The organism is Acinetobacter puyangensis, assembly GCF_900096995.1.
Classification (GTDB): domain Bacteria; phylum Pseudomonadota; class Gammaproteobacteria; order Pseudomonadales; family Moraxellaceae; genus Acinetobacter; species Acinetobacter puyangensis.
Genome location: NZ_OANT01000009.1, coordinates 57,672 through 104,611, shown reverse-complemented (window position 1 = coordinate 104,611; position 46,940 = coordinate 57,672). Strand labels below are relative to the sequence as shown.

Annotated in this window: 37 protein-coding genes and 3 tRNA genes (1 of these 40 only partly in view); 23 read left to right on the top strand and 17 right to left on the bottom strand. The window is 39.7% G+C overall.

Features of this window, described 5'->3' with window-relative positions; all coding sequences use genetic code 11:
* The first annotated feature begins 204 nt into the window (after window positions 1-204).
* Window positions 205-1,284, top strand: coding sequence for an energy transducer TonB (locus CRO21_RS14350; protein WP_228150457.1), 1,080 nt, complete (start codon window positions 205-207; stop codon window positions 1,282-1,284).
* A 324-nt stretch (window positions 1,285-1,608) separates the two neighbouring features.
* On the opposite strand, the gene CRO21_RS14345 is transcribed toward CRO21_RS14350, so the two are convergent.
* The gene (locus CRO21_RS14345; protein WP_097080002.1) at window positions 1,609-2,421 is read right to left on the bottom strand and encodes a cytochrome C assembly family protein; all 813 of its coding nucleotides are present in this window, start codon (window positions 2,419-2,421) and stop codon (window positions 1,609-1,611) included.
* A 143-nt stretch (window positions 2,422-2,564) separates the two neighbouring features.
* On the opposite strand from CRO21_RS14345, the gene ffh reads away from it, so the two are divergent.
* Window positions 2,565-3,980: a signal recognition particle protein gene (gene ffh / locus CRO21_RS14340; protein ID WP_097080001.1), complete on the top strand. Its 1,416-nt coding sequence runs from the start codon at window positions 2,565-2,567 to the stop codon at window positions 3,978-3,980.
* An 83-nt stretch (window positions 3,981-4,063) separates the two neighbouring features.
* Here the strand turns inward: ffh and CRO21_RS14335 are convergent, their stop codons facing one another.
* From CRO21_RS14335 to CRO21_RS14325, 3 genes are all read right to left on the bottom strand, one after another.
* Window positions 4,064-4,405, bottom strand: a complete 342-nt coding sequence (locus tag CRO21_RS14335) for a DHCW motif cupin fold protein (RefSeq protein WP_097080000.1) — start codon at window positions 4,403-4,405, stop codon at window positions 4,064-4,066.
* Window positions 4,406-4,616: 211 nt separating this feature from the next.
* Window positions 4,617-5,354, bottom strand: coding sequence for a type III pantothenate kinase (locus CRO21_RS14330; protein WP_097079999.1), 738 nt, complete (start codon window positions 5,352-5,354; stop codon window positions 4,617-4,619).
* Window positions 5,351-6,157 carry a biotin--[acetyl-CoA-carboxylase] ligase gene (locus tag CRO21_RS14325; RefSeq protein ID WP_097079998.1) on the bottom strand — a complete coding sequence of 269 codons (807 nt, stop codon included), beginning with the start codon at window positions 6,155-6,157 and terminating at the stop codon, window positions 5,351-5,353. The genes CRO21_RS14330 and CRO21_RS14325 overlap by 4 nt, the downstream gene beginning before the upstream one ends.
* On the opposite strand from CRO21_RS14325, the gene CRO21_RS14320 reads away from it, so the two are divergent.
* The 7 genes from CRO21_RS14320 to CRO21_RS14290 all read left to right on the top strand — a co-directional run bounded on the left by CRO21_RS14320 (window position 6,156) and on the right by CRO21_RS14290 (window position 18,461).
* Complete coding sequence (locus CRO21_RS14320) at window positions 6,156-6,968, top strand: sulfite exporter TauE/SafE family protein (RefSeq protein ID WP_097079997.1); 813 nt, start codon at window positions 6,156-6,158, stop codon at window positions 6,966-6,968. The two genes, CRO21_RS14325 and CRO21_RS14320, sit on opposite strands and share 2 nt — an antisense overlap.
* A 259-nt stretch (window positions 6,969-7,227) precedes the next feature.
* Window positions 7,228-7,926, top strand: a complete 699-nt coding sequence (locus CRO21_RS14315) for a GntR family transcriptional regulator (RefSeq protein WP_097079996.1) — start codon at window positions 7,228-7,230, stop codon at window positions 7,924-7,926.
* A 10-nt stretch (window positions 7,927-7,936) separates the two neighbouring features.
* Complete coding sequence (smc, locus tag CRO21_RS14310) at window positions 7,937-11,422, top strand: chromosome segregation protein SMC (RefSeq protein WP_097079995.1); 3,486 nt, start codon at window positions 7,937-7,939, stop codon at window positions 11,420-11,422.
* 3 nt (window positions 11,423-11,425) lie between these two features.
* Window positions 11,426-12,520, top strand: a complete 1,095-nt coding sequence (locus tag CRO21_RS14305) for a cell division protein ZipA C-terminal FtsZ-binding domain-containing protein (protein ID WP_097079994.1) — start codon at window positions 11,426-11,428, stop codon at window positions 12,518-12,520.
* Window positions 12,521-12,653: 133 nt separating this feature from the next.
* A complete protein-coding gene (gene nfuA, locus CRO21_RS14300) occupies window positions 12,654-13,292 on the top strand; it encodes a Fe-S biogenesis protein NfuA (protein WP_097079993.1) in 639 nt (212 codons plus the stop codon).
* A 178-nt stretch (window positions 13,293-13,470) separates the two neighbouring features.
* Window positions 13,471-15,555, top strand: coding sequence for a TonB-dependent receptor domain-containing protein (locus CRO21_RS14295; RefSeq protein ID WP_097079992.1), 2,085 nt, complete (start codon window positions 13,471-13,473; stop codon window positions 15,553-15,555).
* A 716-nt stretch (window positions 15,556-16,271) separates the two neighbouring features.
* Window positions 16,272-18,461 (top strand): TonB-dependent siderophore receptor, encoded by a 2,190-nt coding sequence (locus tag CRO21_RS14290; protein WP_097079991.1) that lies wholly within the window; start codon window positions 16,272-16,274, stop codon window positions 18,459-18,461.
* Window positions 18,462-18,506: 45 nt separating this feature from the next.
* Here the strand turns inward: CRO21_RS14290 and CRO21_RS14285 are convergent, their stop codons facing one another.
* Window positions 18,507-19,508 (bottom strand): hypothetical protein, encoded by a 1,002-nt coding sequence (locus CRO21_RS14285; protein WP_378234976.1) that lies wholly within the window; start codon window positions 19,506-19,508, stop codon window positions 18,507-18,509.
* Between the two features lie 296 nt (window positions 19,509-19,804).
* On the opposite strand from CRO21_RS14285, the gene CRO21_RS14280 reads away from it, so the two are divergent.
* The gene (locus tag CRO21_RS14280) at window positions 19,805-20,416 is read left to right on the top strand and encodes a carbonic anhydrase (RefSeq protein WP_097080006.1); all 612 of its coding nucleotides are present in this window, start codon (window positions 19,805-19,807) and stop codon (window positions 20,414-20,416) included.
* An 80-nt stretch (window positions 20,417-20,496) separates the two neighbouring features.
* On the opposite strand, the gene folE is transcribed toward CRO21_RS14280, so the two are convergent.
* Window positions 20,497-21,045, bottom strand: a complete 549-nt coding sequence (gene folE, locus CRO21_RS14275; protein WP_171294063.1) for a GTP cyclohydrolase I FolE — start codon at window positions 21,043-21,045, stop codon at window positions 20,497-20,499.
* A gap of 286 nt (window positions 21,046-21,331) precedes the next feature.
* Here folE and xdhA point away from each other — a divergent pair, with 286 nt between their 5' ends.
* From xdhA to xdhC, 3 genes are read left to right on the top strand one after another with little or no spacing between them, the layout of a single operon-like run.
* Entirely contained in the window at window positions 21,332-22,849 is a 1,518-nt protein-coding gene (xdhA, locus tag CRO21_RS14270; RefSeq protein WP_097079988.1) for a xanthine dehydrogenase small subunit, read from the top strand.
* Window position 22,850: 1 nt separating this feature from the next.
* On the top strand, window positions 22,851-25,226 hold the full coding sequence (gene xdhB, locus CRO21_RS14265) for a xanthine dehydrogenase molybdopterin binding subunit (protein ID WP_097079987.1): 2,376 nt from the start codon (window positions 22,851-22,853) through the stop codon (window positions 25,224-25,226).
* A 6-nt stretch (window positions 25,227-25,232) separates the two neighbouring features.
* Entirely contained in the window at window positions 25,233-26,258 is a 1,026-nt protein-coding gene (gene xdhC, locus CRO21_RS14260; protein ID WP_097079986.1) for a xanthine dehydrogenase accessory protein XdhC, read from the top strand.
* An 8-nt stretch (window positions 26,259-26,266) separates the two neighbouring features.
* On the opposite strand, the gene CRO21_RS14255 is transcribed toward xdhC, so the two are convergent.
* From CRO21_RS14255 to CRO21_RS14235, 5 genes are all read right to left on the bottom strand, one after another.
* A complete protein-coding gene (locus CRO21_RS14255) occupies window positions 26,267-26,986 on the bottom strand; it encodes a Smr/MutS family protein (protein ID WP_097079985.1) in 720 nt (239 codons plus the stop codon).
* Window positions 26,987-27,273: 287 nt separating this feature from the next.
* Complete coding sequence (gene trpC, locus CRO21_RS14250) at window positions 27,274-28,083, bottom strand: indole-3-glycerol phosphate synthase TrpC (RefSeq protein WP_097079984.1); 810 nt, start codon at window positions 28,081-28,083, stop codon at window positions 27,274-27,276.
* Between the two features lie 13 nt (window positions 28,084-28,096).
* Window positions 28,097-29,149, bottom strand: coding sequence for an anthranilate phosphoribosyltransferase (gene trpD, locus CRO21_RS14245; RefSeq protein ID WP_097079983.1), 1,053 nt, complete (start codon window positions 29,147-29,149; stop codon window positions 28,097-28,099).
* Entirely contained in the window at window positions 29,150-29,734 is a 585-nt protein-coding gene (locus CRO21_RS14240; RefSeq protein ID WP_097079982.1) for an anthranilate synthase component II, read from the bottom strand.
* A 191-nt stretch (window positions 29,735-29,925) separates the two neighbouring features.
* A complete protein-coding gene (locus tag CRO21_RS14235; RefSeq protein ID WP_322853238.1) occupies window positions 29,926-30,864 on the bottom strand; it encodes a helix-turn-helix transcriptional regulator in 939 nt (312 codons plus the stop codon).
* 283 nt (window positions 30,865-31,147) lie between these two features.
* Here CRO21_RS14235 and CRO21_RS14230 point away from each other — a divergent pair, with 283 nt between their 5' ends.
* The 8 genes from CRO21_RS14230 (at window position 31,148) to CRO21_RS14195 (ending at window position 41,104) form a co-directional block, all read left to right on the top strand.
* On the top strand, window positions 31,148-33,301 hold the full coding sequence (locus tag CRO21_RS14230; RefSeq protein ID WP_097079981.1) for a TonB-dependent receptor: 2,154 nt from the start codon (window positions 31,148-31,150) through the stop codon (window positions 33,299-33,301).
* A 30-nt stretch (window positions 33,302-33,331) separates the two neighbouring features.
* Window positions 33,332-34,558 carry an MFS transporter gene (locus CRO21_RS14225; protein ID WP_097079980.1) on the top strand — a complete coding sequence of 409 codons (1,227 nt, stop codon included), beginning with the start codon at window positions 33,332-33,334 and terminating at the stop codon, window positions 34,556-34,558.
* Window positions 34,559-34,612: 54 nt separating this feature from the next.
* Window positions 34,613-35,737: a siderophore-interacting protein gene (locus CRO21_RS14220; protein ID WP_228150456.1), complete on the top strand. Its 1,125-nt coding sequence runs from the start codon at window positions 34,613-34,615 to the stop codon at window positions 35,735-35,737.
* Window positions 35,738-35,857: 120 nt separating this feature from the next.
* Window positions 35,858-36,070, top strand: coding sequence for a transcriptional repressor (locus tag CRO21_RS17915; protein WP_097079978.1), 213 nt, complete (start codon window positions 35,858-35,860; stop codon window positions 36,068-36,070).
* 613 nt (window positions 36,071-36,683) lie between these two features.
* Window positions 36,684-38,099 carry a type I glutamate--ammonia ligase gene (gene glnA, locus CRO21_RS14210; protein WP_171294061.1) on the top strand — a complete coding sequence of 472 codons (1,416 nt, stop codon included), beginning with the start codon at window positions 36,684-36,686 and terminating at the stop codon, window positions 38,097-38,099.
* Window positions 38,100-38,331: 232 nt separating this feature from the next.
* Entirely contained in the window at window positions 38,332-38,820 is a 489-nt protein-coding gene (locus tag CRO21_RS14205; RefSeq protein WP_097079976.1) for a chorismate--pyruvate lyase family protein, read from the top strand.
* Between the two features lie 38 nt (window positions 38,821-38,858).
* Complete coding sequence (gene ubiA / locus CRO21_RS14200) at window positions 38,859-39,743, top strand: 4-hydroxybenzoate octaprenyltransferase (protein WP_097079975.1); 885 nt, start codon at window positions 38,859-38,861, stop codon at window positions 39,741-39,743.
* A gap of 116 nt (window positions 39,744-39,859) precedes the next feature.
* A complete protein-coding gene (locus CRO21_RS14195; protein ID WP_097079974.1) occupies window positions 39,860-41,104 on the top strand; it encodes an alpha/beta hydrolase family protein in 1,245 nt (414 codons plus the stop codon).
* Between the two features lie 68 nt (window positions 41,105-41,172).
* On the opposite strand, the gene CRO21_RS14190 is transcribed toward CRO21_RS14195, so the two are convergent.
* The 6 genes from CRO21_RS14190 to CRO21_RS14165 all read right to left on the bottom strand — a co-directional run bounded on the left by CRO21_RS14190 (window position 41,173) and on the right by CRO21_RS14165 (window position 44,357).
* Complete coding sequence (locus CRO21_RS14190) at window positions 41,173-41,613, bottom strand: DUF2726 domain-containing protein (RefSeq protein ID WP_097079973.1); 441 nt, start codon at window positions 41,611-41,613, stop codon at window positions 41,173-41,175.
* Window positions 41,614-41,682: 69 nt separating this feature from the next.
* A tRNA-Asn gene (locus CRO21_RS14185) sits at window positions 41,683-41,758 on the bottom strand.
* Window positions 41,759-42,000: 242 nt separating this feature from the next.
* Window positions 42,001-42,076 (bottom strand) — tRNA-Asn (locus CRO21_RS14180).
* Window positions 42,077-42,423: 347 nt separating this feature from the next.
* Window positions 42,424-42,499, bottom strand: a tRNA-Asn gene (locus CRO21_RS14175).
* 154 nt (window positions 42,500-42,653) lie between these two features.
* Entirely contained in the window at window positions 42,654-42,911 is a 258-nt protein-coding gene (locus CRO21_RS14170) for a hypothetical protein (protein WP_097079972.1), read from the bottom strand.
* Window positions 42,912-43,124: 213 nt separating this feature from the next.
* A complete protein-coding gene (locus CRO21_RS14165; protein WP_097079971.1) occupies window positions 43,125-44,357 on the bottom strand; it encodes a pyridoxal phosphate-dependent aminotransferase in 1,233 nt (410 codons plus the stop codon).
* 306 nt (window positions 44,358-44,663) lie between these two features.
* Between CRO21_RS14165 and CRO21_RS14160 the strand changes: the two genes are divergently transcribed.
* Both CRO21_RS14160 and CRO21_RS14155 read left to right on the top strand, forming a co-directional pair.
* Window positions 44,664-45,701 (top strand): patatin-like phospholipase family protein, encoded by a 1,038-nt coding sequence (locus tag CRO21_RS14160; RefSeq protein WP_378234972.1) that lies wholly within the window; start codon window positions 44,664-44,666, stop codon window positions 45,699-45,701.
* A gap of 185 nt (window positions 45,702-45,886) precedes the next feature.
* Window positions 45,887-46,940, top strand: the 5' portion of a protein-coding gene (locus CRO21_RS14155; RefSeq protein ID WP_097079970.1) for an inorganic phosphate transporter. The gene runs 563 nt beyond the window's last position; 1,054 of the gene's 1,617 nt are visible here — the first part of the coding sequence; the start codon lies at window positions 45,887-45,889; the stop codon falls past the right edge of the window.

The following is a 46,940-nucleotide window of genomic DNA, read 5'->3' as shown; positions in this document are numbered from 1 at the left end:
GCGACCTCACTTTGCCTTAAAATACAAAACGCCCAATGAGGTTCATCAGGCGTTTTATAGTTGAAATCAGTGTCAACTTATTTCAGGACTAGACATTTTCATTAGGATGTATATTGTAATCATGGGGTGTCTTAACTAGAATTAAAACAGCAAAATCATTAGATTAGCCAAAATAATATTGATATGAAAATAGGCGACTAAAAAATGAAAATTATGTATTTAATGGCGATCACAGCTTTGATGTATAGCCAGACTTGGGCAGGTTCTATGCTAAATGGAGATTTTTTAACATGCTTGGAGCAACAGAAGCGTTTGTCTTTAAGTCCTCCTTCTCCTGACCGTCCAGTCCTCTCTTATGTGATTAAACCTAAGATTATTTATCCTCATAATATTCAAGAATTTGGTAATAAAGGGGATGTTGAGTTAGGTTTATTAATCGATAAAATGGGGCACATTGAAAGAATTAAGGTTTTAGAATCTATCCATCCGGATTTAGAACAAGCTGCTGTACAAGGCATATTACATGCCCAGTTTCCACCTTCCAACGATACAGAAGCACGTTGTGCAATACAAAAAGTCGGATTTGGGATACAAAAAAATATCGGGTCTATCGGTCCAAATGCAGTCGATCCATTTAAAATGCCAAAAGCATCTAAAAAATTACCAGAACATCTGCAATATGATGAGCCACCCGTCATTAAAGTCGCTGCACCGCTGGTCTATCCATTAAATTTATTACAGAAAAACCAAAAGGGTAAAGCAAAAATTTATGTGCTGATTGATCCAACCGGAAAAGTGCTAAAATCAGAAGTGTTATCGGCATCTTCACCAGAATTTGGCCTTGCTGCAAAAGCATCTTTTCAGTCTTGGGAATTTTATCCTGCCAAGAAAGATCATGAGAATAGTTGGTCCGTGATGACTAAAGAATATGATTTTAATCTCTTTAATCGAGATAGTCGGTTATCTGCATCAGCTATCCAGATTCTCGAAAATATCAAGAAAAATAAAAAAGATTTTAGCACGCTGACGGAACTGGATTATATTCCGAAACCACTCTATGCACCCATGCCGGCCAAGTCCAAAGATGGCAGCAAAAATTATGTACAAATTGAATTTTATCTGGATAAAGATGGATTGGTACAATTACCGAAGTTATTATCCTATGATGCTGAAGAACAGGGGTGGCTGGCATTAACAGCGATTAAGCGTTGGCAATTCGAAGTACCCAAAATAAATGGACAGCCGGTGATTGCAAAACTGGTATTACCTTTGCAATTTCAATAACTTTTAATTCATTTAATCAGAGATTACTGTTTCTATCTGGATGAAGGTTTCACTTTTTTATACTTGGCGTATTGCTATAGCAAAATTCGGTTTATAGGCTACATATCATCTCGTCATACTTGCGAAAGCAAGTATCCAGAGCAAAGTTCTTAAGACCTAGGCTTTAGCTTTATAGAGTTTGATTTAGGATACGTTAACTCTGGATGCCGGATCAAGTCCGGCATGACACAAATGTAGCTTACATTTTGAATTTTGCTATATTTGGTCTTATCGGTTAATTAATTATCAGTCCATACCATATGCAATACGCTGTTATTATTGTCATTAAGTTTTCATTAAAATAATTTCCAGCACAAACTTACTGCCAATAAAACCCAAAGCCAGCAGGAAAAATCCTAATAAGGTAAATTGAATGGCTTTTTTGCCACGCCATCCCAGTTTCCAGTGTCCAAGCAATAAACCACCGTAAATAAACCATGAAATCACACTAAATACAGTTTTATGAGCAAGATGCTGACCGAAAAAGTCATCAATGGTAAAGAAACCAAAACCCAATGCAACTGTTAGCAATAGGAAGCCGACAAAGATTAAATCAAACAGTAAGGATTCCATAGTTTGCAGAGAAGGAAGCAAATTCACCCAGATCCGTTTCTTTTGTTTCTTCTTAAGCTCACGATTTTGAAACCAGATTAAAATGGCATGAATTGTTGCCATAAATAGGACTGCATAGGCTGCTAGTGACAAGATGATATGAATATCAATACCTACACCTTGTTCACGAATGACGTGATTAGGGGTGCTAAGTGATGCACCGATCACCATACCTAGCATGGCAACAGGCGTAGCGATTAAATTTAGAATGATCACCGGGCGATACATACTAAAAATAATGCTGAGTAAAAGCATTAATCCTGAGGTAAAAGAAATTAGATTAAAGACATCATAATTAATTCCCAGAGGTGTCATCATATCGATACTTAGCACCAATCCATGCAGGATTAAGCCCGTAAGCAACGATGACCAAACCAGAAATGGATTGGTGGTGGTTTTATCAAGAAACTGTTTTAACAGGTATAAAAAACCAGTTATATAAGCAATTAATGCCAATACGGTGAAAATGACGGGCAAATTCAACATGCCAAACCTATAATACGTGCGAGAATATTCATAAACTAAGTATAATTTCTTTCCGAACTCAAGTATCCTATAGCATCTTATGCATAATTTATCTATTGTTGGAAAGATTTTTTTGCAACTAGCCATTTTAAGCGGAATTTGCAATGTTTGATACATTAACCGATCGACTCACGCAGAGTTTAAGAAATGTCACTGGCACTGGTCAGTTGACAGAAGACAACATCAAGGACACGTTACGTGAAGTGCGTATGGCACTTCTTGAAGCCGATGTTGCATTGCCCGTAACCCGTGAATTCATTGCCAAAGTCAAAGAACAAGCGTTAGGTCAGGAAGTTCTGCAACAACTTTCACCTGGTCAGGCATTTGTCAAAATCGTCTATGACGAATTGACCAAAATGATGGGTGAGGCGAATGAATCGCTAGATTTGGCAGCCAAACCACCCGTGGTAATTTTATTGGCTGGTTTGCAGGGGGCAGGTAAAACCACAACCGCAGCAAAATTGGCGCGTTATTTAAAAGAACGTCAGAAGAAAAAAGTCATGACGGTTTCTGCCGATGTCTATCGTCCGGCAGCAATTAAGCAATTACAAACAGTGTCTGGAGAGGTCGGTGCAGAATTTATTCCTTCTGATGCCAGTGAACAGCCGATAGATATTGTTAATCGTGCTATTGCACAAGCAAAAATTAAATTTGCTGATGTCCTGATTGTCGATACAGCCGGTCGTTTGCATGTCGATGATGACATGATGGATGAAATTAAAGCATTACATGCGGCAATTCATCCAACCGAAACCCTGTTTGTGGTGGATGCCATGACAGGTCAGGATGCGGCCAATACGGCAAAAGCCTTTAATGATGCCTTGCCTTTGACTGGTGTGATTCTGACCAAAACTGATGGTGATGCGCGGGGTGGGGCTGCCTTATCGGTACGTGCGATTACCGGTAAGCCGATCAAGTTTCTGGGTATGGGTGAAAAACTTGATGCCCTTGAACCTTTCCATCCAGAACGTGTGGCACAGCGTATTCTCGGTATGGGTGATGTACTGTCTCTGGTTGAAGAAGTTGAACGTAAAATCGACCGTGACAAAGCCGAAAAAATGGCGAAGAAGCTGCAAAAAGGCGGGACATTCAATCTGGAAGATATGTTGACCCAATTTGAGCAGATGAAAAAAATGGGCGGTATGGCAGGTTTTCTGGATAAATTACCCGGGATGAGCGGTTCTGGTATTCAGGAAGCACTGGATAAGGCCCAGCCAGAAAATCAGGTGAAAAAAATGGAAGCGATTATCCAGTCGATGACCATTAAAGAACGTCGTAATCCTGACATTATCAATCCAAGTCGTAAAAAACGTATTGCCGCAGGGTGTGGTATGGAGATTCAGGATGTGAATCGCTTGCTGAAACAACATTCTCAGATGGCGAAGATGATGAAAAAATTCTCTAATCCATCAGGTATCAGTAAGATGCTACGTGGTATTCAGGGCATGCAGAACAAAATGGGTGGTGGCAATAGTGGTGGTGTTGGACCGTTATTTGGTGGTAATGATCAGAAAAAATAGTCATTGAGCACATCACTACTAAAGCAATTAAAAGTGGGGCACAGTGCCCCATTTTTTATGAGGACGTTAATTGCTTTATATCGTTAATCTATGATTAATAATTTAACACCATTTTTTGTATATGATTGATGTGGTTCAGAGTTATCACCTACCTGATAGCTCATGCCTTGCGTTAATATGAAGACTCGTCCATCTGCTAGTCTACTTTCAAATTCTCCTTCAAGACAAAAAAGAATATGTCCTTTTTTACACCAATGGTCGGCCAAATATTCGGGAGAATATTCAACCATACGCACTCTAATTTTATTATTTTCTTCGCCAAAATATTGTGTACGCCAATATGCACAACCAGTTTCGCCTTGATGTATTGTAACTGCAATATCGTCCCAATCGGTAGTCACAAACGGGAAGGGTGACATTTTCATAATAATTCCGGTTCAATTTAAAATACTAAGTGAAGTCCCAATACTGGCAGAGAGTTATACCATAATTCATAAATAATTGGGCGTATGCAATACGCCCGTACAATTCCATACAATTGATTTGGTAGGGGTTTATTGTATAAACCCTGATAATTTAATTTTAATGTTTGGTATTAGTTTAAAAGAATCAATGTTCAATAAGTCATTTTTTGATTTAGGTTTGCTGCTGTTGTACATAATACTGCAATCCTGTTAGCAGTAAATCTGCTTCCTGCCTTAGTTGATAGTCTTGTAAAAACTGCATAAATAAGGGCGCATCTCCACCGGTAAAAATCAGTTGATAATCGGGATGCAGTGTTAAAGTGTAACGAATCGCGCCCAGTAGACCTAATAAAATGCCATGATGAACTGCATCACTGGTATTACGCCCGGCAGCGAGATTTTCAAATGCCTGTTCGGGGATTTTAATGCCTTTGGTGCCCTGTGTCAGTGCATCATGTTGTAGATAGAGGCTGGGTAAAATATATCCGCCTTGGTGGTGGTAATGGTCTAATAGATCAATCGTCAATGCAGTACCACAACCAATAATGCAATATTTATTCGGTGATCGGGTCATTGCTAAGACCTGTAACCAGCGATCAATCCCCAGTTGTTTGGGCTGGTCATAGCCGGTAATTAGTCCTGCATATTGCGCCTGTACTTCGGCAAAATAAATGGGTGCATTTAGCCGGTTAAGGATTTTTTTCAAGCGTTGATTGGTGCTGTTGTCCAAGACCGAGGAAATGCCAATCGAGCTAATATTGAGCGATTTAAAATGTTGGCTTAAACCCAGTAATAAATCAATAGGCGACTGTAAATGTAATTCTGCGCCATGCTCAATGATCTGTTGTTCGGGATTACTGATCCAGTATTTTAAACGGGTATTCCCTAAGTCTAACCAAAGATGATTCATAATTGTTCTGCATCACTTGATGTGGAAAGGTGCAATCGCCCATCATAACAAACTGTTGCGATTTGATCAGCCGATTGTTGAATTAAGATGGCACCGTCATCCTGAATGCCCCGAAAAAAACCATGAAGATCTGCTTGATGATTGCGTTGCATTTTGACCCATTGATCCTTGAATGCAGCAATATGATTAAAGCGTTGTGCCAAATTTTGACTATTGTAGTTAAACCATTGTGCGGCCTGGAGTAGGGCTAGATAGATTTCTGCCAAAAACTGGACACGATCATAATATGTCAATCCCAATTGTGTGAGACTGGTTGTGGCCTGACCCATTTGCTGCTCAACTGGGAAAATATTAATACCAATGCCGACAATTACCTGATGCGGATTGATAGGTTCAACCAGAATGCCACCCCATTTTCCTTGTGAACTGTATAGATCGTTGGCCCATTTAATTTGCAGATCGGGGAGTGTATTTAATGTAGGACTATGAATCAGATTTAGGCCGCATTCAAGGGCAAAGCGGCCATCAACCGGACGTTGTAATTCAATCAATGCACTGAGAAAAATATTGCCCGGATTGGAAATCCATTGGCGTTGATGTTGACCTCTCCCCTGATGCTGTATTTGACTGACCGCTAGCGCTGAGCGATAGCCGGCGTGATAAAGTTTGAGGATATCGTCATTGGTGGAGACAGTTTCTGATTTGCATTGAATGATTTGTGGCGTAGCATGTGCAGCTTGTAGTTGAAAAGTCAGTCGTTGCTGCTCAAGCTCGGGTGCGATAGGAGACAATGGAATGGTCATGGAAATACTCATCTATTTGGCAATTGGTGCTTGTGCAGGATTTACCGCAGGGCTTTTTGGTGTTGGTGGCGGACTCATCATTGTGCCTATTTTGTATTGGGCTTTTACCCAGCAGGGATATAATCCCGATTATATTATGCATATGGCACTGGGTACGTCATTGGCAACCATTATCATTACCTCGATCAGTTCGGTATCTGCACATCATAAAAAAGGCGCAGTACTCTGGCAAGTGGTAAAAAATCTGGCGCCGGGTTTGATGCTGGGTTCATTTTTAGGTGCTGCGATTGCTGATCTGTTACCGAGTCATGCATTACAGTTAATGATGGGAATTTTTGCCATCTGGGTGGCTTATCGTATGTTTGCTGGTGCACAAGTGCTGGTGGATGCCAGTCGTCAATTACCGCCGAAAAATATGCAGTTAATGGCAGGTGGCGGTATTGGCATTGCATCTGCAATTTTTGGTATTGGCGGTGGTAGTTTAACGGTTCCCTATCTAAACCGGCATGGTGTGATCATGCAAAAGGCTGTTGCTACATCTGCTGCATGTGGTTTACCGATTGCAATTGCTGGAGCGATTGGCTTTATGGTGTTTGGTGCAGCCAATTCCCAACCGATCAAAGGCGCAATTGGCTATGTACATATTTATGCGTTCATCGGGATTAGCGTGATGAGTTTTTTTACGGCAAAAATCGGTGCAAAAGTGGCGCATAAACTTTCTCCCATGATGTTAAAACGCTGTTTTGCCACGTTGTTAAGCTGTATTGGTGTGTTCTTCTTGTATGAAGCAATGCTATGGTACTTGTTCTAAGGTGGAATTTAATTCAAAGCTTATTGCATCAATTGATAAAGTCCTTTTATCCGATATTTTTTCATATTTTCCGAAAAATGGCACGAAATCACAGGAAATTGTCAGACAAAGCCATAATTATTGTTTTATATTAGGCTCTGTTGACATTTTAACTGATAGGGTCATGTATTGGTGATAGGTCAATAAACCCGACTAGATACAAGTAAAACGCCATGATGTGAATCATGCACACATACCCATATTAAAAATAAGAGGTGTTATGAAAGCGGATCATTCCTCGGAAGGCTTAGCCGAACAAATTGCCAGACAGATTGCCGAACAAATTATTACTGGAGAACTGGTTGAGGGCGAGCGTATTCAGGAATTGCGTATTGCCAAAGAACTCGATGTGAGCAGGGGGTCGGTTCGAGAAGCCTTGTTACTATTACAACGGACCTATTTAATTGATATTTTTCCGAGACGTGGGGCAATTGTATCGGAAATGTCGGCCCATCAGATTAAAATGTTGTTCGATACCAGCATTGTGATTCTGGGACATCTGGTGCAACGCAGCAGTGAAATCTGGCGTCAACAGGATGCAGATCAAATGCAGCAATTAAGTGAGCAACTTGCCGAAATTGTCCGCTTAGGGGATATAGAGCGATTTTATGATGCCATCTTTGATTTTTTAAGTGTACAAAGCGAACGTATTGATAATCCATACTTATCGAGTATCTATCAGACGCTTTTACCATCGATCCGGCGCAGTTACTTTTTAACGCTAAATACCTCTCGACGGGAGTTGCAAGAGGCGTTTGAGCTGTTTAGGTTGGTGATTGATGCTATATTGATCAGAAAACCACAACAAGCCGCTTTATTTATGGAAGATTTTTGCCGACACTTACGCAACCTCGTGCTGGACTCGCTGGCACGGATGAAACAGATTGAATTGGCATGGGCTCGTCGCTCTCGCCGCTAATTGAGATGATATGCGTTTAAGTAGTTTAAAACTGGTTGGCTTTAAGTCATTTGCCGAAAGTACCACCTTACATTTTAAGGATAGCCGCTCAGCCATTGTGGGGCCAAATGGCTGTGGCAAGTCCAATGTGATTGATGCCATTCGATGGGTCATGGGTGAGTCGAGTGCCAAGCAATTGCGTGGTGGCAATATGCAGGATGTGATTTTTGCCGGAACATCGCAGCGGAAGCCTGTAGGTGTGGCCAGTGTAGAACTGCGTTTTGAAAATACCTATGGCAAGCTGGGTGGTGCCTATAATGCCTATTCCGAACTCAGTGTAAAACGTCAGGTCAATCGTGAAGGAAAATCCGAATATTTTTTAAATGGCACTCGTTGTCGTCGCAAGGATATTACCGATATTTTCCTTGGTACCGGTTTGGGGCCACGTTCTTATGCCGTCATTGAACAAGGTATGATCAACCGATTGGTGGATGCCAAACCCGAAGAAATGCGTGTATTTATTGAGGAAGCGGCTGGGATTTCCCGTTATCAGGCGCGTCGTCGGGAAACCTTACAACATCTTGAACATACACAAAGTAATTTATCCCGTTTAAATGATATTGCACTGGAATTAAATAGTCAGATTAAGGCCTTAAAACGTCAGGCAGAACAGGCAGAAAAATATCAGAAATTAAAACAGGAAATTGTTAGTTATAAAATCCAGTTGTTATCACAGCAGTATATTCAGGCCTTAAGTCAGGTCGAACGGTTGACCAAGCAACTCACAGAATTGACCGAACAGTATCAGCAACAACATAAGGCGCTAGAGCAAATTGAAATAGAAGGGCATTTACTTCAGCAAAAAATTCAGCAGCAGTTACCACAGGCTGAAGTGTTGCAGCAGAATTGGCAACAGGCACAACAACAGCATCAACAGGTACTTTGGCAATTGCAACAGGATCAGGCTCAGCAAGCGCAAATTGGCCAGAGTATTCAGGGTTTTGAACAGCAACATCAAGTGTTGCAGGATGAACATGTCAAGATTGCGCAGGAACTGGAACAATTGTCGGCACAGATGATTGCAAGCCAGCAACAACTCCAAGATGTAGAGCAAATTCAAAAAGAAAGTGAACAGGATCTGAGTGCTTTAAACAGCTGTTTTACTCAACAGGAACAGGAGTTTAACAAAGAGCAGCAGTATCTGAATCAATTACAGCAACAACAAAAGCAATTACATTATCAACTGGAACAGATGCAAAAAACCGGTTTGCGTTCCGAGCAATTATTACAGCAATTACAAGCTCAGCAACAACGTCATCGAAATGATGATACAGCCATGCAACTGGATGATTTAAATATCGAACTGGCCAATATTCAGATCAAACTTGAGCAAAGCCAGCAATCAGAACAGCAATTGAGTCAGCAACTGCAACATCATCAAGTCCAAAAAGACGAGCTTCAGCAGCAATGCCAAGAACTGGCAATGACCGAAAAAAATTTACAACGGGAAATTGAACAAACCGAAAAATTACTGGGGCATTTACAGCAAGGACAAGGCGTGGTTGCAAAACAGCCCTTATTACAACAATTGCAACTGACGTATCAGGGACAGCAATACAGCCACTTGATTGAACGAATTTTGGCAAAATGGTTATATGCAGAAACCAGTGGTCAAATCGACTTGACCTATCAAGGGGCAAGACAACTGCAATGTAATGCTGGCCAGATGGACAGCCCAACAGACTCTACTTCAATAGATTTGCCGACAATTGAAACGTGGATTAAAGCGCCGCTACATCGTTTATGGCAATCTATTTATATTGCACAGGATCTGGAGCAGGCAAAACAGTATTTGCAACAACTTGATGCAATCAGCAGTATTGTCACAGAAGATGGATATTGGCTGGCAACAGACTGGTGGATTAATTTAAATCTGGATGATCAGGTATCTGATGATGCAAAAAATCAGACAGGTCCGGCGCAGGGACAGTTACATTATCATACTCATTTAAAAGCATTGCAGCAGCAACTGGAACAGGTTGTAAGCCAGAAACAGCCAGCCCAGCAGCAGCTTGCAGCGCTACAGTCACAATATCAGCAAAGTAAAGATGCCTTGCAGCAAATGCAGCAACACCTCAAGCAACAACAACAGCAACAACAAAAATTACTGACCGAACAAGTTAGACTTCAGGCGATTTTAGCGCAACATGAACAGAATCTATTGCAACTAAAACAGCAGGCACAGCAATTACAAAGTCAGATTGCAGAAGATGGGCAGGAACAGGAACAACTGCAATACGATATCGTTAGCCTACAGCTGAAAATTGATCAGATTCAGCCACAAGTTATGGCGAAACAGGAGCAATTTGAACAGAATAAAATACGCCTGAATGAATTGAAACAACAGGCACAGCAAGATCAGCAACAAGTCTATCAATTACAGTCACAATTGCAGCAACAACAATCTAGACATGCGCTATTACAACAGGAAGATCAGTTTCGGGAACAGAAAATAGAGCATATCTCGGAACAATTATTGGATTGCAGGCAGCAATTACAACGTCTGACTGATCGGATGCAGGAAGCAACCGAGAAAGAGCAATTGGCTAAAACCAAAGCCGATCAGCAACAGCAATTATGGCTGGACTGGCAACAGCAAATCGAGCAGTTACAACAGCAACAGCAAGGTTTTAATGCACAGCGTATCACTTTGCAGCAACAGGAAAATGCCTTACGTGATCAACTGGAACAGACGCGTCTAGACTGGCAGCAGCATAAAGCCGAACAGCATCATGTATTGGAGCAGCTACAACAACTTGGACAGCCAAAACCAATTGAACTACAGATCGATACTGTTCAGGTCAGCCGGGCACTGGAAAAAGCAGAACAGCAATTTGCCAAAATTGGTGCCATTAATCTGGCTGCATTTGAAGAATTACAATTGCTGCAAGGTCGTTATGATGAATTGGACCATCAAATTCAGGATTTGCAACAAACCATCGAACAATTACAAGAAGCTATGAAGGCCATTGACCAAGAAACCAAACAGTTATTTATGAAAACCTTTGATCTGGTCAATAGGGAGTTACAGGAATTATTCCCCAAAGTATTTACTGGCGGGGAAGCCAGCTTAAGTCTGGAAGATGGCTGGCAATCGGGCGTGCGCCTGATGGCTCGTCCACCCGGTAAACGGAATAGCACATTGGCGTTATTGTCCGGTGGAGAAAAGACCTTAACAGCTTTGGCTTTGGTGTTTGCAATTTTTAGATTAAATCCGGCACCATTTTGTGTTTTGGATGAAGTAGATGCGCCATTAGACGATGCAAATGTAAATCGATTTTGTAATTTGGTAAAAGAGCTATCGCAACAGGTACAATTCATTTACATTACACATAATAAACTGGCAATGACAATGGCAACCGACTTATTAGGGGTTACAATGCCGGAAGCAGGCAGTTCCAAATTAGTTGCAGTCAGTTTGGAACAAGCTGAAGCCTATGGTATGACGATGGAGTAGATTATGGATCAAGCGTGGGAAATCATTGGAATTGTTATTGCTGTTCTGATGGTGATCATTGGTTTACGTTTATTATTTAAAAAACCGCAAACATCGCAACCCATCGAACAAACGGAACTGATTGTTGATGCACAAAGTCAACAACCTATTGTGCCTCGTCATTTACGGCCAGAAGCAGTCAAGTTGGCACCTGTAACAACCACAGGAGAAACAACATCGGCTGCCTCTGCATCGCTGCCTAATCAGGAATTAGCATCACAATCAAATGCTGAGCAAGCAACTGGGCAGAATGTAGCAACTGAATCAAAAGCAGAACATGATGCTGAAACGTCATCGATTTCGGATAAAGCTAAACATTCTGCCGAGCCGGATGAACTAGACCAGATCATTGAGCAGTTAAAAGATGAAGCCGAGCTGGTAGATGATGCCAAGCAGGTCATTGTGAATCAGGATTCAACACCTGAAATAGAGATTATTGATACGCTTGAGGTTGAAAAAACGCAAGATAATAGCCCACAAGATGTGATTGTTGAAAATATTGAGATTGAAGAAAAAGATGCGGCCGAAAAAATTTCAGTCAATGCTATTGAGGCGGTTGAATGGCAAGATGAAGCAGATGTGATTGATGCACATTTAAGCGAACAGAACCGTCAGGATGAAGAAAGTGCGCTGGCTAAGGCGCAACAACTGATTGCATTGTACATGTATCCCAATCCGGGGCGCGCATTGTCGGGTGAGCGAACCTTAAAAATGCTGCTTAAATATGGTTTACGTTATGGTGAAATGTCATGTTTCCATCGTTATGAAGATGCTGATAAACCTAGTCCCTTAATGTTTAGTGTACTGCGAATTAATGAAGATGGTGCACCTTCAGGGTTTGATCTGGAAAGCTTACCTTCTGAAGAAGTAAAAGGACTGGCATTCTTTCTGGCATTACCCAATCCGCATGCAGTCACAGGTTTTGATATGATGGTGAGCCTTGCCGGTTTAATGGCAAGAGATACCGATGGTATGGTATTTGATGAACAATCGCTGGAACTTACACCGCAACTGCGCGATCATTGGCGACATTTTGTGATTGAATACAAACCTGTATAATATACAGTTGCAGAAAAGGGCGTTTAAGCGTCCTTTTTTACATCTTATGAGAATAAAATTAATCCGACTGTTTTACTCAAAATTTATTTAAAGATGATGTATGATAGTCATAGATATTTGAGGAGTAAGATTGATGTCAGAAATCGTTGCAAATTCAACTGTGGCTGAAGAAATACCAAATTTGATGATTACACCATCGGCACAGGAGTATTTGAAAGACTTATTGGCGAAGCAAAATACTCCTGATATTGGTGTACGTATTTTTGTAGAAAGTCCGGGAACTGCGCGTGCCGAATGCTGCATGGCCTATAGTTCGCCAGAAGATGTGGTGCCGACAGATTACAAACAGGACTATCCTGATTTTCCGGTTTTTATTGATACGCCATCTATCCCGTATTTAAAAGATGCAGTGATTGATTACAACAAAGACCGTTTCGGTGGTCAGTTAACCTTTAAGGCGCCAAACTCCAAAGTGCCGCGTGTTGGACCGGATGCCTCTATTGAAGAGCGTATTGCCTATGTATTACAGGCAGAAATTAATCCGGGACTGGCAGGGCATGGTGGCAATTGTAGTCTGGTAGAAGTATTCGAAGATCCAGAACATGGTCTAACTGCTGTTTTACAGTTCGGTGGTGGTTGTCAGGGCTGTTCCGCCATTGATATTACATTGAAGCAGGGTGTGGAAACCACTTTACAGTCACATATCCCAGAGCTTGGGCGTGTGATAGACAAAACTGACCATACTCAAAATGCCGATGCGTATATGAAATAAATCACCGATATTTGATTGAAAAGCATCCGCATAAGGGTGCTTTTTTTATCTCGAAAATAATAATTTACCATATACTAAAAGTTAATAAAAGAGTTTCTCATTAACTTCTAATAACAATAATATTTTGATATTATGGAGACAATATTACAGTTTGTTAAATTAGATATAGGGTTTTGTAATGGTTAAACAATTGCCAAGAAGTGTACTGTCTTTTTCAATATTGCTCTCAATTTCTGGAATTACACCAGCAATTGCAGCAGATTCAAATGAAAATATAAAAAAACTGGAAACAATTGTGATAACTGCATCTGGATCAGAGCAAAATGTTGCGGATGCTCCTGCTTCCATTTCAGTGATTACCGCTGAGGAATTACAAAAGAAAGCCTATACTGATGTGATCGATGCAGTTAAAAATATTCCTGGAGTTTCTGTATCTGGTGGTGGAAATAATCAAGATATTTTAATTAGAGGTATGGGAGCAGGTTATACAAAATACCTGGTTAATGGAAGATCAATAAGTGCAGGGCGATCTATAAATACCAATGGGACAGATGGTGGAAAAATCGGGGCTTATTTACCTCCTATTGATCAAATTGAACGAATAGAAGTAGTACGTGGACCAATGAGTTCATTATATGGTTCAGAAGCGATGGGCGGGGTGATTAATATTATTACCAAAAAGGCCTCTTCTGATACTTGGGGTGGAAGTATTACTCCTCAATATACAAAGTCAGCAAATGATATATCAAATGATGAGTACAGTGTAAGTGCGTTTTTAACAGGTCCACTGATCCAAGATAAATTATCTCTCAGTTTAGATGGCGCTTTTCAGGGCAATGATGAAAGTGATTTGGCAGCTAAAAATCCAGATGCTGTTGGAGAAGCCAATAAAAGTGATGGTGCTAAAACTGAGAAGAAAGTCAGAAAATTAGGTACTGAATTAACGTGGAATGTTAATGATGAAAATGATTTAACGCTCAGATATGACACTATAAAACAGGAATATACTTCAACTGCTGGTAAAAGTAAGCCTTTAACAGGTATTGCATCATCTGATGCAACAACTTATTCTAAAATAAATAAAAATGTTTATATGATTGGACATCAGGGTGCATACGATAATCTAGTCACAAATACATATTTCCAGAGAGAAGATACCGAAAAAGTACAAGATAAAAGCATAGAAGAAAGGTTTGATATATTTAATACCCAATCCTCATATAACATTGGTAGCCATGTTTTAACTTTTGGTGGGCAATATCAAAAAGAGAAATTTACCAATGAATCAAATGGTTTAATTGGTACTGTTGAGTTTGCGGTAAGAGAAGCAGACAGATGGCAAGGTGCATTATTCTTAGAAGATGAATGGAATATTGCAAATTTTATCCTGACAACTGGTATTCGATATAACGATGATGAGTTGTTTGGTGGTGAGTTCACACCAAGGATTTACGGTGTTTATCATTTAACCGATGGATTTACCTTAAAAGGTGGGGTAAGTACAGGCTATAAACAACCAAATATTGCACAAGTTACCGAAGGTTTTGGACAGGGGACTGGTGGCAGTGGGTCTCCTGCACCACATCCAAGGGCCTTAATATTAGGTAACCCTGACTTGGATCCCGAAAAAAGTGTGAGTTATGAGTTTGGATTTAATTATTCAGATTCAGATAATGGATTATTTAGTAGTTTGATGATCTTCCAAACAGACTATAAAGATAAAATATCTGAATCAAGAATTTGTGATAATGGCGGAGATAGACAGGATCCATCTACTTGGACATGTAGACAAGGTGCAAATAATTATTTGTTCTTAAGTTCATATGAAAATATTCAAGATGCCGAAATAAAAGGTATCGAGTTTACTTTGGATTATGATTTGCTAGATAATTTGACCGCAAATACAAGTTATACCTATACCAAATCTGAACAGAAAAGTGGTGATTTTAAAGGACAACCTTTAAATAAAATCCCAAAAAATATGCTCAATATTGGATTTGATTATGATATTTCAGACGATTGGAATGCTTGGACACAGTATAATTATCGAGGAAAAACCAGTGATTATCTAAGTAGAGTCTCTATGTCTCAAGGAACACCAGGTTATGGTACTTTTGATGCAGGCGTGGTTTTCCATGCGACAGATACTTTAAGCCTAAAAGCTGGAGTTTATAATCTTGCGAATAAAGAAATTACAAATGATGAATATGGTGCTGTTCTTGATGGAAGAAGATATACTTTTGGTATGAATGTGAGATTCTAATATAACGTTAATCTCAATTTATTTAAGAATATCATTTTTCACTAAGACACTAATAATCTTATATTTTTGAAATTTTGGTTGCCGTAGGCAACCAAAATTGAGAGGGAGTTGGGGGCGCACGCCCCCAACTCCCTCTCACCTCACTGCCTTCGGCAGTGAGGTGAGTTAATTTTTTAAAAGGTTGAAATTTATACTTATTTATCTATTTAGGTATATTTATTGAACAAAAAAGATAAATTAAAGTTGAGACTACCGTATTCACTATAAAAAAGTATAGATTAAAGTAAAATTCTATGTATCTTAAAAGTTTAGTTGAACTTTTCACATACCTAGTCTGTTCACAACATCGTTAATAAATGGATTTTTGTTTCTAAATAGCAATCTGACACTATTTTTGATAATTTAACTTACAAAAATAAACAAAAAATCCATTATTTTTCAAATATTGATAATTTATTTTTTTGTATAAAATATATACATATAAATATAATTAATTGTTTTTTATAAATATTATATTTATTGACTATGAAATCACAAAAGATATTTTTGCACAATTATGGTGTTTTTTTAGGCGGAAATGTTAATGTGATCGGTAAAATAGATTTATTCGTGTTTGTTAATAAGAATTATTATTCATCAGTATTTAATTTAGATTTACTTTGTTAACATTCTCTAAACTTTTTTATCTATTTTGTAGTATTTGTAGGAGTTTGATGATGAATCATCAGTTTGCAAAAAATGTGCTTTCTCTTTCAATTATTTTAGCGGGTATGGCAAGCAACCAGATTTTTGCCGCAGAAGACATACCGGAAGAAAATATTGTCAAATTAAATACGATTGTAGTGACCGCTGAAGAGCAGGTAAAACAATCATTAGGGGCTTCTACAATCACAGCCGAAGATTTAGAGCAAACGCCTGTCGTAAATGATATTTCCGAAATTATTCGCCGTATGCCGGGTGTAAACTTGACAGGAAATAGTGCAACAGGACAGCGCGGAAATAATCGTCAAATCGATATCCGTGGTATGGGACCGGAAAATACCTTGATTTTAATTGATGGAAAGCCCGTAACGTCTCGTAATTCGGTACGTTATGGTTGGCGTGGAGAGCGTGATACTCGTGGCGATTCTAACTGGGTTCCAGCTGAAGCAATTGAGTCAATTGAAGTATTACGTGGTCCAGCTGCCGCACGCTATGGTAATGGCGCAATGGGTGGCGTAGTTAATATCATTACTAAAAAAGTGACCAATGAAACGCATGGTTCTATTGAAACATATACCAATCAACCAGAAAATTCTAAAGAAGGTTCGTCCTATCGTGTTGGGTTCAATTTAAGTGGGCCAATTCTTAAGGATGTATTATCTTATCGATTATATGGAAATTATAATAAGAGTGAAGGCGATGCAGCCGATCTTAATCCTGTAAATGAATCGGGAACTCGTGCAGCTGGTAAGGAAGGGGTAAGGAATAAAGATATTAATGCTCGTCTGGCATGGCAGGTAACAGATCATCAGACATTATTATTAGATGTTGGTTCAAGCCGTCAAGGTAACGACTATGCTGGAGATACACAAAATAGTAACAGTGATTTTACAACCAATTCAGACCTATTATCCTTAATTGGTACTGAAACCAATACGATGTATCGTACAAGTTTTGCGCTCACCCATGAAGGAGATTGGGATTGGGGGAAAACAAAATTGCTTGCATCGTATGACCAAACCAGAAATAAGCGTTTAACTGAAGGAACTACTGGACGAGTAGAAGGCACTATTAATAGTACAACAGATCGCCCGACATCTATTTTGGATACTTTACGTTTTAATGCTGAAGCTAATATTCCATTTGAAGTACAGTTTCCACAAAATCTAACAATAGGCGTAGAATGGGTTGAAGACGATTTCACGGATACTGCAAATACGACCGGTTCAACTTCATCTGCTAGTCTTGCTGAAGTATTAACAACTGGTGATAGGACTAAAATGGATTCTCGTATTGCCTCTGCCTATCTTGAAGATAATATTAAAGTAACAGATAGCACCGATGTGGTACTTGCATTACGGTTCGATGACCACAGTAAATCAGGTTCAAACTGGAGTCCAAGTTTAAATATTACTCATAGTTTAAATGATTATTTTACTTTAAAAGGCGGCATTGCCCGTGCCTATAAAGCACCTAATATGTATCAAAATGCTGAAGGATATTTATTATCCACTTCTGGTAATGGTTGTCCAATTGGATTAACTCAGTGTGTATTACAGGGCGATGCCGATTTGAAACCTGAAACATCTGTCAATAAAGAAATCGGGATTCAATTTCAGAAGGATATTGTGAGTGCAAGTTTGGCATGGTTCCGTAACGATTATAAAAATAAAATCACTGCGGGGGATACAGTTGTAAGCCAAACTACAATTGGTACAACCACATATAATGTCTTAGATTGGGTTAACATTCCTGAAGCATTAGTACAAGGTGTAGAAGGAAGTATAGGGCTAGACTGGGGGGACATCAGTTGGACCAATAATTTTACTTGGATGAAAGACTCCATCAATAAAAAAACTGGTAACCGACTTTCAATTGTACCCAATTATACCATTAACTCTATTTTTAATTATAAAGTTACTGACAAGGCAGATGTAAACTTTGTTTATACTCAATATGGTCGTCAAAAACCTCGCGAGTATGCGGAAACTTCTCTTGAAAATCGTACAGGTATTACCACCACATCAATCAAAAGTTATAGTTTAGTGGGAATTAATTTTGGTTATAAATTCAATCAGAATTTTAGCGGGCGACTTGGGGTAAGTAATTTATTTGATGAACAAAAATTACGTGATACAACAGTTAACCAAACTTATAATGAGCCGGGTCGAGCTTATTATGCTTCTTTAAAATATTCTTTCTAAGTTTATTTTCATAGGTTGAAAAGCGATCTCAATAGAGGTCGCTTTTTATTGATCTAAAATATGCTTCACTTCATCAGAATTATAAAACTGTTCCAGATAAAATCTTGCGCGATCCAATAAATAACCCTGATCAATGACTTGATTTAAAATGGGCATAATGAGTTGATAAAGTTCTGTTCTTAATAAGTTTTCGTCGATATTGATATCCTGCAAGGCCTGTGCAAAAGTATCCTGTGCATGGCGTTCTACCCAAGCATCTACCCCCGATGTGATTTGTGCCTGAAGATAATCTGTCTGACGGATATGATTCCAGACTTGTTCACCCATTGCCACGGTTTGTGGAAGATCTTCAATCACAATATAGTGTTGCAAAGTAGATAAAGGAGCTTTTTTAATTTTGTGCCAAAGTTTTGCCTGTAATTGATAGAGTTTGTCATCATCAAGGTGTTGGGTAATGAGTTTTTCACTTAATTGGCTTAATTTATTGAAATTTTTATGTAAATAAAGTCGCAGTGCATCATCGAATGTGCGATCAGTGGCGCGTTCAATCACGGATTTTCCCATTTTCATAAAAGAACCGACACCCGGGATTTTTTTAGCCACTACGGATTGATCTACATAGTCTTGTAGGCTTTGTTGTACTAGATTGCTGATAAGTTCGATATAAACAGGATTATGAACCAGTTGTTTGATGAGTTTTTTACGATGGTTAGATTTTGAGGCAATGTACTGAGCAATCTGGTCAATAGTTTCAACAGGTAAAACTTCTTCAATGGTTGTATGTTCATTATGCGGATGTTGCAGGGCAAGTGTAATATGCTGCTGGATTTGCTGAATAAGATGATCGGTGGCAGGTGTCAATAAAATTTGTTGTTGCAATAGGGCTGTAATGTGCTGTGAACACCATAGGTCAGTGATTTTCTGAGTTTTAAACCAGTCAAAAAAGCCCAATACTTCTTGTGTCACGATCTCACCTTGCTGTAATTGATTTTTAATAAAGGCGAGATGTGCTTCGAGTAGTGCTTGAGCTTTGCTGTGCATAAAAATAAACCTGAATTAAAAACGGTAGATTCGGAATCAATAAGTCCATCAATCATAAATTACAACTTCTTCATTTAACAGCAAAAGATAAAAAGCTTATCTGAATCTATATATTTCAATCCATATTTTAATTTTAAAAAAGATATGAAAAGGAGAAAAAAGGGACAAGGTCTGTTTTCTATCAAAACAATAAATCTGGATAAGCGCTAAACATATTTTGTTGAAAAGGTAGTTTTTGTCTAATGACAATTACCAGTAACCCTCTTAAAATGATCGAACATTTGCAAGTTACGGGAATTTTCATGTTAAGTGCTCAAGAAGCCTTACAACGTCTTAAAGCAGGCAATCAAAACTTTATTCAGGGTAAAGTCGGTTATAAGCATCTTTCTCATCAGGAACGTGCAGAATTAGCAGAAGATCAGAATCCTTTTGCCATTATTCTGGGCTGTTCAGATTCCCGAGTGCCAGCAGAAATGGTATTTGATCAGGGATTGGGTGATTTATTTGTGATTCGTGTAGCAGGTAATATTGTGGCACCTTCGCAGGTGGGAAGTGTAGAGTTTGCTGCCGAACGCTATGATTGCCCTGTAGTTGTCGTTCTTGGACATAGCCATTGTGGTGCAGTTCAGGCAACCATTGAAACTTTACAGAATCCGGATAAACTACCTTCGCAAAATCTAATGTCAATTGTGAATCGGGTGCGCCCATCGGTCGAGATTTTATTTCATACTGAACTCAAAAATGATATTGAGAAGTTATCCAAACATGCAGTACGTGCCAATGTATTTGCATCGGTGAATCAGTTACGACATGGTTCAGCGGTGCTGGAAAAATTAATTGAGCAGGGGAAATTAGTGGTGGTTGGGGCTGAATATTCGCTGGAAACCGGTGAAGTCACCTTTCTGGACTATTAAGTATTCATAGTAAGTGAAAATTTTCATTAAACAAAAATGCCAAGTCGACGGACTTGGCATTTTTAGATCAGAAATAAGATTTAGTAGCTTTCTGGGACAGCGCTTAAAAACTCACGGCGTGCCTGTTCATTGTTTTTCAGTTCACCCAGAAAACACACAGTACGTGTAGTCGATTGTTGTTTACCGACACCACGCATCATCATACACATATGCGCAGAATCAATGACGACCGCTGCGCCACGTGCACCAGTCACTTCAACAATAGCCTCAGCAATTTGCTGAGTTAAATTTTCTTGAATTTGTAAACGACGGGCAAACATTTCGGTAATGCGGGCAAATTTAGATAAGCCTAATACCTGACCTTCAGGTAAATAGCCAATATGTACTCGTCCATAAAATGGTAATAAATGATGTTCGCAAAGGGAATAGAATTCGATATTCTTCACCAAGACCATTTCCCGATTCTCTGATGGGAATACAGCATCATTGGTGACTTCTTTTAGATCTTTTTGATAGCCAGAAGTAAGGAAAGTAAATGCCTTTGCAGCACGGATTGGCGTGTCTTTTAAACCAGGGCGATCAAGATCTTCACCAATGGCGGTTAAAATATCTGAATAAGATTGCTGCATACTCATCGTAAAGTCGTACTTGGCTATTAAAACAAGTTGCGCATTGTAGCAGAAAACCGACTTGATGTTCAGAGAATCGAAGTTTATATTTTTATAGAAGAATAGAAATTTAAAAATTATTGAGGTTTTGTCGTTACACTATCATCAATGATCAAATGTTTTGCTTTTATATGCTTGTTTAAATGATATTTGTTATTATTTAATTGCTTGTTTTTTAAGTTGCTATTGGCATTATATTTGCTGCATGATCAGGGATATAGCAGTATGCAAATATAAAGGAAGAGATATGTTTACGCGTCCAATTTCGTTTTGGTTTCGTGGACAATGTCAACAAATTGTTGATGTTGCACCGACTTTAACGGTTTTACAATATTTGCGTGAGTTAACAACATCTGCTGGGAAAACACGGCAAACTGGTACCAAAGAAGGTTGTGCAGAGGGCGATTGTGGTGCATGTACCGTTGTGGTGGGTGAACTGGTTGCAGGCAAATTACAGTTACGTAATGTCAATGCCTGTATTCAGTTTTTGTCAACCCTTGATGGCAAGGCATTGTTTACAGTTGAAGATTTACAGCAATTTTTACCTGCGTCTACTCCGCATGATTTACATCCTGTACAGCATGCCATGGTTGAGTGTCATGGATCGCAATGTGGTTTTTGTACACCCGGATTTATTATGTCTTTGTGGGCGATGTATGAAAATGAGTTGAACACGCCAAATAAAGCGACGATTAGCCATTATTTATCAGGGAATTTATGTCGTTGTACCGGTTATCGCCCAATTTTGGAAGCCGCTTTAAAGACATATGATTATGCACCTGTGCGGTTACAAAAACAGCAAATTGAACTAGCATTACAGGCCTTACAACGATTGCCGGATTTGGAATATCATACTGAAAAACAAAATTATTTTGCGCCGACCAGTGTGCAACGCTTTGCCCAGTTACGCCAGCAATATCCACAAGCCCGTATTGTTGCAGGTAGCACCGATGTTGGTTTATGGGTGACTAAGCTGGGACGTGATTTAGGCGACATGCTGTATATTGGTAAAGTTGCCGAATTAAAACAGATTAAAACTTTGCAGCAAACGATCGAGATCGGTGCAAGCGTTTGTTTAAACGATGCCTTTGATGTGATCACTCAGCATTATCCAGAGTTACATGAACTGGCACGACGCTTTGCTTCCATGCCGATTAAAAATGCAGGGACATTGGGTGGGAATATTGCCAATGGTTCACCTATTGGTGATTCTATGCCGGCCTTGATTACCCTGAATAGTCGCTTACGTTTAAGACAGGGTGATCAAACCCGGGAAATTGCACTGGAAGATTTTTATTTAGGCTATCAAAAAACCGCCTTGCAGCAGGGTGAATTTGTCGACACTCTGATTATTCCTGTGATTGAACCCGCACAAAAAGATTATTTTAAAGTGGCAAGCTATAAAATTTCCAAACGCTTTGAGCAGGATATTTCTGCCGTGTGTGCAGCGTTTAGTATGCAACTCGATGACCAGCAGGTGATACAGTCGATCAAGATTGCCTATGGCGGTATGGCGGCAATTCCAAAGCGGGCTTTGCATACTGAACAATTTTTACTGGCTAAAGTACTGACACAGGAATTAATTACTCAGGCACAGCAGCAACTGGCACTGGATTATCAACCGCTTGATGATGGTCGGGCCAGTTCAGCTTATCGTCTGTATAGTGCACAAAACTGTTTACAGCGTTTTTATCTTGAGCAACAAGATCAAAATAACGTCGGCGTGCTACGTTTGGACGATTTAATTACAGTACAGGAGGTTTAACATGAATCAATCTCTTGATGTGTTAAAAGCCAAGTCCTCTGCCAAAGCGGGCCAATCTATTCCCCATGAAAGCGCACATTTACATGTGACGGGTCAGGCAATTTATATTGATGATTTACCTGAGCTGGAAAATACGTTGTATGTCGCAGTCGGTTTTTCCCAGTGCGCACGGGGTAAAATCAAACAGATGAATCTGGACGCAGTACGTGCTGCATCAGGCGTATATGCTGTGTTCACTGCACAGGATATTCCTGCGGAAAATAACTGTGGTCCAATTTTAAAAGATGATCCGATTTTTGCAGTCGATCAGGTTGAGTTTTATGGACAGGCATTATTTGCCGTTGCTGCACGAAGCTATCAACAGGCAAGGCAGGCGGTACGACTGGCACAAATTGAATATGAAGCTGAAACACCGATTCTCACCATTGAACAGGCGATTGCACAACAAGCTTGGGTGATTCCACCTGTAGAATTTAGTCAAGGTGATGTGGCACAGGCATTTCATCAAGCAGCGCATCATTTATCCGGTTCAATTGCATTGGGCGGACAGGAACATTTTTATCTGGAAGGGCAAATTTCCTATGCCATTCCACAGGAAGATCAAACGTTAAAAGTGTATTGTTCAACCCAGCATCCGACCGAGATGCAGCATTTGATTTGTCATGCTTTGGGATTGCGTGCGCATCAGATCAGTGTGGAAAGCCGTCGTATGGGTGGTGGTTTTGGCGGTAAAGAATCGCAATCGGCACAATGGGCTTGTATTGCTGCACTGTTTGCACATCGACTGGGTCGCCCTGTAAAATTACGTCTGGATCGTGATGATGATATGCGTTCGACCGGTAAAAGACATGGCTTTAGTTATGAATGGGACGTGGCATTTGATCAGCAGGGTGTATTGCAGGGCTTAAAAGTCCAGCTTGCCTCCAATTGTGGATTTTCAGCGGATTTATCTGCGCCTGTCAATGAACGTGCCATTTGCCATGTTGGTAATGCCTATTATCTCAATGCGGTACAGATTCAGAATTTACGCTGTAAGACCAATACCGTGTCTAATACTGCATTTCGTGGTTTTGGGGGGCCACAAGGGATGTTTGTGATTGAGAATATCCTTGATGATATTGCCCATTATCTAAAATGTGATCCGGTACAGGTGCGTCAGGTCAATTTTTTTGCCGAGCAGGCAGGACAAGGCCGTGATCATACCCATTACGGTGCGGAAGTACGGGATAATGTCGCACCAAAAATCGTGGCACAATTACTAGAAAGGAGTCAGTATTATGCGCGTAAACAGGAGATCATGCAGTTTAATCAGAACAACGCATGGATCAAACGCGGGATTGCTTTAACCCCATTAATGTTCGGTATCTCCTTTAATGCCGTACATTATAATCAGGCCGGGGCTTTGGTGTATATCTATATGGACGGTACAGTAGCGATTACCCATGGTGGTACAGAAATGGGGCAGGGCTTGTATACCAAAGTCCGTCAAATTGCGGCCAACGAGTTAGGGCTGCCCATTGATGAAGTACGTCTATTACCAACGGATACCTCCCGAGTACCGAATACTTCGGCAACTGCTGCATCCAGTGGGGCAGATTTAAATGGTAAGGCCGTGCAAAATGCCTGTATCAAGATTCGTCAGCGTTTGGCAGAATTTGCAGCCGGTTTAAGTCAGACTACTGCCGAGCATATCCGCTTTGAAAATCATTTGGTCACGGCGGATAATGGCATGGCCTGGACATTTGCAGATCTGGTCAATCGTGCCTATATGGCAAGGATTCAATTGTGGGACAGTGGGTTTTATAAAACGCCTGAAATTCATTATGATCAGGTCAATCATTTGGGTCGTCCATTTTTTTATTACGCTTATGGCGCATCAGTCAGTGAAGTAGCAATTGATACCCTCACAGGTGAAATGAAAGTGTTACGTGTCGATATCCTGCATGATGTGGGGCGTTCGATTAATCCTGCCATTGATATCGGACAGATTGAAGGTGGCTTTATTCAGGGTATGGGCTGGTTAACCAATGAGGAATTGTATTGGCAACCGACAGGGGAACATGCCGGACGATTATTTACCCATGCACCTTCCACCTATAAAATTCCAACCAGTGTTGATATCCCACCGGTATTTAATGTGAGTTTGTTTGACAATGAAAATAGCTCGGACACGATTTACCGTTCCAAAGCTGTCGGCGAGCCGCCTTTTATGCTGAGTTTATCGGTTTTTTCTGCCATTCGACAGGCTGTTCAGGCTGCGATTCCCGCAGATGCGCCGCTACAGCTGAATGCACCTGCAACTGCCGAAGAAATCTTGCGTGCCATTGCCTTGGGGCGTGGTCATGCCTTGGCAGATCGTCCCAAACCGCAGGCTTAAGTCGCGATGTCATACACATTACAGTGGTGGACTGATTTTTGCCAATGGTTGACTCAGGATCGGGCTTTGGTTTTGGTGACAGTTGCCAAAATTGAAGGTTCTACCCCGCGTGAAGTGGGTGCCAGCATGCTATTACGTTATGATGACATGGGGCAGTTGCAGCAGTCAGATACGATTGGTGGCGGGCATTTGGAATGGCAAGCCATTGCGATTGCCGAAACCATGCTCAATACTCCCAGACAGCAATTGCCACACCTTGAGCGGTTTAATCTCAGTGCCAGACTAGGACAATGTTGTGGCGGTGTGATGTGGTTGACTTTCGAGAAAATCGAAGCACAGGCAGGGCAGGCGTATGCAGCACAATTACAGCAGTATACAGCGCAATATGTACAAGGACATGCCATCATTCGTGGACTGAGTGATGGAATTGCTTCACAGTGGCACATCACAGCGGAAAAGGATAAACAATCTGTTTTACAACAATCTCCAGAACAACATTGGACATTCCGGCAGATAATTCAACCGCAGGGATTTCATGTATTGTTATTTGGTGCAGGGCATGTTGGCGAAGCAATTGTGCGTTGCCTGCTGCCTGTGGGTGCCCATATTCGCTGGGTAGATACTCGAGATGACATATTTCCTGTCGATTTACAGTCACAGGTACATTGTATTGCCACGGATACGCCAGAGGTTGAAATTGAACAATTTACGCCGTATGGGGCAATTTTAATTTTAACCCATGATCATCAACAGGATTTACACTTGTGCTTTGCCGCATTAAAACCTCGGCCAGTAAATTTTAGCTATGTGGGTATGATTGGCTCAAAAAGTAAACGCGCAGTTTTTGAAAAACGCCTAAAAGCTCGTGATTATTTGGCACAGGATTTACAACGGCTGATTTGCCCGATCGGGATAGCGGGCATTCATTCCAAACAACCGAATATTATTGCGATTGCAGTGGTAGCACAATTATTGCAACATTTTGAACAACGTCTTATCAGTGATAAACAGATTCTTTCTGCCCATCACTGATCTAAGATTTAGGCTTTGTTGTCCTGCGTATATTTCGGATTTTTCTCGGCACGTTTTAATAAAACCAGAACAGCACCAGTGCCACCTTGATTCTCTGGTGCACTAACAAATGCCAATACATCACGATGCTGACGTAACCAGCCATTGACGCAGGTCTTTAAAATACCTTCCGGGCCTTTACCATGCACAATCTTAATCACATTTTGATTGTCATCTTTGGCCAGTTGAATCAATTGTAAAACTGCTGTTCGCGCCTGTTCCATGGTACAGCCATGTAAATCCACTGCTTCAAACCAGCGTAATTTACCGGCTTTTAAATCTTCAAAGACACGATTTTGCAAGGTCGCAATGCGATAGCTTAAAAATGCCTGACTGGCAACTGGATTTAATAAAGCCTGTGTATCTGATAACACGGTGTTATCAGTTTCAGTCGTACCTTCAGCCGCAATACGTTTTGCCAGCGTTTGTGCATCAATTTTTTTCGCTTTTGTAGTACTGGCAATGTTGGCCAGATCACTAGAATCTATTTTCTTCACACCTTGCATGGCATTGGCAAAAATTTGGCTATCATCTTGCTGTTCCGCTTGAGCTTGTCTTGCGGAACTAAGTTGCTCAGGTTGCTTACTGGTTTTTTGTGCTTGAGTTGCAGTTTGATCGGCACCGACCTGCTTTTTAAACTGCTTTAATAAATCAAGCTGTGCTTTGGAGAGGGAGGTATCTTTGCTCATAATGTGGGAAGTATAAAACAGGTTTATTTAAGTCTAGTATAGTATGAAATAGTTAGTGGGTGGAAACTTAGTAAATGTGGGTACGTTTTTAAAAAATTGTTTTTTTATTTATACTTGTTGCAGTGCTTCACACTAACATGTTTGTTTGGAGTTATATGATTTTTAAAATAAGGGCTTAAATCAATCAAAAATTTTAAGAATTATTGTTAATTAGTCAAGAAAATATATTTAACCGAGATGGAAAACAATAGCAAATGTTCAACTTACTATTGTTTATTTAAGTCAATTTAAATGACCTTCGGTATACCAAATAACCGATTCAATGCCTGACCCGCATGTGGTTGTTTCATAAAACCTTCACCCACCAGAAAACGGTCAATACCGTGATTTTGCATAAACTGCACCTGTTCAGAGGTACTAATACCACTTTCGGTAATGATCTGACGTGCTGAACCGGCCATATCCTTTAAACGTACTGTGGTATTTAAATTGACTTCAAAGGTTTTTAAATTACGATTATTTACCCCTAACAAGCATTGTTCAGGTAATTGTAGTGCGCGCTCCATTTCCTGTTCATTATGGACTTCAACCAGTACGTCCATGCCGTATGCAAAAGCCACACTGGCCAGTTCCTGTAATTGTGCATCGGAAAGGCAAGCCACAATCAATAAAATGCAATCGGCATGCAGTGCACGACTTTCGACAATATGGTAGGGATCGACCATAAAGTCTTTACGTAACGCTGGTAAGGTACAGGCTTCCCGTGCGATACGCAGATTATCATGATGGCCTTGGAAAAAATCGACATCAGTCAAGACTGATAAACAGGCTGCACCTGCTTGCTCATATTCTTTGGCAATTTCATCAGGATTAAAGTTTTCCCGAATAATGCCTTTGGAGGGGGACGCTTTTTTGATTTCGGCAATAATGGCAGGGGATTTATGCTGTAAAGCTTTGGCAAAACCACGGGTAGGCGTTGCCTGTTTTGCCAGTTCTTCCAAATTGCTTAGGCTAAACTGTTTTTGTTTTGCCGAGATTTCTACAAATTTGCGCTCAACAATCGTACCTAAAATAGTATTTTGAATATCAATATGCATCATCGATTCCTGTTTAGTTCGATTGTTCCAGTTGCTTTAAAGTGCGGGTAAATTCACTCATGACACTCATTTTTTCCAGTGCCTGTCCACCATAAATAATGTCATGTGCCAATGCCACACCTTGTTTATAGCTATTGGCCAGGCCTGACACATAGATACCAGCACCTGCATTTAGTGCAATCATATTGGCAGCTTTATCGCCGAGTTCGGATTTTTTTCGCCCGAGTGCATCCTTGATCATTTTTAGACTGGCTGTGGCATCTTCAACTGATAATCCGGTCAGTGTTTGCGAGGTGATGCTTACATCTTCGGGCACAATGGTCCACTCGGTGATTTCACCATTTTTTAGCTCGGCAACACTGGTTGGAGCCGCTAGACTGATTTCGTCCAGCCCATCTTTGGAATGCACGACCAAGACATGTTCTGCGCCTAATTGTTGCAGCACTTCTGCTATGGGACGACATAACTCATCAGAAAAAACACCAATCACATAGCGTTTGACCCCAGCCGGATTGGTCAAAGGTCCGAGTAAATTAAAGAAACTACGAATACCGAGTTCACGACGAGGTGCAACCGCATATTTCATGGCTTTATGATGATTGGGTGCAAACAGAAAACCAATGCCCATCTCACGAATACAGCGTTCGGTTTGTTGCATATCCAGATCCAGACGTATGCCAGCCTGTTCCAGTAAATCCGAAGATCCGGATATACTGGATACACCTCGATTGCCATGTTTGGCAATGGTGGCGCCTGCGGCAGCAATCACAAAACTCGAAGCAGTGGAAACGTTAAACAGGTTTTGTCCATCGCCACCTGTACCGACAATATCAATTAAATGCGGAATTTCACTGACATCAATTTTAATGGCAAATTCCCGCATCACACGTGCCGCAGCGGTAATTTCATCGATACTTTCGCCTTTCATACGCAGACCTATCATTAATGCACCAATTTGTGCATCACTGGCTTCACCATTCATGATGGTGCGCATGACATCTTCCATTTGTGGCTGGGTCAAATGGATATTTTTGGTAATATTGTGAAGTGCTTGTTGAATGTTCATTTATGCATAAATCTCTAAAAAATTCTTAAAAACCTGATGACCATGCTGGCTTAAAATCGATTCAGGATGAAACTGCACACCTTCTACCGGCAATGTCTTATGTTTTACACCCATGATTTCTTCTATTGAGCCATCTTTTTCTTGTGTCCAGCAAGTGACTTCCAGACAATCGGGCAGGGTCGCTTGATCAATCACTAGCGAATGATAACGTGTCGCCGAAAATGGATCGGGTAAGTGGCTAAAAATCCCTTTATCCAAATGATACATATCGGACAGACGACCATGCATTACGGTTTTGGCACGGACAATATTGCCACCAAAAGCCTGACCAATAGATTGGTGTCCTAGACATACGCCCAATAATGGAATTTTACCGGCAAAATGCTGAATTGCTGGAATCGAAATACCGGCTTCACTGGGTGAGCAGGGACCCGGTCCAATCACTAAATATTTGGGCTGCCATCGTTCAATATCTTCTAATGTGACTTGATCATTGCGAACAACTTTTACATCTTGATCCAACTCGCCAAAATATTGCACGATGTTATAAGTAAAGGAGTCATAATTGTCGATCATTAGAAGCATTTTGAACTAACCTTATTGATTTTAAAACAATTCTTGAGGGGGCTGCTTATTTTTACTCACAATCTTACTTACAAAAAAGAAAGTATTATAATTGAGATGGCAATAAAAAGCCGCTTCATTAAGCGGCTACTTTAGCAGAATTTGACGATCATGTAACAACTTCCTTTAAATAAGTCTAGTCGTTGATAAGGTTAAGGTTCATAACCAAAATATTTTAGGAAAACACGTTTAAAATATTGTGGATTATTATAGCCCAAAGCATAAGCAACTTTAGCACTTGCCTGTCCCTCTTTAAGCAAAATCAATGCTTGTTTCATGCGTTTTTCCAGCAAAAACTGACCAATTGTCATACCTGTATGTTGTTTGAATACTTTCTTTAAATCACATTCATTGAGTCCAACCTGTTTGGATAGTTGTGGAATCGTAATTTTTTGCTCAAATTGATTTTCGAGGATAGAAATAGCCTGCTCAATTGCTGTAAATTGTGATGCCTTACATTTTTTAGTGAGTTGTAATAACATGCTTAGCAATTCTAAAGCTGCACCTTCCAGATGTAATAAATCTATTTTTGTTTTGATCTGGGGTAATTTTAAAAGATGTTGTGCCTGATGAATGATATGTTGACTAGGAATTTCAAAAGTTTTAATGCCCGTTGCATCTATGTCTAAAAAAAATCTAACCAAGTCGTTATATTCGGGAGTATGTTGAATATTATCGAAAAAATTTTCATCAAAATCGATAGTAATCAACGACATTTGTTTATATGCAGGTAAATAAATGGTTTGTACACCTAGATACCCCTTGCGTAAAATAATGCAGGGCGATTGTAAAATATAAGTTCTATTGGTTTGATGATTTTTAAGGTGATGAGTACCAGACAGAAAAACAGTAAGTCCGAAACAATATACTGGTGTATTGGCTGTCATTTGTTTGGGGTGTTTTAATTGATACTGACCTCTGCCAAGACAGGCACGACCAAAATCATACAGTTCGCTATATCCATGACCTTCTAGTGGATTAAACAAATTATAATAATAGTTAGGTAGCGTTGAATTGGTTTCAATATATAGATCGCCCACCTGACTCACAACTTGTTTATGTGCATCAATAAATCTGGACATGGAAGACATAGCGTTATCCGACAATATAAAGAATTGAGAATCATTTTCAATTTAAAACTTTTACAGCTGATTTGTCAATTGTTGTATATCTTACACAGCAGATTTCCTTTTTTCTTAAATAATAATGAATAATCAATGGCTTTCCTGATTTTTATAAATTATTCCCTTTATTGCTATTTATTGAGAATGAATATCAATAAACTTTGTGCCTTGATTGTCGATTTGCTATTCATAGGATGCAAATTGCTTAACAAAAAATACTTTACTGATGAAGTATAAATGGGGGAAATAAATGCCAAATCAATTTTATTTTAAAGTATCCATATTGACGATCAGCATGATATGTGCAGTATCACAATTGGCTAGGGCGGAAATAACCGAACAAGATAACAATATAGCGACAACACAGTTACCTGTTATTGTTGTCAATGCAGAACAAGAGGCGATTTCAGCTGGTCAAATTAACCGTAAAAGCCAGATGGGTTTATTTGGTGATAAAGATGTCATGGATATTCCATTTAGTATTACCAGTTATTCTGATAAATATATAGAAGATCAGCAGGCAACATCTGTTGCGAAAGCATTGGTCAGTGAACCTTCTGTTAGAAATGTCTTTTCAGGTAATGGATTGGGAGAATATTTTAATATTCGTGGTTTATATACTCAAAGTCATGAACTGTCATGGAATGGTTTATTTGGTCTGGTACCACATAATCGTGTCCCTACAGAGTTTTTAGAACGGTTAGAAGTATTTAGGGGAACAAGTGCTTTACTCAATGGAATGTCTTTGGGGGGAGCAGTAGGTGGTGTAATTAATGTTGTACCAAAACGTGCAGATGAAGTGCCCTTAACCCGTTTAACCACAACTTTTTCTTCAGATGCAAACTTGGGTGCACATGTGGATTTAGGACGGCGGTTTGGTGAAAAGCATCAATATGGTATTCGTGTGAATGCTTTGAGATCGCATGGTGATACTTCACTTGATGATCAGACCGAAGATCGTCGTCTAGGTTCGATTGCACTGGATTATCGTGGTTCCAATTTGCGAGCATCTCTGGATCTTTACGATATTCGGGAGGAATATACAGGGGGTATGCCTTTGATGGTATCTTTTGCATCTGCCAATATTCCCCAAGCACCCGATTCAACCATTAATACGATGTCAGGTGCAGATGGCTATTCAAGTACCAAAGCTGCAATTGCAAATCTTGAATATGATTTTGCAGAAAACTGGCTAGCTTACATGACCATGGGGACGAAACATCAAGAAGGCTATGGTTACTTTGCCAATAATGCCTTGGGTAGAATGGCTCAAGCAAATGGTGACTATATTGCTGTATCACGGGTTACAGCCAATAAAACCGATACACATGCAGCAGAAACGGGTATTCGGGGACAATTTGACACAGGTGCTATTCAGCATACATTGGTACTGAGCAGTAATATTATTGATCAAAAAGTAAGAATGGGTTTAAACCCTGATACGCCATCATGGGTATCAAATATCTATGCACCAACACAACCGACTGCTTTGGCAGCCAGACCCACATATATACCCAAAACTTCGGATATGACATTAAGCAGTGTTGCTTTAGCCGATACCCTTTCATTTTTACAGGAAAAATATCAGTTAATCCTTGGTATTCGTTATCAACAAGTGAAATCAGAAAGTTTTAATATTTTTTCAGGTCAATCTTCCGGACCTGCTTACAATGAAAATGCTCTAACGCCTGCGCTGGGTGTGGTGGTAAAGCCGTGGGATTCATCGGTATCTATTTATGCAAACTATATCGAAGGATTATCACAAGGTGATTCTGTATCGGATACAACAGCTGAGAATTATGGACAGAATTTTGCCCCTTATCAATCCAGACAATATGAAATTGGTACAAAATGGGATATGGGTCATTTTAGAAATACGTTGAGTGTATATCAAATCACCAAGCCGACAATGATTAAAAATGAAGCTATTAATCGTTACAGTGACGATGGTGAACAACGTAATCGTGGCGTGGAGTGGACGACAGCGGGAGAAATCTTTGAAAACATTCGTGTATTGGGTGGGGTAGTCTATATGGATGCGGAACATACCAAAACCACAGCAGGACAGTTGAATGGTCGTGATGTGATGGGGATTCCACATTGGCAATCTAATCTGGGCATAGAATGGGATGTTGCACAATTACAGGGATTAACCTTGTCTGCCAATACAATTTATACAGGGCATATGTATGCAGACAATGCAAATACACAAAAACTTCCAGATTGGACAGAAGTCAATTTAGGTGGGCGTTACTTCACCACTATTGCTAATCACGCTGTGACTTTTAGGGGCGGCATTGATAATCTTTTTGATCAACAACATTGGGCTGGTGTGTGGAATGGTTTTGTTGCCGTGAGTGGCACACCTCGTAGCTATAAGTTTTCTATGCAAATTGATTTTTAAGATTAAAATAAATATATCTGGAATTGAAGCATGACGGAAAATAAAAAGCCTTGGGTGCTGTTAATCAGTATCTATACCACCCAATATATTGGCGTGGCATTTATCATTTCAGCTGCATTTGCGATTTTGCGGCAAAGTGGTATTGCCTTGGATAAACTTGCTTTACTGAATTTAATTGCTATTCCAATGTTGGGTAAAGTGTTATATGCCCCTTTTGTTGATAATTTTCGATTATTCTTTCAGGGGCAATACCGTAGCTGGCTGATCTGTGCACAAATGGCTATGACGGTGCTGTTGTTTATTTGCGGATTGCTTGATATTCAACAACAGTTTTCCACCATTCTAATTTTATTGATTGTTTATACCTTATTTATGAGCTTGCAGGATGTATCAATTGATGGATTAGCCTGTAAATTATTTGATGAATCACAACGTCAATTTGCCAATAGTATTCAATATGCCAGTAATTTACTGGGAAATATCATTGGTGGTGGAGCTTTATTAATGCTTTATCCGTGGTTGCAATGGCAGGGCGCATTGTGGGTGTTGACTGGTTTAACTGCGATTACCAGTATCCAGTTAATATTTTTTAAAGAACCTGAAAATATATTTAACAACTCACATAAACATATTGCTTCCCGTTTTAGCAGTCTTGCACAGCAAATAAGTGTTTTTGTAAAACAGCATCGTCACTGGTTTATATTATTGTTTCTTTATCCAATTGGTTTTACTGCGGTTTTTGGCATGCTAAATCCTATGCTGGTAGATGCAAAGTGGTCTTTACCAGATATTGGCTTTGCCACTAAAGTTTTTGGTTCTCTTATCGGGATTATTTCAGCTTTTTTAGCCACGTTAGTCATCAATAAACATGGACGTAAATCTGCATTAATTGGGTTTACGCTATTACAGGGTGTGGCTCTGCTAAGTTTTATTCCATTAACATTGGGTTATACCAGTAAACCCTTGGTTTATTTTGCGATATTTGCTTATTTTATTGCCAATCCAGGATTAATGGCGACACTCTCAACCATGATTATGGATCGGGCAGCAATGATGCCAGCCAAAGCAACTTTTTTTAGTCTGCAATTAAGTTTAATCGTCTTTATGGGGTTTGCCTATTCTGCTGCGGGTTTAATGCTTGCACAGCATATTGGCTATATGTGGGTGGTGATTTTAACCTTTATATGTGCCATGTTGGTTGCCCTATTGGCAAGGCGATTATTAGCCGTCACATTTAAAGCTGCTGGCAAAGTTTGAGTAAATGAATGATTTGATTTAGATGTTTTTATGGATTTTTAAAGTTATATTAAGATGATGAAAAGTTTAACCGTAATTCAAGATGATGATCGAAAGCTGGATATTATGGATCATGTTAATCAGGATCATAGTAAAGAATTATTAATTATTGCCCAATCCTATGGCAAGAATCGTGATATTTATTATGCTTCTATTACTGATATTTTTGAAGAAGGCATTTTATTACATATAAGATGTGAGATAAATCGAGAGATACAGGAATTATTTGTAGCGTTTGAATTGAAAGGTGATCTTGAAGAACAAATTCTTTATTTGGCCTATCATTCTTTCGTTAAGCAAAATATTGAATTGGATCATAATGCCAGAAATTATTTTGAAATTGTGGATAAAAGCAGAATTACCCCAAATTTTATGCGTCTTATGGTAAAAAGCCAAACAGCTTTACCACAATATTACGCTGGGTATGCATACGGTTTTATCTTAAAGACACTACAAAAAATGCCTCCAGTCAAAAAAAACAACATCTTCAAAAAAAACAATCTATTTAAAAACAGATTTGATCGAGGATTTTTATGGATAATGAAATATCTATCTCGGCAAAAGCGACAAAAATTATTGGAATCCATCAATAAAGATATTCGCTTATATACTTTACGGCAGGCGTTTAATCCACTAGGTACAGAAGGCCTAAGTTATGGATATATTGATATTTTTACTCATGGTGATAGTGCAGGAAGCCAATGGGTAGAAGTTTTACAGGCAGGTACACTCATATCCAGTCGTACCGAAACAGATGATAAACATGCTCATTTAGAGCAAGGGCAGACCGTATTGATTGCTGATGAAACAGCCTATCCAGCAGTGGCTGGTATTTTGGATTTCTGGAAAAATCCTGTGCCACCCTTGGTGATTTTGCTGGCTTCTGATATTCGGGATCATGCTTATTTTGATCATTTTAATTTTCCGCCACAGAGTGAAATTTATAAAATAAGCAGTCAGACTTCATTGCAGGCGGAGAAAGTCATTGCAATTCTTAAACAAAAAACCTTGATTGAAAATGTCTGGGGTGCACTCGAAAATGAGGCAGCTAAACAAATTCGCCATTATTTGCGTAATCAACGACAATTAAAAGGTAAGAATAATCATATTAAAGGATACTGGCGATTGGAAAAAGTATAGGTCAATGAATAGATGAAGCACAGTATTGTCTGCTTGTTTTAAATCTAAATTACCGTTGATGGCGATTTAGTGATGGCTAACATTTACTATTTAGAGTTATTAAGTTTTGAGTGTTAAAATATGACAATAAATTTAAATGATACAAATGCTATTCGAGATTTACTGAAACATAAGCACATCAAGGTGACGTTGCCTCGGCTAATGATTTACAAAGTGATGCAGCAATCCTCTCATGCGATGACTGCATATGAAATTGAAGATATTTTGCTACAACAAAATCACCGGCTTAATTGGGTGACAATTTATAGCACTTTAAAAAATCTACCAAAATAGCGGGTTGGCACAACGTTATAAAATAAATACTGAGCAGGCTTGATTTTCATTATCACACTCTCATGCTGATATCACGATTAGATGCAGACAGTGTCAAGCCATACAGACAGTGAATGACGATAAAATAAAGTTAGCAATTCTGAATTTTTGTACAAATTCTCGACTTGAAATAAATTTTTATCAGTTGATGCTTGAGAGCAAGATATGTCAGTGCTGTTGTGGAGCAGATAAGGAAACAAATTAGCAAAACAAGCGGATAAATTGATGATTTGCGTCTTTCATGTCTTTATAAAAATATCTGAATTTTTTTACTCAACAAACAAAAAGGCAATTTTTGCCAAATTTTGGTGCATAAAATCTGACTGATACCTAATTTGCAACAAAAAAGTGCATAAATTTGCAATGATTTTTAATTTATTATCCTTGTGTTTATATATGGTGCATTTTATTGTGCGGACAGTATAATAGCAATCATTCAGTCTATCTAAGATATAATTTCTTATAAAGATTTCAATGTTTTAGATAAGTAACCAAAAGTTGGTATGGGTTTTGCTATATTACTAGCAACTGAAAAGCGCACTCACTAAGTGCATATAAATTACACTGGAGCATATTGCACATGTCAAATAAGGTTCTTAAATTAATCCAAGAAGGTGGAGCAAAGTGGGTAGATTTCCGTTTTACGGATACCAAAGGTAAAGAGCAGCATGTGACATATCCTGCCGATACCATCGACGAAGATACTTTTGAAGATGGTAAAATGTTTGATGGTTCATCTATCGCAGGCTGGAAAGGTATTGAAGCGTCTGACATGATTTTACGTCCAGATGCAGAAACTGCCTTTATCGATCCGTTCTTTGCTGAACCAACAGTTGTTGTGACTTGTGATGTAATCGAACCTTCAACTGGTCAAGGTTATGAACGTGATCCACGTTCTATTGCTCGTCGTGCAGAAGAGTATTTAAAATCTACAGGCATTGGTGATACTGCATTCTTTGGTCCAGAACCAGAATTCTTTGTATTTGATGATGTGAAATGGGACATTGACATGTCTGGGGCGCGTTTGACGATCAGTGCAGAAGAAGCTGCATGGTCAACTGGCAAAGAATATGATGCTGGTAACTCTGGTCACCGTCCACGTGTTAAAGGCGGTTACTTTCCAGTTCCTCCAGTTGATTCTGGTCAAGATATGCGTGCAGAAATGTGTAGCAAAATCGAAGAGATCATGGGTGAAGGCCGTGTAGAAGTACATCATCATGAAGTTGCATCTTGTCAGATGGAAATTGGTGTAAGCTTTAACACGCTGGTTCGTAAAGCAGATGAAGTACAACAGTTTAAATATGCTGTTCATAATGTTGCACATCAATTTGCAAAAACTGCGACTTTCATGCCAAAACCATTGGTAGGTGATAACGGTTCTGGTATGCACGTGCATATGTCAATCTCCAAAGACGGCAAAAACCTGTTTGCTGGTGATGAATATGCAGGTCTTTCTGAACTTGCACTTTACTTCATTGGTGGTGTGATCAAGCATGCGCGTGCGTTGAATGCGATTACTAACCCGTCAACCAACTCATATAAGCGTCTGGTTCCACACTTTGAAGCACCAATCATGCTGGCTTACTCAGCACGTAACCGTTCTGCTTCTATCCGTATTCCATACGTATCTAGCCCGAAAGGTAAACGTATCGAAGCACGTTTCCCTGATCCAGCATGTAACCCATACTTGGCATTTGCTGCCTTGTTGATGGCTGGTCTTGATGGTATTCAAAGCAAAATCCACCCAGGTGAAGCAGCAGACAAAAACTTATATGACTTGCCTCCTGAAGAAGAAGCGAAAATCCCAACCGTGGCACATAGCCTAGAAATGGCTTTGGAAGCTTTGGAAGCAGATCACGAGTTCCTGTTAAAAGGCGGCGTATTCACTAAAGAAATGTTAGATGCTTACATCGAATTAAAAACTGAAGATGTACGTCGTCTGAATACGACAACTCATCCAGTTGAGTTTGATATGTATTATAGTGTGTAAATGGAAGAAAATCTGTAAGGGAAGCTCGCATTCGTGCGGGCTTTTTTAATGTCTAAAATATCTTAATAATTTGATGGATTTATTCACCGTTTATCTTTATTCATTTTTAAAGTCAAAAGATTTTAAATATTGTTGAAGATAGCAAAGTTAACGAAATACATCACTTGAAAAATAATTCGAAGATGTGATTTTTCGGTTAAACTAAGACATATTTTTTCGGTAACAAGAAGATATGCACCATTTTCAGACCAGTCATGATTCTCATCAAAACCTGCCGACTGGATTAAGACAATGGTTATTGGCGGAAGGCTCTCTCACGCAGCAATTAACGCATCTAGCAGCAGGGCAATTCCGTGTTGAACCCATTAACGAACATTATCAAAAATTAAGCATCCATGATGCCCGCTGGTTGGGTATGCCGCATCAGCATCTTGCTTGGGTACGGGAAAGTTATTTATATGGTTCACAGACACAGCCATGGGTCAAAGCTAAAAGTATTTTCCCCATATTGAGTTTACAGGCAAAGGCGAGAATCTTTAAGCATATTGGACGGCAGCCGATTGGACATTTTCTGTTTCAGCGCACTACACCGAAATGTCAGCGTAGAGTGATTTATCTTGACGAAGGCTGGACCCGACAGAGCTGTTATACTTGGCATGGCTGTAAATTTATAGTACAAGAAACCTTTCTGGCACAGTTTGCCGCCTTTATTGAAAAATAGTTTTAAAAGCAGTTAATTAAACTCATTCGGACAACTCTATGACCACTCAAGTCGTAACCACTTGGCGCGAGCGTTTACAGGCCTATTATTATCTTTGTCGTTTTGATAAACCGATCGGAACCGAATTGGTTTTTTGGCCAACCATGTGGGCATTATGGATTGCCGCACGAGGTATGCCTGATCTTAAGGTTTTAGTCCTGATGATTTTAGGTGTAATTTTTATGCGGGCAGCAGGCTGTGCCATCAATGATTTTGCTGATCGTAAAGTTGATGGTCATGTGGCACGCACCAAACAGCGGCCACTTGCGGCGGGGATCATTCAACCGATTGAAGCAATCTGGGTTTTTCTGGTGTTGGTGGCTGCGAGTGCCTGTCTGCTATTTTTTCTGCCGATTGAAACCTTCTATTGGTCATTTGGCGCATTGGCATTGGCTTTTATATATCCCTTTATGAAGCGATATACCCATTTACCGCAGGTGTTTTTAGGTGCTGCATTTTCATGGTCAATTCCCATGGCATATGTTGCCGTTGGGCAAACCCCTGATTTAACCTGTTGGTTACTGTATTTTGGTAATTTGGCGTGGACAGTGGCCTATGATACGCAATATGCGATTACCGACCGTGAAGATGATTTAAAAATTGGTGTGAAATCTACCGCAATTTTATTTGGTCGTTATGATTTACATATTATTGCTGCATTACAAATTTCTAGCCTGATTCTGATTGGTTATGCAGGATGGCGTGAAGAATTATTTCCCTATGTATTGATCGCCTTAGGTGTGGTTGCACTGGATTTTATTTATCAGGCATGGCAAACCCGACATCGTGATCCACAGATTTGTTTCTGGGCATTTCGGCATAATCGTTGGGTGGGATTGGTGATCTGGCTTGGTATTGCCAGTGCATATTGGTCAATGGGCTAATGAATCTTGGCTTACTTTCCTGATATTAATTACAAAGTGCTCATTACAAAGCACTTTTTTTATGGCTTAATACAGATGCTTAACATGGAATAAATCGTGAGGTAAGGAGTACAGCGATGTTAAATAAGCATTTTAATGGAATAAAAGTTTTTGCTGTTGCGACGTTATTATCTACTGCCATAGGACTGGCAGGCTGTAATTCAGATGATGATGATGACCGCTATCAGGGTTATCAATATTATTCTTCCGAAGTTGCCTACCGTGCAGGGGCAATCCCCACAGAAGCAAGTCAAGTCGATGTTATGACCTATCGCATGCCATATGTGACAGGTAAAACTGAAAAAGCCACCGCCATGGTGATGTTTCCAAAAACTGAGCGACCTAAAGATGGCTGGCGAGTGGTGGTCTGGGCACATGGGACGACAGGTGTGGGCGATGCCTGTGCACCAAGCAAAAATCCAATTGGCGATAATTTTTCACTACTGGCCAATAGTCTATTAAAACTGGGCTATGTGATTGTGGCACCGGATTACGAAGGTTTAGGTGAAGCAGGTATTCATCCATATCTTAATCTTGAAAGTGAAGCGCAATCGGCAATTTATGCGGTTAAAGCAGTCAAAGAGAAATATAGTTCCCAATTAAAAGGTACATGGATGTCTATTGGTCAGTCACAAGGCGGACATGCATCACTGGGCATTGCTCAATTTGCCAATGATGATGCAGATTATCGTGGGGCTGTAGCAACTGCACCAGCCTCTAGTCTGGGCTATATTATCAGTCAGATTGCACCACAAGCAATTGCAGATTTGGAGACAGGTGGAAAACGAGAAGTAGCAATTGCAGTATATTCCGAACTGTTAGCTTATGCGGCGTATACCACAGTAGGGATCAAAGCCTATACACCAACTTTTGATTATCAGTCTCTATTTGAAAACCGTTCAGGATTGATTGCCGCTAATGCAGAAGGGACAACCGGTGATAATGGCTTATGTCTGGGCGATATGATGACAAAATATCAACAGGATATCCAGGCTTATCTGATTGAGAATCCGGGACAAAACGTGACGGATTATCCTGCATTAAAAGCAGATTTTCTTAGCAATGCCACAGTCGCAAAATTTTTACAGGACTCACAACCCGGAACCCAAAAGCTGAATAAGCCGGTATTTGTGGTACAGGGTAAACTGGATATGGCTGTCCCATATCAGGTAACTCAAGCTTTGGTGACTGGTTTAAATGCTTTAGGGACTTCGCCACAGGTGAAATTTGAATTGGTGGAAGATGCAGGCCATACTCAAGCCATTGTACAGCGTAATGACGAGATTGTAGAATTTATTCAGGAAATCTTGCCAAATTCATAGCGATATGGAAATACAGTGAAATAACCAGCCAGAAATCGAGAGATTTCTGGTTTTTTAATGGCTTGATTTTAACTCACCCATTTATAACTTTTCTTAGTTGTGACTGATTTGCGTAATTCCTGAACCGAGGGTATGGCACAGAATCTATAGACTGTATAGCCAGCTTCATTGAGCATTTTATCCCGAAACTGATCTTCTGCAACTTTATTTAAATGAGAGGGATCATCGAGTTCGATAATTGCAATGACATCACAATCCGAATTGATTAATACAAAATCGGTGACTTTACGATTAAAGCGACTACGAATCTTATAATGATCATTGGTGATTAACGCACTAAATGCCACCTGACATAACACATCATATTCCGGAAAAGCTCGTTTAAGCTGGGCAAACATTTTTTGTTCAAAGGCTGTCATTAATCTTCGGGCAAAGTATTGTTGTTTATATTTTAGTTTGTAGAAAAGAATAATGCCTAGTAAAAGTAGGCAGGGGAGTAGAAACCACATGATGCGCAAAATAAAATCACTTCTTAATAAAAAAAGCCCACTGATAAACAGTGAGCTTTTTTAGAATTTTGGCTCTCCCACCTGGGCTCGAACCAGGGACCTGCGGATTAACAGTCCGTCGCTCTACCGACTGAGCTATGGGAGAATGTGTGGGGAATTTTAGGGGTGAATCAGGAGAAGGTCAAGCATATTATGATGAAAATAGAATGAAAAAAGTTTGAATGGATTAAAAATAAACATTAGACAATTCAATCTATAACTTTTGAAATACTACCTTTTAGATCGATAAGATCAGTGTGCATAGAACACATAGATTGTCTTTGTTTATATGACAAAAGAATGAAGCATAAAAAAAGCCCACTGATAAACAGTGAGCTTTTAGAATTTTGGCTCTCCCACCTGGGCTCGAACCAGGGACCTGCGGATTAACAGTCCGTCGCTCTACCGACTGAGCTATGGGAGAATGTGTGAAGAATTATAGAGAAATTTTATGGGGGGTCAAGTCAAATCTCTTAAAAAAGAATTAATTGTATTTTTTATCATCACCTTAATATATCTTTAGTACAATACATTTAGGGTGTTTTGTCGTGATCAGTCAGTGTAGATAGACTTTATGGTAACGATGATGATCGATATTAGCGCAGGGGAGATAAAACGGAATGATATATTTATGTAGTCGAGCAATCACGTAAATTCTAAAGATAAGTCTTCGACTATAGATTGATCAACTTGAAATGTTTCTTTAATGGTACACAGGGAAATAAATGCGCATAAAAAAGCCCGCTGATGAAAAGCGGGCTTTTAGAATTTTGGCTCTCCCACCTGGGCTCGAACCAGGGACCTGCGGATTAACAGTCCGTCGCTCTACCGACTGAGCTATGGGAGAATGTGAAAGCGATTATAGAGAGATTTACGACAGGGTCAAGCATTTCACAGGATAAATATGAGATTTCTATCTAAGTGTTTTTTTAATGAGCATTAAAAAGTGGCTTTAATGCCACTTGGGACTGCAATGAAAAATGTGAAGGTCGAGGTTACGTTTAAACAGGACAAGGGATTTGTTCTGATTCGGCCAAATCGGCTTTTGCATTCATCAGGGCAGTGAGTTTAGTTCCAGAAATTTGCTGTTTATTTAGTACATCAATTGATTCAAGAATGCTGTTGATGTGATGGGTTTGTAATGGAATATTTTCCGATTGAAAAAAATGGGCAATCACCGCATGGTCGATGCCAGCTTCATGTAATAGCTTGATTTGTTTTAAATTGCCTAAACAGTGTAGATTTTGCTGAATATTCATGTCAAACTCCATTGCATGTTTATTGTTCAATTTATAATAAGCATTTATAGTGCCAGGCATGTTGTGATTAGATAAAAAAAGTTTATTGCTTTGTAACCAGACTCATACTAAAGAATAGGAAGGATAAATCTCAAAATGAGGGAGCATTAAAAAAACCCATGACACAGTGTTATGCATCATGGGCCTGATAAAAGTGTACGGTGCTATTATCGGTTACGCTTTTTTCTCTGCTTCGATTGAAGCAATTGCTTCATCTACACCATCAATAGAATCAGCTGCTTTTTTGATACGTGCAAGTGCATCCACCAGAACTTCATCGGCAGTCGCATAAGAGATACGTATAAAGCCACCTAGACCGAATGCATCACCCGGTACCACAGCTACGCCTGTTTCTTCTAATAACCACTCAGAAAACTCTGTACAAGACTTCAAACCTTTGGCACGAATCAGTGGACGAATATTGGCGTAAGCATAGAATGCACCATCAGCAGGCAGACAGGTGATACCTTTAATGTCATTTAAGCCTTTTACGACCAGATCATGACGACGTTTAAACGCTGCAATCATTGGTTGTAATACATCTTGTGGACCATTCAGGGCAGCTTCCGCAGCGACTTGCGAAATTGAAGTCGGATTAGACGTTGATTGTGACTGGATTTTTTTCATCGCACCGATCACTTTTGCAGGACCAGCAGCATAACCAATACGCCATCCGGTCATGGCATAGGCTTTGGATACACCGTTTAATACGAACGTACGGTCATATAAGTCTGGCGCAACTGTTACGATGTTATAGAACTCATCTTCCCAACGGATAGGTTCATACATGTCATCAGATGCAACAAAAACTTGCGGATGACGACGTAATACTTCTGCCAACGCTTCAAGTTCTGCTTTGCTATAGATCATGCCGGTAGGGTTGGACGGGCTATTTAATACCAGTAAACGGGTATTTGGGGTAATTGCCGCTTCCAGTTGTTCTGGGGTAATTTTAAAACGTTGTTCTTCACCACATTTTACAATTACAGGTGTACCTTCAGCGATGATCACCATATCTGGATAGCTTACCCAGTAAGGTGCAGGAATAATCACTTCGTCACCTTTGTTTAATAAAGCCAATGCTAAATTAAAGAAAGATTGTTTCCCACCACAAGACACCAGAATCTGATTGGCTTGGTAATCAAGATTATTATCACGTTTGAATTTTGCAATGATGGCTTTTTTTAGACTAGGCGTACCATCTACCGCAGTATATTTGGTAAAACCATCGTTAATGGCTTTAATTGCTGCATCTTTAATATGTTGAGGGGTATCAAAATCAGGTTCACCTGCGCCTAAACCAATGACGTTTTTACCCGCTGCTTTTAATTCCGCAGCTTTATTGGTCACTGCAAGCGTAGGGGATGGTTTGATGGCATTGACACGATCTGATAGACGTACGTCCACGGCAGCATTCCTTCTATGTAGGGATTAAAAATGTATTTTAGAAAAACGAACAATATCTTAGCGCAAAAAGATCTATTTAGTCGTGTATTTATTACGCAAACCAGCAAAAAGTTTTAAGGTCAGTAATGATAACTCATCTATCTGGCGAGAAAGTTGAATTAACTTGCAGTATTACAAGCCTCATATCATCTGATCCGTTGAATAACGAGGAAAGAGAAGATAAATAAACTACAAGATGATAAACATAATACTGCGCACTCGATACACAGTTTGCATTAAGATACATTCTCATGATGAGGAGTGGCTATGCGACATTATTCAAGTCTAAGTAAACTGTTTTTAATTCGCCGTGTATTGATGGCGAGCTTGAGTATTTTTGCCGTCGCATCTGTACAGGCTGCTTCCCATAGTAGCAATGATTCATTTATGCTTCATCAAGTTCAAACACTTAATAACAATATTAGTATTTCAGAGATTAAGCGCATTGAAATTCCTCGGCCTAAAATTGCACTGGTGTTAGGCAGTGGGGGAGCGAGGGGTTATGCCCATATCGGTGTGATTAAAGTGCTGGAAGAAAATGGTATCACTCCGGATTTTATTGTCGGGACCAGTGCGGGCAGTATTGTCGGGGCATTATATGCCAGTGGTAAAACTTCAAAACAGCTTGAGGAAATTGCCATGGCATTAAAAGTCTCAGATGTTCGGGATTTTACCTTCAGTAAGCAAGGTTTTTTTGATGGACAAAAAATTGAAGACTATATTAATAAACTGGTTGATGTACAGTCATTGGAAAATCTGAAAATACCGCTTTATGTGGTGGCAACTGAGCTTAAAACAGGCAAAGAAACAGTGTTTTATCAAGGAAATACTGGTAAAGCAGTCCGCGCTTCTACCAGTATTCCAAGCATGTTTGTACCCACAAAAATTGGTGATGAAGAATATGTCGATGGTGGACTGGTCAGTCCTGTCCCGGTTGAGGTGGCTAAGAAGTTAGGCGCAGATATTATTATTGCAGTTAATATTCTGGCCAAACCGGAATATACAGAAACCAGTAATATGTGGGGGTTATTTAATCAAAATATTAATGTAATGCAGAATCGATTGGCATATTATGCAGCTGAACAGGCCGATATTTTGATACAGCCTGATGTTCGGGAAAAACAACATGTTTTTTCGACCAAATCACGTAAAGAAACAATTATAGCCGGAGAGAAGTCTACTTTAGATCACATTGACCGTATCAAAAATTTGATTGAATATCGTAAAAATCATACAGTTGATGAAAATGTCGAACAGTTCACAGGAAAACAACAGCACCAGTTTCAATATATTTCATCAAACTGAAATATTAAAACGATAGCATCATAAATTATAAAAAAATTTTAAATATTAAAATTGTTTAATATCAATTATATAAGTATTTTTTATGGGTTTATTTTATCTAATTGGCGAAGTTTTGACGCTATTTGTCATATAAATGTCATAAAATAAGATAACACTACGCTTAATTTTACAATTGTTGCACTTTTATGACTGCACAAATGACACCTTCAAATCAAGAATCGACTCATCAGAAGTCTACCAATGTTCATGTAAAACCACCGAAGTTTTTCCTTCCGGTATTTCTTGCCATCATTTTTGGCACATTGATTTATATCGGGGTTCAGGTTTCAAATGATCTTTCCCATGTCCCGCCATTGCATCTCTATTCTGTGATTTTGCTGGGCGTTGCGCTTTTTATTGCCTTAGCCTTTGAGTTTGTTAACGGCTTCCATGACACAGCCAATGCAGTAGCAACGGTGATTTATACCAATGCATTGTCAGCACCAGTGGCGGTTATGTGGGCTGGCTTTTGTAATTTTCTTGGAGTGATGGTTGCCAGTGGTGCAGTTGCATACGGTATTATTGCATTACTCCCCGTTGAATTGATCATGAATGTCAGTAGTGGTGCCGGCTTTGCTATGGTATTTGCTTTACTGCTGGCAGCCATTATCTGGAATCTGGGAACATGGTTCTTTGGTATTCCGGCTTCTAGTTCACATACATTGATTGGTTCGATTGTGGGTGTGGGATTGATGAATCAGTTGATTCACTCTGGCACCGGCGGAACGAGTGGTGTTGATGTGGATCAAATTATTAAAGTGGGTAAGGCATTGCTGTTTTCTCCTCTGATTGGTTTTGCCTTTGCCGCATTGCTGTTTTTTCTGGTGAAGATTATATTTAAAAAACAAATGGATTTGTTTAAGCCCCCTGTTGGCAATACACCACCACCACCAGTTATTCGTGCAATTCTTATCTTTACCTGTACCGGTGTGAGTTTTGCGCATGGTTCCAATGATGGACAAAAGGGCATGGGATTAATCATGCTAATTCTGATTGGTCTGGTGCCATTGGCATATTCGCTCAACAAAAACTTGGACCAAGCACATATACAGTCATTTGAACAGTTATCCAATCAGGCAGCTGTCGCAATTTATCCTAATTATGAAAATATCAGCGATGAACAGGCACGAACAATCATTACATCGTATATCCAAACCAAAGAAAGTAATGCGCAAGTGGTACCTGCATTGGCAAGTTTGA

What these genes read in the sequence shown, in the direction of transcription:
- CRO21_RS14350 (WP_228150457.1), top strand. Translation starts at nt 205, where the DNA reads ATGAAAATTATGTATTTAATGGCGATCACAGCTTTGATGTATAGCCAG.
- CRO21_RS14345 (WP_097080002.1), bottom strand. Translation starts at nt 2,421, where the DNA reads ATGTTGAATTTGCCCGTCATTTTCACCGTATTGGCATTAATTGCTTAT.
- ffh (WP_097080001.1), top strand. Translation starts at nt 2,565, where the DNA reads ATGTTTGATACATTAACCGATCGACTCACGCAGAGTTTAAGAAATGTC.
- CRO21_RS14335 (WP_097080000.1), bottom strand. Translation starts at nt 4,405, where the DNA reads ATGAAAATGTCACCCTTCCCGTTTGTGACTACCGATTGGGACGATATT.
- CRO21_RS14330 (WP_097079999.1), bottom strand. Translation starts at nt 5,354, where the DNA reads ATGAATCATCTTTGGTTAGACTTAGGGAATACCCGTTTAAAATACTGG.
- CRO21_RS14320 (WP_097079997.1), top strand. Translation starts at nt 6,156, where the DNA reads ATGGAAATACTCATCTATTTGGCAATTGGTGCTTGTGCAGGATTTACC.
- CRO21_RS14325 (WP_097079998.1), bottom strand. Translation starts at nt 6,157, where the DNA reads ATGACCATTCCATTGTCTCCTATCGCACCCGAGCTTGAGCAGCAACGA.
- CRO21_RS14315 (WP_097079996.1), top strand. Translation starts at nt 7,228, where the DNA reads ATGAAAGCGGATCATTCCTCGGAAGGCTTAGCCGAACAAATTGCCAGA.
- smc (WP_097079995.1), top strand. Translation starts at nt 7,937, where the DNA reads ATGCGTTTAAGTAGTTTAAAACTGGTTGGCTTTAAGTCATTTGCCGAA.
- CRO21_RS14305 (WP_097079994.1), top strand. Translation starts at nt 11,426, where the DNA reads ATGGATCAAGCGTGGGAAATCATTGGAATTGTTATTGCTGTTCTGATG.
- nfuA (WP_097079993.1), top strand. Translation starts at nt 12,654, where the DNA reads ATGTCAGAAATCGTTGCAAATTCAACTGTGGCTGAAGAAATACCAAAT.
- CRO21_RS14295 (WP_097079992.1), top strand. Translation starts at nt 13,471, where the DNA reads ATGGTTAAACAATTGCCAAGAAGTGTACTGTCTTTTTCAATATTGCTC.
- CRO21_RS14290 (WP_097079991.1), top strand. Translation starts at nt 16,272, where the DNA reads ATGAATCATCAGTTTGCAAAAAATGTGCTTTCTCTTTCAATTATTTTA.
- CRO21_RS14280 (WP_097080006.1), top strand. Translation starts at nt 19,805, where the DNA reads ATGTTAAGTGCTCAAGAAGCCTTACAACGTCTTAAAGCAGGCAATCAA.
- folE (WP_171294063.1), bottom strand. Translation starts at nt 21,045, where the DNA reads ATGCAGCAATCTTATTCAGATATTTTAACCGCCATTGGTGAAGATCTT.
- xdhA (WP_097079988.1), top strand. Translation starts at nt 21,332, where the DNA reads ATGTTTACGCGTCCAATTTCGTTTTGGTTTCGTGGACAATGTCAACAA.
- xdhB (WP_097079987.1), top strand. Translation starts at nt 22,851, where the DNA reads ATGAATCAATCTCTTGATGTGTTAAAAGCCAAGTCCTCTGCCAAAGCG.
- xdhC (WP_097079986.1), top strand. Translation starts at nt 25,233, where the DNA reads ATGTCATACACATTACAGTGGTGGACTGATTTTTGCCAATGGTTGACT.
- CRO21_RS14255 (WP_097079985.1), bottom strand. Translation starts at nt 26,986, where the DNA reads ATGAGCAAAGATACCTCCCTCTCCAAAGCACAGCTTGATTTATTAAAG.
- trpC (WP_097079984.1), bottom strand. Translation starts at nt 28,083, where the DNA reads ATGCATATTGATATTCAAAATACTATTTTAGGTACGATTGTTGAGCGC.
- trpD (WP_097079983.1), bottom strand. Translation starts at nt 29,149, where the DNA reads ATGAACATTCAACAAGCACTTCACAATATTACCAAAAATATCCATTTG.
- CRO21_RS14240 (WP_097079982.1), bottom strand. Translation starts at nt 29,734, where the DNA reads ATGCTTCTAATGATCGACAATTATGACTCCTTTACTTATAACATCGTG.
- CRO21_RS14235 (WP_322853238.1), bottom strand. Translation starts at nt 30,864, where the DNA reads ATGTCTTCCATGTCCAGATTTATTGATGCACATAAACAAGTTGTGAGT.
- CRO21_RS14230 (WP_097079981.1), top strand. Translation starts at nt 31,148, where the DNA reads ATGCCAAATCAATTTTATTTTAAAGTATCCATATTGACGATCAGCATG.
- CRO21_RS14225 (WP_097079980.1), top strand. Translation starts at nt 33,332, where the DNA reads ATGACGGAAAATAAAAAGCCTTGGGTGCTGTTAATCAGTATCTATACC.
- CRO21_RS14220 (WP_228150456.1), top strand. Translation starts at nt 34,613, where the DNA reads ATGATGAAAAGTTTAACCGTAATTCAAGATGATGATCGAAAGCTGGAT.
- CRO21_RS17915 (WP_097079978.1), top strand. Translation starts at nt 35,858, where the DNA reads ATGACAATAAATTTAAATGATACAAATGCTATTCGAGATTTACTGAAA.
- CRO21_RS14205 (WP_097079976.1), top strand. Translation starts at nt 38,332, where the DNA reads ATGCACCATTTTCAGACCAGTCATGATTCTCATCAAAACCTGCCGACT.
- ubiA (WP_097079975.1), top strand. Translation starts at nt 38,859, where the DNA reads ATGACCACTCAAGTCGTAACCACTTGGCGCGAGCGTTTACAGGCCTAT.
- CRO21_RS14195 (WP_097079974.1), top strand. Translation starts at nt 39,860, where the DNA reads ATGTTAAATAAGCATTTTAATGGAATAAAAGTTTTTGCTGTTGCGACG.
- CRO21_RS14190 (WP_097079973.1), bottom strand. Translation starts at nt 41,613, where the DNA reads ATGTGGTTTCTACTCCCCTGCCTACTTTTACTAGGCATTATTCTTTTC.
- CRO21_RS14170 (WP_097079972.1), bottom strand. Translation starts at nt 42,911, where the DNA reads ATGAATATTCAGCAAAATCTACACTGTTTAGGCAATTTAAAACAAATC.
- CRO21_RS14160 (WP_378234972.1), top strand. Translation starts at nt 44,664, where the DNA reads ATGCGACATTATTCAAGTCTAAGTAAACTGTTTTTAATTCGCCGTGTA.